We start from the raw sequence: 56,646 nt of genomic DNA, 5'->3' as shown, positions 1-56,646 counted from the left end.
TGTGTGTCATGACTCCCCCTACTAACAGTCGATCTGCCATCACACACAGTAATGAGCGCCACTGACAACGCCCGCCGGTCGCGGTGACCGGCGGGCGACGGGCGGCGCCGCACCGCGGCCTGGGCGCAGTGCGTGCGGCGAGGTGCGTCAGGCGCGTTTGCGGGCCAGGTCCTCGTAGAAGCGGAGCAGGTCGAGGTCGTCGATCGAGCCGGGATTGACGGCCTTGTCCAGCGGGGTCCCCTGCATCAGACGCTTGACCGGGACCTCGATCCGCTTGCCCGTGAGGGTGTGCGGAACGCCTGGGACCTCGATGATCTCGTCGGGGATGTGGCGCGGCGAGAGCTGTTCGCGGATGGTCCGCTTGATGCGGTCCAGCAACGGGTCGTCCAGGACGGCTCCGGGGGTCAGATGCACGAAGAGGGGCATCCAGTAGCCCCCGTCGGGCCGCTCGACGCCGATGACCAGGGACTCCTTGATCTCCGGCAGGCGCTCGACGGCCTCGTAGATGTCGGCGGAGCCCATGCGCACGCCCTGACGGTTGAGCGTGGAGTCCGACCGGCCGTGGATGATCACGGAGCCGCGGGAGGTGAGCGTGATCCAGTCGCCGTGGCGCCAGACTCCCGGATACGTGTCGAAGTAGCTCTCGCGGTAGCGGCTGCCGTCGGGGTCGTTCCAGAATCGGATCGGCATGGAGGGCATGGGCTTCGTGACGACCAGTTCGCCGACCTCGTCGATGACCGGGTTGCCGTCGGGGTCCCAGGACTGCAGGTCGGTGCCGAGGCCGGGGGCCTGGAGTTCGCCGATGTACACCGGGAGGGTCGGTACGGCTCCGGCGAAGCAGGAGCACACGTCGGTGCCGCCGCTGACGGAGGCGATCCACAGATCGTCACGGACCTCGTCGTGCAGCCAGCTGAAGCCGTCCGGCGGCAGCGGGGAACCAGTGGTGGCCACGCACTGCACCCGGGAGAGGTCATAGTCGCGCGCCGGGCGCACACCCGCCTTGCGGCAGGCCATGACGTAGGCCGCGGAGGTCCCGAAGAGGGTGGCTCCGGTGCGTTCGGCGACGCGCCACTGGGCGCCCGTGTCGGGATGGCCGGGGCTGCCGTCGTAGAGGACGATCGTGGTGCCCGTCAGAAGACCGGAGACGAGGAAGTTCCACATCATCCAGCCGGTGGACGTGTACCAGAAGAAGCGGTCCTCGGGGCCGAGGTCGCAGTGCAGGCCCAGCTGCTTGAGGTGCTCGACCAGGATGCCGCCCTGGGACTGGACGATGGCCTTGGGCAGGCCGGTCGTGCCCGAGGAGTACAGCACCCACAACGGGTGGTCGAACGGCACCTGCTCGAAGACGGGCTCGGTGTCCGCCGAGGTCAGGGCCGACCAGTCCAGGGCACCTTCGGGGGCCTCGGAGCCGAGCAGGGGGATGTGGACGACGGCGCGCAGGGTGGGCAGTTCACGGCGCAGCTCGGCGAGGATCTCGCGGCGGTCGTGTTCCTTACCGCCGTAGCGGTAGCCGTCGACGGCGAACAGGACGACTGGTTCGACCTGCTGGAAGCGGTCCAGGACGCTGCGCGCGCCGAAGTCAGGCGCGCAGGAGGTCCACACCCCGCCGACGGCGGCCGTGGCGAGGAGGGCGACGACGGCCTGCGGGATGTTGGGGAGGTACCCGCTGACGCGGTCTCCCGGGCGTACGCCGAGGGCGCGCAGTTCAGCAGCCAGCGAGCCGACCTGGCGCCGCAGCTCGGACCAGGTGACCGGGCGGAGCTCATGGGTCTCGTCGATCGCGAGGAGGGCCGGTTCGTCGGCGCGGGTGGCCGCGGCGCGGAGGGCGTGTTCGGCGTAGTTGAGTGTCGCCCCGGGGAACCATTCGGCGCCCGGCATGGAGCGGTCGCCGAGCACGCGCGCGTACGGGGTGGAGAACCGTACGTCGAACCACTCCGTGACGGCCTTCCAGAAGGTGCCCGGCTCGTCCACCGACCAGCGGTGCAGGGCCGTGTAGCCGCCCTCGGAGGGGGCACCGTGGTGTTCGGCCGCCCAGGCCTGGAACCTGGTGATCTGGGCCCGGGCGATGCGGTCGGCGTCGGGCCGCCAGAGCGGCGTGGGGTTCGCTGAGGTCATGGGGCGGCTCCCGGACTGTACGCGTCGTGTGCGTGAGTCGCGCACGTGCTGGGTTGTGCGCGTTACGCGGCTGACACGGACGATGCCATGTGATCGACTTCTGCACCAGGGTGTGCCCCACATAGTTGGCATCGTGAAGCTGTGCTCCTAGCACGGGTGAACGACAGTTGAACGGCGCCCCCATATGGGGACATCGATGACAGGGTGAGGAGTATGGACGGTCGTGACCTGGTGCGTTCGGTGAAGGCGGTCGGTTCGGGGGGTGCGGTGCAGGGCCTTCGCACCGTACGGGCCGCGTGGCGCAGGAGGCGTACCGACGCCACCGGGTTGCCGCGACGAGGAGCGGAGCGGGCGCGGGTGCCGGGTCTCGTGCAGAGTGCGGAGCCCGGTCCCGGTGGTGGTGTCGTGCGGTTCGCCCGGACCGAGCTGCGGATCACGGTCGCCGTGAACGGGGCGGTGTTCTGGGGCTGGGACGGGGCGGAGCCGGAGCCGTCGTACGCGCTGGCGGGCCGCTGTCCGGAGCCGGACCCGCGGGCCCTGCTGGAGCCTGACAAGGACGGCGGCTGGCGGGTCGTGGCGGAGCGTGTCACGGTCGTGGTCTCGCGGCACGGCGCGATCGAGGTGCGCACTCCGGGCGGGGTGACCCTGCGCCGGGATCTGCCGCCCCGCTGGTGGGAGCCCGCGGAGGGAGGCGCTGCGCGCTGGATGCAGCGGTCCGAGGTGGCCGCGGACGCCCGGTTCTTCGGGTTGGGCGGACGGGCTGCGGGCCCGCGGTTGCGGGACGGGAGGTACCGGTTGTGGAACACGGACCCGGGCCGGCCCTTCGGGCCCGGCGACGACCCGCTGTACATCACCATGCCGGTGCAGATGGTGGTCGCCGACGCAGGTACTCACCTCATGTTCCTCGACACGTCGTGGGACGGCACGGTGACCCTGCGCGAGGGCGAGGAGGGCGCGGGTTCCGGGCACGACCGGGCGGGCACCTGCGAGGTGCGGATGGACGGCGGGCCGCTGCGCTGCTGGGTGATGGTGGGCGCCCCCGCGCGCGTACTGCTCGTCTGGGCGTCGCTGACCGGGGCGCCGGCCGTGCCGCCCACGTGGGCCTTGGGGCACCATCACGCACGGTGGGGCTTCGGCAGTGAGCAGGAGGTGCGGCGGATCGTCACGGGTTATCAGGAGCACGACCTCCCGCTCGATGCCGTCCATCTGGACATCGATCACTACGACGCCCACCGGGTGTTCACGGTCGACCGGGAACGCTTCCCGGAGCTGCCGCTGCTCGCCGAGGAGCTGATCCGGCGCGGCGTCCGCCTGGTCTCGATCGTGGACCCGGCGGTCCGGGCCGAGCCCGGCGAGCCGGTGTTCGACAGCGGGAACGCCGAGGACGCGTTCGTGCGGGACGCCTCGGGCCGGGTGGTCGAAGGGGTGGTGTGGCCCGGGGAGGTGGTCTACCCGGACTTCACGCACGGGCGCGTACGGCAGTGGTGGGGCCGGCTCCTGGAGGAGCGTCGCGCGCAGGGCTTCGCGGGTCTGTGGCTCGACATGAACGAGCCGGTGTCGTTCACGGCCTTCGGGGAGAAAACCCTGCCCCGCTCGGCCCGGCACGCGCTGGAGGGCCGTGGGGGCGACCACCGGGAGGCGCACAACGTGTATGCGCTGTGCATGGCCCGGGCCGGGTACGAGGGCCTGCGGGATCTGACTCCCGAGGAGAGACCCTTCGTGTTCTCGCGCTCGGGCTGGGTGGGGATGCAGCGCTACGGGGGGACCTGGTCCGGGGACGTGGCCACGGGGTGGGCCGGGCTGCGCGCCTCGCTGTCCCTGGTGCTGGGACTCGGCCTGTGCGGAGTGCCGTACTCGGGGCCGGACGTGGGCGGCTTCGACGGAAGCCCGTCGCCCGAGCTGTATCTGCGCTGGTTCCAGCTGGCCTCGTACCTGCCGCTGTTCCGTACGCATGCGAGCATCCGGGCCGGGCGCCGCGAACCCTGGGAGTTCGGTGACGACGTCCTGGGGCACGCGCGCGTGGCGCTCGCCGAACGGCGCCGTCTGCTGCCGTACTTCGTCACGCTGGCCCATCTGGCCCGCCGCACGGGGGCGCCCTATGTCCGGCCGCTGTGGTGGGGCGCGCCCGAGGACCGGGCGCTGCGGGACTGCGAGGACGCCTTCCTCCTCGGCGACAGTCTCCTGGTGGCGCCGGTGCTGGATCCCGGCGCTGAGCGGCGGACGGTGCTGCTGCCGCGGGGGCGCTGGTACGAGACGGCGACGGAGGAGGCGTATCAGGGGCCGGGCCCGGTGGTGGTCGATGTCTCCAAGGCGCGGATCCCGGTGTTCGCACGCGCCGGTGCCGTGCTGCCCGTGCGCGGTGAGGACGGTGGTGTGGAGCTCGAGGTCTGGGCGCCGGCGCGCGGAAGGTCCGGGGGCGGGTTGGTGGTGCCGGACCCGGGCGACGGCTGGGACGAACCGGAGGCCGAACGCTATGTGACGCGCTGGAAGGGCCGTCGGCTCGTGGTGCGGCGGGACGGCCGGGAAGGCCGGACCGAGCCCGTGTATCCGGTACGCGTGCGGGGACTCGGCCGCGGGTGACGCGGGGCGGGACGCGCGCGTAGGCGCCTCCGGGTGGGGACGGGGGGCGGGACGGCTCGGGTGCCGTCCCGTCGTCGGCTCACATGTAGCGGCCCTCGAACCAGCCCTGCACGGCGAGTGTGTGCAGCGGAAAGGCGAGTTGGGCCGGCCGGCGCAGAAGGTGCCAGCCCGTCGTCTCGTCCGTGCCGACGGACGGCGGCAGGTCGGCTGCCGGTCGCTCGGGCAGGAGTCCGAAGAGCAGCAGATGGCCGTCGGGTGAGCTCATCGCGTCGACGAGCCGCACGTCGCGGCCCGCCGCGTCGATGCCGGTCTCCTCTTTGAGCTCGCGGACGACCGCATGCCGCCAGTCCTCGCGGTGGTCGATGAACCCGCCGGGCAACGCGACGCCGCCGCGGGCGGGAGGGATGGTCCGGGTGATGACGATCAGGGCGGTGCCTTGGGCGTCGTACACGGGCTGGAGAGCCACCGCGACGGGCAGCGGATTGCGGTAGGCCACCGTGTCACAGGCGGTGCAGGTACGGGGCCAGCCGGAGATGCCCTCTCCGTAGGGCGCCCCGCAGCTCGAGCAGTGGGAGCCGGGCACGGAGTCGGCGGATGGGAACGGGGATTCGGACACGGGCGGACTGTATCCGATGACACGGAGGGCGTCTGCCCTGGCAGGGCGGCGGTTCTTCGCGACGCCTCCCGGATTCCGGGAGCCCGTGGCACACTGCATTTCTGACGTATCGTCAGAAATTTGCCGGGAGGCGCCATGCCACGTGAACTCACGCCTGTGGTGCCCGGATGGTTCGCCGGCGACGAGGAAGACTTCCGCCTCGTCGGCACGCGCTGCGCCGCGTGCGGCTCGGTGTACTTTCCGCGCGAGGACGTCCTGTGCCGGAATCCCGGCTGCGCGGGCGGCGACCTGCTCGCAGTGCCCCTCTCGGGAATCGGGCGGATCTGGTCGTACACCGACGCCCGCTATCGGCCTCCGTCACCCTATGTGACGAATGTGGAACTTCCGTGGGAGCCCTACGCGTTGGTCGCGGTGGAACTGGAAGCAGAGCGGATCGTGGTGCTCGGGCAAGCCGTTCCGGGAGTGACCGTCGCCGATCTGGCGGTGGGCATGGAGATGCGGGTCGTACCCGGCGTGCTCTACGAGGACGCGGGGACGACCTGGACGACCTGGCACTGGCGGCCGACGGGGGTGGCGGCATGACGGACGATGTGGCGGTGCTCGGTGCGGGTCTGCACCCCTGGGGCAAATGGGGGCGGAGCTTCGTCGAGTACGGGACGGTGGCGGCGCGTGCGGCGCTCGCCGACGCGGGGATCGACTGGCCGGACGTCGGCTCGATCGTGGGTGCCGCCACGGTACGGGGCGGCTATCCGGGTCATGTGGCGGGGGCGACGTTCGCCAAGGCCCTGGGCTGGCAGGGTGCTCGGGCCACGACCGTGTACGCGGCCTGCGCGTCAGGGGCTCAGGCCGTCAACGCGGCGCGGGCCCAGATCCTTGCGGGGCTCGCGGACGTGGTGCTGGTGGTCGGTGCGGAGTCGGCACCCAAGGGTTTCTTCCGGCCGGCGGGCGGCGACCGGCCCGACGATCCCGATTGGCTGAGGTTCCGGGTCCTGGGGGCGACGAATCCGACGTACTTCGGGCTGTACGCACGCCGCCGCATGGTGCTCCACGGGGACACGGTCGACGACTTCGCCCAGGTCAAGGTGAAGAACGCGGCGGTGGGTGCGCTCAATCCGTACGCCCGCTACCGCAAGCGGGTCACCCTCGACGAGGTCGCCGCCTCGGCCGTCGTCGCCGACCCACTGCGGCTGCTCGACATCTGTGCGACCTCGGACGGCGGCGCGGCACTCGTGCTGTCGAGCATGGAGTTCGCACACCGGCAAGGTGCGCCGGGGCCGGTGCGCATCCGGGCGGTGTCCACGGTGACACCACGCTTTCCCAACATCGTGCTGGATCTGCCGGACATCGCGACGGACTCGGCCGTGGCGATGGAACCGCCCGGCGAGACGTTCCGCGCCTCGATCGCGCGCACGGCCTACGAGGAGGCGGGCATCGGGCCGGAGGACCTCTCCCTCGCCGAGGTCTACGACCTGTCCACGGCCCTGGAGTTGCAGTGGTACGAGGATCTGGGGCTGTGCGCGGAGGGCGAGGCGGCGAAGCTGCTGCGTGAAGGCGCGACGACGCTCGGCGGACGCATACCCGTCAACGTCAGCGGCGGCCTGGCGTCTTTCGGGGAGGCGGTGCCGGCACAGGCGATCGCCCAGGTGTGCGAATTGACCTGGCAGTTGCGGGGAGACACGGGTGACCGGCAGGTGGCGGGAGCCCGGGTCGGGATCAGTGCGAATCAAGGCCTGTTCGGGCATGGCTCCGCGGTGATCGCTGTGAGGTGATCCCCACCGGCAGATCACCGCGTGTCGGCTCGCCAATGCATGGGACCTCCGTGCCCCGGCGGGCGAGCGGCAGGCCTGGTGGCCCGCAGAATCGTTCCGCCGACGCCTCGCACATATGCGAAGGCCGTTTGCGGCTATTCACACGCTCCGTGACCACCTGGGAATCCTGTGTGAACAGGTCATGAACTGGGCCTCCGGACGCGCCGGCGGCGCCATCATGCTCCCGTGCCCTCCTGGACGGATACTCTCCGCTTCGCCTTCCAGCCGGTGGTCAATCTGACGACGGGAGGGGTCACCGCGCTGGAGATCCTCGCACGCCCGGAGACCGGCGACGTCCTGGCTCAGGCCCGCCGGGACCCCGAACTCGACGGAAACCTGGCCGCGTTGGCGATCCGAGCTGCGGCGCGGATGGAAGCGCTGCTGCCCCTGCACGTCAACGTGTTCGCCGGGACCCTCGCCGACCTCGGGGGCCTCGCCGCACTGCGGGATGCCGTGCGCGAGGCGGGGCGGCTGCCCTGGGAGGTGACGGTCGACGTCGGACCGCCCTACACGCATGTGCCGCACCGGGCGCTGCTGGAGGCCGTCGCCGTACTGCGCGGGGAGGGCTTCCGGATCTGCGCGGACGGAATCGGCGACGGTGACGTACCGCTGAGGGTGCTCTCGGACCTGGCACCGGACCTGATGAAACTCGACGTGTCCCTGGTGACACGGCCGGCCGTGGTGCGGGCCATGCACACGCTGTGCGAGGAACTGGGCGCGCTGCTGTCGATCGAGGGGGTGGAGACCGAGCGGCAGTACGCGGCCGTGGTGACGGCCGGGGCCCAGTTGGCTCAGGGGGAACTCTTCGCGCCCCCGTCCCGGCTCCCCGTTGCGGACGTATACCTTCCGACGCTGTCCAGCGCGGTGCCGTCCACGCAGCGCACCGGGCCATCGGTGCGGCAGTTTCTGCGACCGGCCGCGCTGCTGCCGGCGACGGCCTCGGCCGGACAGGTGCGGGCGCTGCTCACCGGCTCCCCCGACGTGTCCGGGGTGCTGCTGGTCGACCCGGCCGGGGTGCCGCTCCGTTCGGTGCACCGTTCGCGCTTCCTGCTGTCGATGTCGGGACGTTACGGGCATGCGCTGTACGCCGACCGGCCCGCGGCGAAGCTCGGCGACCCGCCGCGTGCGGTCGGGGTCGACGCCACGGCGTGGGAGGTGCTCGACGTGGTGGCGGACGGAGAACGGGACCGCACCTCGGACGACGTCGCGGTGGTCGACCACCACGGGCGGTGCGTGGGGGTCGTCCGGCTCGCTGATCTTGTACGTGCGCTGGCCGAGAGCCAGGTCGAGGAGGCGGCGGGGCTCAATCCGCTGACTCGGCTGCCCGGTTCGGACGCGATCACCGGCGAGGTGGACCGGCGCATCGCAGACGGGCGGATGTTCGCGCTGAGCTGGCTCGACGTCGACCACTTCAAACAGGTCAACGACGGGGCGGGGTTCGCCGCCGGGGACGAGCTGATCCGTGCGGTGGGGCAGGCGTTGCAGGGCGCCGCGTCCGGGAGCACACGCGTGGGGCACATCGGCGGCGACGACTTCCTGGTGCTCGCGGATCCGGAGGGCCTCGATCCGCTGGCCGAGTCGATGCTGGACGCGCCGTGGTCGGCCGGCGGACGTGCCGTCACCCTCTCACTGGCCACGGTGCTGTGCCCGCCCGGCAGTGTCACCGACCACCGCCAGGCGGCCGCCTGCCTCGCACCGCTCAAGCAGGCCGCCAAGGCGCTGAGCGGCGCCAGTTGGGTGCTGGGCCGGGCCGGTCTGTCGGGTCATGAGATACGCCGCGGTTCATCGGGGGCCCGGGCCGAGGCCGGCCAACCGGCCTGGGGCTGACCCTCACCCCGGCCCGGCGGTCCGCGACGCGTGCCGACCGGTCCGGTGGTCCCCGGCCCGGTGGCGGCCTCAGGACGCCTTGGGACGCCGGTCCGTGAGGGTCGGCCGCAACCGTTGCCGTCACCGACCTTGACGCTCTGTGGGTGCCGGTGAACACTTCCGGATGTCAGTCGGCATCGCCGTTTTCAGGCGTATTCATGTGATGCGCCCCTGAGGCCCCGCCTCCGCATGGGCCGTCCCCCACCGGGCGATTCCGCTGCACAGGCACGCTCGTCGCTGACGCCGGGCTGGGCGCGGGACCCGCCCTGCCTTCGGCTGAAGTCGCCAAGGGACACGCACCCTGCACGGAGGACGGACTCGGGGCGGGACCGCCCCGGGCGAGGGCCCAGGAGCCGCCATGACCCATGGAAGCATCATCTTCGGCGAGTTGATCGGAACAGCGATCCTCATCCTGTTCGGCGCGGGTGTCTGCGCCGCCGTCACGCTCAACCACTCCAAGGCCCAGGGCGCGGGCTGGGTCGTCATCGCCTTCGGCTGGGGCTTCGGCGTGCTGGCCGGCGCCTACACCGCCGCCCCGAAGTCGGGCGGACACCTCAACCCGGCGGTGACCCTCGGTCTCGCCATCGCCGGCATCACCCGATGGGGCGACGTGCCGTACTACCTGCTGGGTCAGATGGCGGGCGCGATCCTCGGCGCCGTGCTGACCTGGCTGCTCTACTTCGCCCAGTTCCAGGCCAACGCCGAGGAGGACAAGGCGCTGCCCACGCTCGGGATCTTCTCCACGGCTCCCGAGATCCGCAATCCGGCCGCCAACCTGATCACCGAGATCATCGCGACCATGGGGCTGGTGCTGCCGATCCTGTTCTTCGGCAAGAACCTCGGCACCGGCATCGGCCCGATACCCGGCACGACCGCGTACGGCTCGGGTATCGGCATCCTGCTCGTCTCCCTGCTCGTCGTCGGCATCGGCCTCTCTCTCGGCGGGCCGACCGGCTATGCGATCAACCCGGCCCGCGACCTCGGCCCGCGCCTCACCCACTCCGTGCTGCCGATCCCCAACAAGGGTTCCTCCGACTGGGGTTACGCCTGGATACCGGTGGTGGGTCCGCTGATCGGCGGGGCGCTCGCGGCCCTTGTGTACAAAGCAGCCTTCTGACCCTTTGACGAAGGGGACGTCATGACGGACACCGCTCGGAAGTACGTCGCCGCGATCGACCAGGGCACCACGTCCAGCCGCTGCATCGTCTTCGACCAGGACGGCGCGATCATCGCCGTCGACCAGCGCGAGCACCGCCAGATCTTCCCCAAGCCCGGCTGGGTGGAGCACGACGCCACGGAGATCTGGTCCAAGGTGCAGGCCGTGGTCGCGGGCGCGATCGCGAAGGCGGGACTGCGCGCCGACCAGCTCAGCGCGCTCGGCATCACCAACCAGCGTGAGACGACGGTGCTGTGGGACCGCGCCACGGGCAAGCCCGTGCACAACGCGATCGTCTGGCAGGACACCCGGACGGCCGCACTGTGCAACGAACTCGGGGGATCCGACGGGCAGGATCGTTTCCGCGAGCAGACCGGTCTGCCCCTCGCGAGCTACTTCTCCGGCCCCAAGGCGGCCTGGTTGCTCGACAACGTGCCCGGCCTCAGGGCCCGGGCCGAGAGCGGCGAGATCGCCTTCGGCACCATCGACTCCTGGCTGATCTGGAACCTGACCGGGGGCACGGACGGCGGGCGGCACGTCACCGACGTCACCAACGCGGGGCGCACGATGCTGATGAACCTGGAGACGCTCCAGTGGGACCCCGTGCTCCTGTCCGCCATGAACATCCCCGAGGCCGTACTGCCGGAGATCAGGTCCTCCTCCGAGGTGTACGGAACCGCCGTGGGCCAGTTGGCCGGTGTGCCCGTGGCCTCGGCGCTGGGCGACCAGCAGGCGGCCGTGTTCGGACAGGCCTGCTACGACGTGGGCACGGCGAAGAACACCTACGGCACGGGCAGCTTCCTGCTGCTCAACACCGGCAACCGGCCGGTGCCGTCGAAGAACGGCCTGCTCACGACCATGGGGTACAAGATCGGCGACGAGGCGCCGGTCTACTGCCTGGAGGGCTCCATCGCGATCACGGGCGCCCTGGTGCAGTGGTTCCGCGACCAGCTCGGCCTCATCCGCGGCGCGGACGAGATAGAGACGCTGGCGGCGAGCGTCGAGGACAACGGCGGCGCGTACATCGTGCCGGCCTTCTCCGGCCTGTTCGCGCCGTACTGGCGCTCCGACGCGCGCGGCGTGGTCACCGGCCTGACGCGCTACGTCACGAAGGCACACCTGGCGCGGGCGGTGCTGGAGGCCACGAGCTGGCAGACGCGGGAGGTCGTGGACGCCATGTTCCAGGACTCCGGCGTCCAGATCACCACCCTCAAGGTCGACGGCGGCATGACGAAGAACCAGCTGCTGATGCAGCACCAGGCGGATGTGCTCGGCGTGCCCGTGATCCGTCCGAAGGTCTCCGAGACGACCTGTCTGGGCGCGGCGTACGCGGCCGGGCTGGCGACCGGGGTGTGGCACGACCTCGACGAACTGAAGTCGCACTGGCAGCAGGACGTGGAGTGGACACCCGCCATGGAGTCCTCGGTGCGCGACCGTGAGTACGACAACTGGCGCAAGGCCGTGGAGAGGAGCTTCGGCTGGCACGAGGACGGCGTGGGCTGAGAACGCCCGCCACGCGTGCGTGCTTCTCAGGTGCGCCCCACGCACGCGTGGACGTCCCCGGTCTGTGCCCCGGTCGGCGGGGTACGGGCCTGCGGACGGCCGGTACGGGGGCTCAGGCGGTGACGCCGGCGCGCCGGCCGGCCGAGTACGCCATGGCGTGCCGTACGACCTCGACGAGGACCTCCTTCACCGACTCGCGCTCGCGCGCGTCACAGAGAACGACCGGCACACCGTCGTCGAGGTCGAGGGCCCGCCGGACGTCCTCGGCCGGGTAACGGGGCGCGCCCTCGAAGCAGTTGACGCCGACGACGAACGGTATGGAGCGGCGCTCGAAGTAGTCGACGGCGGCGAAGCAGTCCTCCAGGCGCCGGGTGTCGGCGAGGACGACAGCTCCCAGGGCTCCCGTGGCCAGTTCGTCCCACAGGAACCAGAAGCGGTCCTGGCCCGGTGTGCCGAAGAGGTAGAGCGCCAGGTCCTCGCGGAGGGTGATGCGGCCGAAGTCCATCGCGACGGTAGTGGTGTGCTTGGTCTCCACGCCGCTGGTGTCGTCGACCGGGCGACCGGCCTCGGTGAGCACCTCCTCGGTGCGCAGCGGCCTGATCTCGCTGACCGCGCCGACGAGGGTGGTCTTGCCCACGCCGAAGCCACCGGCCACGAGGATCTTGAGCGTGACGGGCTCTACGGGAGGCTTGCCGCGCTCACTGCGCCCCAAGATCATCGTTCTCTTCTCCTGCTTGATGGGGGTCGGTCGGCATCGGTCCGTAGCCTCCGCCGCCGGGGGTCTCGACCACGAGTACGTCGCCGGGGCCCACGTCTGCCGAATCACTGCCCTCAAGATGCAGCACCGTTCCGTCCGCGCGCTCCACGCGGTTGGCTCCGAGCGCGCCCGGCCCGCCGCCCGCCATGCCGTAGGGAGGAACTCTGCGGTGCTGGGAGAGCGTGGAGACGGTCATGGGTTCCTGGAAGCGGATCCGGCGGACTGCTCCGTCCCCGCCACACCAGCGGCCGGCGCCGCCACTGCCGTACCGTACCGCGAACTCGTCCAGCAGGACGGGCAGTCGCCATTCGAGGATCTCGGGATCGGTCAGTCGCGAGTTGGTCATGTGGGTTTGGACGACGGATGCGCCGGGAAAGCCGTCGCCCGCGCCGGAGCCGGAGGCCACTGTCTCGTAGTACTGGTACCGGTCATTGCCGAAGGTGACGTTGTTCATGGTGCCGGAGCCCTCCGCCTGTACACCGAGCGCCGCATAGAGCGCGCCGGTGAGGGACTGTGAGGTCTCGACGTTTCCGGCGACCACGGCGGCCGGGGGTTCGGGCGCGAGCATGGACCCGGGCGGTACGACGATGTCGAGGGGGCGCAGACAGCCGTCGTTCAACGGGATGTCGTCGGCGACCAGGGTGCGGAAGACGTACAGGACCGCGGCGTTGACGACCGAGAAGGGCGCGTTGAAGTTGGTGGTGAGCTGGGGGGACGTACCCGTGAAGTCGATGGTCGCGGAGCGGCTGTCGCGGTGTACGCGCACACGGACGCGAATGACCGCTCCGGAGTCCGTCTCGTAGGCGCACTCGCCGTCGTCCAGGGCGTCGATGACGCGGCGGACCGCTTCCTCGGCATTGTCCTGGACGTGCTTCATGTACGCCTGGACGACGTCCAGGCCGAAGTTCTCGATCATGCGGCCGACTTCGTCCACGCCCTTGCGGTTGGCGGCGATCTGGGCGCGCAGGTCGGCGAGGTTGGTCTTGGGGTTGCGTGAGGGGTGGGGTGCCTCGGTCAGGAGCCCGAGGGTCTCCTCCTCACGGAAACGGCCGTTCTCGGCGAGCAGCCAGTTGTCGAAGAGGACGCCCTCCTGCTCGATGGTGCGGCTGTGCGCGGGCATGGAGCCGGGGGCGATGCCGCCGATCTCCGCGTGGTGGCCGCGGGATGCGACATGGAACAGGATGCGCTCACCCTCCGTGTCGAAGACCGGGGTGATGACGGTGACGTCGGGCAGATGCGTGCCGCCGTGGTACGGGTCGTTGACGGCGTAGGTGTCCCCGGGGCGCATGGCGCCGGCGCGCCGGCGGATGACCTCTTTGACGCTGGTGCCCATGGAGCCCAGGTGGACGGGGATGTGGGGGGCGTTGGCGACCAGATTGCCGTCAGGGTCGAAGAGGGCGCAGGAGAAGTCCAGGCGTTCCTTGATGTTGACGGACTGGGCCGTGGACTCCAGTCGGGCACCCATCTGTTCGGCGATGGACATGAAGAGGTTGTTGAACACCTCGAGCAGGACGGGATCGACTTTTGTGTCGAGATCGGAACTCTCCGTGATCGCCAGGCGTTCCATGACCAGATGCCCGTCGTCGGTCGCCACGGCCCGCCAGCCACCGTCGACGACGGTCGTGGCGCTGGTCTCCGTGATGATCGCGGGGCCGGTGACGGTCTGGCCGGGAGGCAGATGCTCCCGGCGGTGCAGAGGTACGTCGCGCCAGGCACCGCCCGTGTGGAGACGGACGGTCTCGGGGGCGGCGGTACGGCCTTCGTACGGGGCGAGGGCCGACAGATCGGGGGGTTGAGTGATGCCGGTGGCTTCCACGGAGAGGGCTTCGACGACGATCGGACGGTCGAGCGTGAAGGAGTATGTGGCGCGATGACGATCTTCGAAGGCGCGCTTCATCGTGTCCGGCCCGGTCAGCTCGACGGTGAGGGTGGTGTCCGTGCCGTCGTAGCGCAGCTGGGCCCGGCGGGCGACACGGATGCCGTCCTCGGGCACGTCCTCCGCGAGGAGTTCGGCCCGGGCGGCGGCCTCCAGTTCGTCGGCGGTCTCGCGGACCCGGGGCATCGAGGCGGGTTCCAGGGACGCCTCGACGGACTGCTCGCGCATGGCCGTGGTGTCGGCGAGCCCGATGCCGAGCGCGGAGAGGACACCGGCCATGGGGGGTACGAGGACGGTGCGGATGCCCAGGGAGTCCGCGACCTTGCACGCGTGCTGGCCGCCGGCTCCGCCGAAGGTGGTGAGCGCGTAGCGGGTGACGTCGTGGCCCTTCTGGACCGAGATCCGCTTGACGGCGTTGGCGATGTTGGCGACCGCGATCTGGAGGTAGCCCTCGGCGACCTGCTCGCGGGTGCGGTCGTCTCCGGTCCGCTCGCGGATCTCCTGGGCGAGGGCGGCGAACCGCTCGCGGACCAGTGCGTCGTCCAGCGGCTGGTCTCCGTCGGGGCCGAACACCCGGGGGAAGTGGGTGGGCTGGATCCGGCCGAGCATGACGTTGGCGTCCGTGACGGTGAGCGGGCCGCCGCCTCGATAGCAGGCCGGCCCCGGGGCCGCGCCGGCCGAGTCCGGCCCTACGCGGTAGCGGGAGCCGTCGAAGTGGAGGATCGAGCCGCCGCCGGCCGCGACCGTGTGGATGTCGAGCATCGGTGCGCGCAACCGGACGCCCCCGATCTGCGTGGTGAAGACCCGCTCGTACTCACCGGCGAAGTGGGAGACGTCGGTGGACGTGCCTCCCATGTCGAAGCCGATGACGCGGTCGAAGCCGGCGAGCTGCGACATCCGAGCCATGCCGACGATGCCGCCCGCAGGCCCGGAGAGGATGGCGTCCTTGCCGCGGAACTGTCCGGCCTCCGCCAGTCCCCCGTTGGACTGCATGAACATCAGCCGCACGCCTTCGAGTTCGTCGGCGATGTGCTGGACATAGCGCCGCAGGACGGGCGAGAGGTAGGCGTCGACGACGGCCGTGTCACCGCGCGGGACCAGTTTCATCAGGGGACTGACCTCGCTCGAGAGCGAGATCTGCGGAAAGCCCGTCCGGACGGCCAGCTCCCCGACGGCCCGCTCGTGCGCCGGGTGCAGATGGCTGTGCATACAGACCACGGCGACGGCGCGGATCCCGTCGTCGTACGCCTCCCGGAGCGCTCCGGCGAGGGCCTCCAGATCGGGGGCGCGCAGGACGGTGCCGTCGGCGGCGATGCGTTCGTCGACCTCGACGACCCGCTCGTAGAGCGGCTCCGGGAGCTCGATCGCGCGGGCGAAGATGCTCGGGCGGTTCTGGTAGGCGATGCGCAGGGCGTCCCGGAAGCCGCGGGTGACGACGAGGAGGGTGCGTTCGCCCTTGCGTTCCAGGAGGGCGTTCGTGGCGACGGTCGTGCCCATCCGGACCCCGTCGATCGATCCGTCGTGGTCGAGGAGTTCACGCACGCCCGCGACGGCCGCGTCGGCGTAGTGGTGGGGGTTGTCCGACAGCAGCTTGTGGGTGAGCAGGTGGCCGTCCGGGCGGCGCGCGACGACATCGGTGAAGGTGCCGCCGCGGTCGACCCAGAACTGCCAGCCCGTGGTCACGTCCGTGTCTCCGATCGCGCTGCTCGGAACCGGGTCCGCGGGAGGATGATCGGCTCGCCGCAGCCAGTGGTCGACGATCGAGCAGATCATAACCGGCGGTGCCCGCCGCCGCCGGTTCACGCGCGGGAGGCCGCACCGGCGCGCACTCGAGCAACCGGACTCTGTCTGGCCCAGACCGCTCCCGCTGCCGGCTCCTCCCGCGCCCGGACAGCACCTTCTCGCCGGTCCTCCCGGGACCGGACGCCTCCAGCTTCCGGGTGTCCGCGCCCTTTCCTGGGCGGCGCGGACATCGAGGGTTCACAAGGCACGCAGGCCGTTGATCACATCGCGCAGGATGCTCTCGTCCACCAGCTCGGCGGGGGGCACAGGACGGGACACATGCACCAGTTCCTCGTCCACGAGGTCTCCCACGAGAACGCGGACCACTCCGACGGGCAGATCGAGTTCGGCGGCGAGTTCGGCGACCGACTGGGGGGTGTCACGGCACAGCTCGACGATGTCCACGTGTTCCGGGGACAGCGACGAGTCCGCCTCGGGGTGGTCCACATGCGGGTGAGTGACGACCACCGCGATCAGATCGAGGCGGTGCTGGACGCCATGGCTGGTGCGGCCGCGCGTCACGGCGTACGGACGGACCACCGGCCCGGCCTCGTCGTCGAACCAGTGGCTGCTTCCCTGACCGTCTCCGCTCATACCATCTCACTACCCGCCCGAGGGCAGATCGGTGCGCGGAGTGGAGGCGAGATGTGCGCCGACGCGCTTGACCAGGAGGGTCATCTCGTAGGCCACCTGCCCGACGTCGGAATCCGCGTCCGACAGGACGGCGAGGCAACTGCCGTCACCGGCGGCCGTGACGAACAGGAACGCCTCGTCGAGTTCCACGATGGTCTGCCGGACGCCACCGGCGTCGAAGTGCCGTCCGACCCCCTTGGCGAGGCTGTGGAATCCGGAGGCGACCGCGGCGAGGTGCTCGCCATCCTCACGGCTCAGCTCTGTGGAGACCCCCGTCGGCAGGCCGTCGCTGGAGAGCACGAGCGCCTTGCGGATGCTGGCGACGCGCTCCACCAGGTCGTCGAGAAGCCAGTTAAGCTCCCCCGACGCCTTGTTCGTCGCGGTGGGCCCTGCGGCCTTCGGTGCGGTCATCGACCGTCTCCCTTTGTCGTTCCTCGTGCTGAGCCGTCATGGGCCTCGTCGCCCCCGGCGTTCTCCTCGCGGCCGCGCTGCCAGCCTCGCTGGAGCGAGGCGAACCGGCTGCGGACCTCGTCGGCGTCGCGCTCGGCCGGGCCTGCCCCGTTCGCGGTGCGGGACCGGTCCCGTTCGGCGAGCCGGTCGGGGCCTTCCTTCAACTGCGGTGCCAGGTTGGCCTGTCGAATCCGGCGGGGCAGGACGCCCGGGCCCGATTCTGCCGGTCCCTCCTCCGTGTGCCGCTGCGGGACGGTCCCCTCCGGTCCTGCCGGGGGCCGGGTGCGACGCCGCTGCGGCAGGGCGGGGACCTCGGACCGTTCCCCGTGTGAACGTGGGGCGCCGCCCGTGGGTTCCGTCGGGCGACCGGACGGCCGTCTGGCCTCCTGCAGATCCGTCACCCGCCGTTCCAGCGGCTCCTCCTCGGCGTCGACCCGCCCGCGTCGTGGCCCGGATCCCGTCACCGGACGGCCGTGCGAGCTGACGAGCTTGGGGGCGTGGTGACGTGGCAACGGAACGGGGCCGCCCGGGTGGTCGGTGTCGACGGGTCGGGCCGGCTCGCGCCGGGAGTCGCGTGCGGAGGGGCGATGGGCTCCCGGAGCGTCGGCGAGCGAGCGGCGGGGGTGGAAGAGGCCTCCGCGTTCGCTGTCCTCGTCGCCGAGGGCGCCGGGGAAGTCGTCGATCGCGTCCAGGCCGACGGGGGCCTCCAGCTCCACCGGACCGTCCAGGATCGACGCCGGGATGCCCGGAAGCTGGACGGGCATGGCGGAGAGCCCCGGCGTGTGCTCCTCGGCCCCGGTCTCCTTCGTGTCGGGCAGCGGGCGGTCGAGACGGAAGCCGATTCCGTGGGTGTCCGGGGCGTCGTCGGTGAGCAGCGCGTCGGGGATGAGGACGACGGCCGTGGTCCCGCCGTAGGGGGAGGGCTGGAGGGAGACGCGCGCGTTCTGGCGCCGGGCGAGTCTGCTGACCACGAAGAGGCCGAGCCGGTCGGTGTCGGACAGCTCGAACTCGGGAGTCTCGGCGAGTCGGAGGTTGGCGTCCAGGAGCGCCTCGGCCCCCATGCCCAGACCGCGGTCGTGGATCTCCAGGGTGAAGCCGTTGGCCACGCGTTCGCCGATGACCTGCACGGCGGTGTGGGGCGGCGAGAACACCGTGGCGTTCTCCAGGAGTTCGGCGACCAGGTGGGTGAGGTCGGCGACCGCGGGGCCGGTGACGGCGACGCGGGGCAGCCGTCGTACCTCGATGCGCTCGTAGTCCTCGACCTCGGCGACGGCGGCGCGCACCACGTCCATGAGCTGCACCGGTTTGCGCCACTGCCGGGAAGCGGCGGCGCCGGAGAGGATGACCAGGCCCTCGGCGTGGCGGCGCATACGGGTGGTGAGGTGGTCGAGCCGGAAGAGGTCGGCGAGTTCCTCGGTGTCCTCGGTCCTGCGTTCCATGGTGTCGAGGAGGGTGAGCTGCTTGTGCAGCAGGACCTGGCTGCGGCGGGCGAGGTTGACGAAGACCTCGGAGACCCCGGCGCGCAGCTCGGCCTGTTTGACGGCGGCCTCGACGGCGGCGCGCTGGAGGGTGTTGAGGGCCTGGCCGACCTCGCCGATCTCGTTCTGGTCGTACTCCAGGCGCGGCACCTCGGTCTCGATGTCGACCTGTTCGCCCACCGAGAGACGGCGCATCACGCTGGGCAGCCGCACCCCGGACGCCTCGTGGGCGTCCAGACGCAGCCGGCGCAGATCGCGGATGAGGCCGCGGCCGATGCGTACGGACATGATCAGGGAGACCAGCAGGGCGACGAGGCCCAGAAGGCCCGCGACGGCCGCTTTGACGATGACGTCGACGGCCAGGGGGCGGACCCGGCCGTGGTAGCGGTCATCGGCCTGCCTGCCCATCGAGTCGAGCCGGTCGAGGACCGGCCCCGCGGCCTCGTCCCAGCTCTTCGCGGTGACGCCGTGCGGGGTGCCGGGCGCGGCGTCGACGACGGACTGCTCGGCCATGCGCAGGGGTGCGGTGTCGGCGTTGCTCCAGTAGCGCCGGAAGCGGTCACTCTCCGAGGCCGGCAACAGGGCGAGGCTGACGTCGTACATCACGGTGCGCTGCGCGACGAGGCCGGAGACCTGGTGGATGTCGTCGCGGGTGATCCGTCCTCCGACGAGCGCGGAGCCGAGGAGGGCATCCTCGCGGGAGAGCAGTTCGCGGGCGCGCGAGACGCCGGCGAGCGCACGGCCTTGTTTGTCCATGTCGACGTTGTCGAGGAGCTGAAGGTTGGCCAGGAGCGTGAAGCAGGGGTCGATCAGACGGTTGTAGAGGTCGAAGGCCTGGGTGCGCTTGACGGTGCCTTCCTCGACGCTGCGTCGCAGCGACTTCATGCCTTCCAGGGCGTCGAAGATCGAGGTGAGGCGGTTGGTGGTGCCCGGCCCCATCTCCTCGTGCAGGCCCTCGTCCTTGCTGTTGCGACGGAGCTTCGCGACGACCTCGTCGGTGGCGGCGCGGCTGCGGTGGAGCGTGGCGAGGGCGTCGGAGGCGCGCGGATCCGCGAGGTAGACCAGGGTCTGGCGGCGTTCCTCCTGAAGGAGGCGCACGGTGTCCTCGGTGGGGTAGCCGACCTTTTCGACGATGTACGAGGCGTGGAACACGGACTGGGCCGCACGGCCGGTGAGCACGGTCGCAAAAGCCCAGATGGCGGTCAGGGACAGGAGCGGCACGAGAAGGAACGCCACGATCTTCCGGCGGATGGACTTCCCGCGAAAGCGCATGGCCTCCCCCAGCTCGACCCCCTCCGGCCGGGGGTACACGTGTGCGTCAACAAACGGCGTGAGCCTACTACCGACACACAGGTATCTCGAAGGGTCGACCGGGCGCACCACCCATGGACAGTGAACAGGCCATGGGGAGTTGTCCCGCCATTACGGGGAATTTGGTCCCCGGAACCGGCATGCGGTGCAGGAGGACAACGGACCGGGCATCCGGGGCGGTTGGCCGGAATTTTTCGTTCGTCGGGAATCTTCACAGATCGTCGATCGTCCTTCTCTACGGGAATCGGGGGCGGATTCGGCCACAGGCGCCGCAAGCCACGCTCAGGCGGCGTAAAGCAGCGCAAGCCGGGCAGCCACTGAGGAGCCGGAGTCGTACGACACCGGGACACGGGGCCTGCGGGCGGTGGGGAGTGACGGGTTGATGGGCACGGCGGAGCGGCGTGGGACGCCCGGGCCGGGTGGTGCTACGCCCACCATGGCGCAAGGGGATGCACGGAAGCCGGATCGCGGCGCCTCGGTGCGCACCCCCGCAGAGGCGACGCGGATGCAGGGCGCGGCGCGCGCCGGGGCCGTCCCGGCGGCCCGGCGGGGCACATCGAGGGAGGAGAGGCGGCACGACACACAGCGCTACCGGCCGTTGTGGGTGGAGGAGCCCGCGCGCAGGCGGCGGCTCCCGGACCCGGTGCGTACGGCGGCGGTGCGGGCCGTGCTCATCATCTCGGTGACACTGATCCAGGCGGTCATCGCCTTCCTGTGCACCATGGCCGACTCCTGGCTGGCGTTCCCGATGGTCCTCTCGAGCGTCGCCAGCACGGTCGTGGCGACGTGGGGCGTGCTCGACGTCTGGGTGACGCGCCAGATGTGGCATCAGCGCCATGGAGTGGTGTCGGCCCCCAGCAGCACCGCTCGCCGGCTGCGCCGCGAGCGCCGCACGGAGCGTCGGCGTGCGCGGGCCGCGGAGCGGGCTCAGCGTCGAATACCCGGGCAGGGCGGCGCCGGCCAGTTGTCGCACCCGTAGCCCCCGGCGTCTGTCGTGACGAACTTCGTCATGGCGGATCCGATCCGCGTCCACCCGTGTATCACCACGACGGTGATCGGCGGGAAGAGCGCGGATCGGTCTCAGGGAGGGCGCGGGGGTCAGGCGGGTCGCTTGAACATCCTCGTCGCGGTGATCTCGCTGTGCACGGCCTCTTCGGCCTGGGGCTGCTGTGGCAGTCCCGGCCGGAGGTGTTCCTCCACGCGGATGTACTTCAGCCCCGCCCGTAGGTCGGCGTCGTTGCGCAACCGGATGACCAGCGGGAACTCGGCGAGCGCGGTGGTGTCGAACAGCCCCGTGGTGTACAGGAGCTGGACGCCGAGCGCGTCCGAGACGGCCCGCTGGAGCTCCAGCAGATAGGTGGCGTTGGCGCGTCCGATCGGGTTGTCCAGGAACAGCGTGCCCGCGTGGCGGTGCTTGTCCCGGCCTCGGTCGTTGGAGCGCAGCGCGGCCATCGTGCAGTACAGGGCGATGGCGGCGGTGAGCAGCTGGCCGCCCGAGAACACGTCTCCCATCTGGCCGACCGGGACCCGCTCGGCGCGCAGCACGGCGTCCGGTTTGAGGATCTCGACCGCGACGCCCTTGGGCTGGAGCGCCGCGCCGACGCCCCTCAGCAGCAGCGACATGCCATCGCGCCGCAGGTCGGAGTTCTTCTTGACGGCCGCGCGGGTCGCCTCGTCGATGACCTCGCCCAGGCGTTCGATCAGCGTGGACTGGTCGGGTTCCTCGAAGCGGATCCGCAGGAACTCCTGCCCGGACCACTCCCCGAGGCCCTCCGGCAGCCTGGACAGCCGCTGCGCGGACCGCAGGGTGGCCAGCGCCGACTCCACCAGACCCCGCAGACGGTCCACGATGGAGTCCCGGTTGCGCTCCAGCTGCGCCAGTTCGTCGGTCAGGACGCGCAGCCGGGGTGCGAAGGCGTCCGCCCACCGCTGTGCGTGCTCCGGCAGCGCGGACGCCGGGAGTTCGCGGATCTGCTGCCGGGCGGGGGTGCGGACCTGCTCGTAGCGCGTGGAGTTGGCGTGCCGGACCAGCACGTCGCAAGCCTCGCGCACGGCGCCCTCGGCCGCGGACAGATCGGCGGCGCAGCCGCGCAGCGACCTGCGGGTCTCCGCGGCGGCCCGGCGGGCCTCCTCCAGCGTGCCGGGATAGGGCTCCGGCTCCTCCTGTTCCTCCTCCGAGGCGTGCTCGCGCAGCAGATCGCGGAGCATCGCCGCGACCTCGTCGAAGCCGCCGGCCGCGTCCTCGGCGGCCCGGTGGGCCTCGAGGAGCTCCGCGTGGGCCTCACGGGCCTGGTCGAGCGCCTCGACCCGGGAGGCGAGTTCGGCGGTCGCGGTGCGCAGCAGGGCCTGCGCGTGCTCGGCGTCCCGGGGCATCAGTTCGTCTGGCAGCTCGGTGTGGGCCTCGCCGTTCTCGGGCGCGTGCCGCTCGGCCTCGCCGCGCAGCCGCCCGAGTTGCTCGCTGGCCGTGGACATACGGGTCTCCAGCAGCTGTACCCATTCCTCGGCGCGCGCGGCGGCGGCCTGCCGGGACGGGCCGTCGGAGCCGTCGGGTGACTCGAGGAGCTGCTCGGCACGTGTGCGCACCTTGTTGCTGAGCCGGTCCAGTTCGGCGAGCGCGGCGGACTCGTCGCTCTCGGCCCGCGCCTGCTCGGCCCGCAGATCGGCTCCGACGCCGACCTTCTCGTACACCTGGGAGGCGGCCCGGTAGGCCTCGCGGAGGGCGGGCAGGGACGTCCTGGGCGCGTTCGCGTCGTCCTCCGATACGTCGTCGGGGGCGCCCGCGATCTCCGCGCGCTCGGCGCGCAGCGCACGCGCCGTGCGACGGGCGTCGTCGGCGGCGCGCTGCGCGGCGCGGCGGTCCTCGTCGGCGGCGCGGGCACGCTCCAGGCAGGCCTGGGCGCGGGCCTCCGCCTCGACTGCCTCGTCGGCGAGTTCCCTCAGCTTGACCTGCCAGCCCGCCCGCTCGCGCAGCCGGAAGGCGAGCCCGGCGAGGGCGTCGGCGGCGCGGCGGGCCCGCTGGGCGGCCTCCTGCCGCTCGTCCCGCATCTGGGCGGCCTCGGCCGCGGCCTCGTCGGCCTCGGCGCGGGTGGTGCGTGCCTCGCCCAGTTCGGCCTCCGCCTCCTCGGCGAACGCGCGGGTGTCGCCGGCGGCCGTGGCGAGTTCGGTAAGCCGTCCGGCGGGGCATCCGGTGCGCCAGGACGCCAGCCGGGCCGCCAGTTCACGATCCTTGCCGAGCCGGGCCGCGAGCGCCCGGATCTCCTCGTCGCGCGCGGTGGCCCGGGCGCGCAGCGCCTGCCGCTCCTCGTCGGCGGCGTGCTCGTCGTGCATGGCCGGGTTCGGCGGTACCAGGAAGACACTGCCGGTGCCGCTGTCGCTCTCGTCGAGAGCCGGGGTCGGGGCGAGCAGCGCGGCGGCGGTGCCGACGGCGACGGCCGAGCGCGGCAGCAGCGCGGCGTCGCTCAGCGTCCGGCGGGCCCGGGCGTGCGAATCCGGATCGGTGATGATCACGCCGTCGACGAGTTCGGGACGGGCGGCCAGCACGCGCGCGTGGTCGGCGGGGTCGACGGCCTGGGCGAGATAGCGCCAGCCGGGCAGCGCGGGAATGCCGTGCTCGCCGAGGAACTCGACGGTCGCCAGCACATCGGGGCCCGGCGGCAGCAGCCCGCCGTCACCGAGCGCGCCGAGAATGCGTGCGTCGTCGGCCGCGGCCGTGCGCAGCTCGAACAGCTGTCGTTCGGCGGAGGCGACGGAGTCCTCCAGCAGCGCGCGCAGTTCGTCGGCGAAGCCGTCCAGCTCCTCGGGGGTGAAGGGGCCTTCACCGGTGCCCGGAGCGACGGCCGGGTCCGTGTCCGTGTCGCGCCGGGGGCCGGGGACCCGCTTCCGGGCGGCCGTGTCCGTGCCCGACAGGCTGAGCAGTTCCGCCAGCCGCTCCTCCGCGGCCAACGCCTCGGCGGTCCGGCGCTCGGCCTGGTACGCGCGTTCGGCGGCCGTGGCCGCGTCCGCCGAGCGGGCCGCCGTCAGTTCCGCCCGGGACTCCGCCGAGGCCGCCTCGCGCGCGTGCTCGGACGCGCGGCGGGAGGCCTCCCGGGCCGTGTCCCAGACAGCGACGGCCTCCTTCTCCGCGTCGCTCGCGGCCAGCGCGGCCCGCGCCGGGTCGGCGTCGGGAGTGCTGTCGTCCAGCCAGCCCGCCCGGACGGCCTGAGCGGTCTCCTGCTCGACCTCGTCGAGCCGCTGGCGCAGATGCCCCGCCTCGCTGCGGGCGCGCTGCGCCTCCGTGGCGGCGGCGGTGGAGTCCCGGTGGGCGGACTCGCCGGCCTCCTGGAGGCCGGCGGAGCGCTCCTCCTCCTCGTTGGCGAGGGTCTCGGCGCTCTCGGCGGCCGCGTGCAGTGCCCGTACGAGATCGACGGCGGCCTTGGCCCGGGCGGCGAGCGCCGGTGCGGCGTCCCGCTCGGCCTCGCGGATCGCGGCGGCCACGCGCGCGGAGCGGTCGGCGGCGGCGCGGTGCCGCAGCACGGCCTCGGCGGCCTGCCACGCGGAGTACAGCTGCCGGGCGTCGGCCAGTTCGCGCTTCTGCGCGGCGGCGGCCTTCTCGGCGCCGGCGAGGGCCAACGAGGCGTGGCGGTAGGCCAGTTCGGCCGCGACCAGCGCACTGCGCTCCCGGGCTCCCTCGGCGTGGGTGACGGCGTACGCGGCGGCGGTCACCCGCTGGGCCAGATCGGCGGCCCGGGCCCGCTCCCGCACCCCGCGCGCGGACAGCCGCCGCGCCAGGGTGCGTGTGCGCCGCTCGGCGCCCGCGTGGATGTCGCGGGCCCGTGACCGCCCCTCGCCGGCCTCGACGATGCGCCCGAGCAGGTCCACCGACCCGGCGGTGAAGTCGCGTTCGGCGATCAGCTCGGAGCGCCGTCCCAGCTTGTTGCCGAACCCGCTGACCAGGTCGGCGAGTCCGTCGGTGTCCCGGGTGTCGGTGACGGCGCGCAGCAGCAGGTCGGTGAAGTCGGAGTCCTTCTTCACCGCGAAGAGGCCGGCGGCCTCACCCTCGTCGGCGTTCATCTCCCGCTGGTAGCGGAAGAGTTCGGGGTCGAGACCGAGGTCGGTCAGATGCTCGTTCCAGCGGTCGTGGATCTCCTCCCAGTGCACTTCGAGGTGCGGGTACGCCTTGCCGGCCTCCGTGAGGGCGTCCCGGAAGCCCTTCATCGTGCGGCGCCGCCCCTGCGCTCCGGACGCGCCCTCGACGGGCGGCCGTACGGCGGTGGACTCGGCGACGGGCAGGTTGTCGAGGCTCAGGCCGGGCCCCGGCCGGAAGGAGTACCAGGCCTCCGCGAACTTGCGGGGGTCGTTGGAGACCTGGCGGCCGCGCCACTCGCTGGCCTTGCCGACCACGACGCACTCGCCGGTAAGCGTGTGCTGCCACTCCAGCGCCACATGTCCGCAGTCGTCGGCGAGCAGGAACTTGCGCAGCACGCCCGAGCTGGCACCGCCGAGGGTGTTGCGGTGACCCGGCAGCATCACCGAGAAGATCAACTTCAGCAGGACGGACTTGCCGCCGCCGTTCTCCAGGAAGAGCACGCCGGCGGGCGCGGGGCGGCGCGGCGGCCCGGCGGGCTCCTCCTCGAAGAACTCCGCCTGGATGGGCGCGGGGTCGGGCACCAGATCACCCACACCCCGCAGGTCCAGCACGGTGTCGGCATAGCGCGCACCGGCCGGCCCGATGGAGTAGAGGCGGACCCGGGACAGCTCGTACATGGGGGGCTCTCGTCGTCGGTCGTGCTGAGTGGTCGGAAACGTGGGGGAGGTTCGTGAGGTTCCGGAGCCTCAGGAGTGGAACGGCAGCCCGGCGTCGGCCACCAGCTCCAGATCGTCGGCGTCCTCGGCGGGCAGCAGGGTGGCCGAGCCGTCGGTCACCGGGACGACGCCCAGTTCGAGCAGTTCGGCCATGGCCGCGCTCCCCGCCATGTCGCGCACCTGGAGCTGATAGCGGGCCGTCGTGCGGTAGGTGCCGCCGTTGTCGTCGCCCGTGCGCTGCAGGAAGCCGGAGTCCGTGAGGAACGCGACGGCCTTGGCGACGATGCCGGTGGTCGAACCGGCCAGTCTGCGCGCGTCCTTGGTGGCCCCGGTCGCGCTGCGTCTGGCCCAGATGCGCCAGGCCGCCTCCAGGCCGGGGGCGTCCGTCGCCGGGTCGGTGTTCTCCCCCTGCTCCTCGGCCCGCTCCTCGAGACGGCGGCAGGCCTGGCGTACGAAGGCGTCGACGCCGTTGACCGTGACCCGGCCGATGTAGCCGTCGTCCGCCAGGTCCTCGGGGCGCGGGAAGGCGAGGGCGGCGACGGCGAGATGGGCGAGCCCGTGCAGAAAACGGTCGCCGGAGTCGGCCGACGTACGACGCGCGTAGTCACCCATGCGGACGGCGAACACGGAGTCCTCGGCGGCGGTCACGGCCATGCCGGCGCGCGGGGACACCTCCAGGACGACCAGGCCGAGTCCGGTGGCGACGGCATCGGCGAGGCGCCCGAACGGCGGGTCCTCCCGGTAGCGGCGCAGCAGGTCCGCGTACTCCTGGTCGCGTGCGGCCTGCAGCTTGGGCTGCAGCCCGAAGGCGACGAGCCGCGCCGCGTCGGCGGCGTCGGCGGGGGTGACGGCGGCGCTCGCCGGAGCGGCGGCGGTCTCCGGGTCGCTCCACTCGACGTGCTCGGTCACGGTCGGGACTCCTTGTCGCGCTGGTACTCGTTGCCGTTCATGCCGCCTCCGTCCGGTCCGCCGCCATTCCGGCCGCGTCCAGCAGAGCCGTCCCCACGATCAGATCCGCACCGCCGAACTCGGGGTCGTCCAGCTCCGTTCCGTCGTCGACGGCGAAGAGCAGCTTCTCCTCGCCCTGCCGGTAGGCCGTGCCCACCGGCGGGCTGGCCGCGTGCACGGCCAGCAGGGCCACCAGGTAGGGCAGTTCGGGATCTCCTGTGCCACGCGCCTCGGCGAGCAGTCCGGACAGCCGCCGTGGGGCGTCCGCCGGCAGGTCGAGCAACTCCGTCGCGGCGGCGAGCTGCTCCTCGCTGAACCGGCTGTCGTCCGGCGTCGCGACCAGATCCGGCTCGGGCATCTCCGCCCCGAGGTGCTCACGCTCCACCGGGGGTGTCAGCAGCAGCTCGACGAGGTCCGCGACCCGTACGGAAGCAGGCGTGCGCAGCCCCGTGCCCTGGGCGAAGAAGGCGTCCGTGACGCGCACCGCCTGCTCCAGCGGGAGCGGCAGCAGCGGGGCGAGGAGGTGCCCGTAGAGGTCCGTGCCGGACATCGCCGTCGGCGTGGCGAACGCCTGCCGGTCCTGTTCGGCACGGAACAGCGGGCCCGCCTCCAGGAGCCGCGACTGCAGCTGGGTGTGCCGGCGGATGCAGTCCTTGACGATGTCGACGAGTTCGGCGGCGCGTCGCTTCTGCTCGGGGTCCTCGGACTCGTCGCGGGCCTTGCGGATGTTGGTGAGGATCGCGTTCTCGTGGCGGTAGCGGTCGGCCACGTGGTCGAGGGCCTCGGCGATCATGTCCGGCACCGCGTTCAGCCAGTCCACCGCGCGGACGTTGCGCCGGGTGGCCTCCAGGGCCCTGCGCAGCGACTCCGAGTACTGGACAGTGCGGTAGCGCGCCTGTTCGGCGGCGAGCTGGGCGTCGGCGAGGCGCCCACGGCTGATCAGCACCTCCAGCTTGACCTCGGCGGCGATCTGGGCGCTGGTGACGTCCGTGTCGAGGGCGCCGACGAGGACGTTGACCGCCTCGTCCGTCGTGCGGAGGTAGACGGCGCCGCCGTGACCGGGCACCTCTTCGATCAGCTTGAAGTCGTAGTCACGACGGACATAGGTGCCGTCCGGCTCGAAGGTGCCGTAGACGGCGCGGAAGCCGCGGTCGACGCTGCCGACGTTGATCAGGTTCTCCAGCACCCAGCGGGCCACGCGCTCGTGCTCGGCGACCGGGCGCCGCGGGGCCTGGGCGGCGATGCGCGGGATGAGCCGGGCGACTATCTGGTCGTGGTCGGCGCCCGTGTCGAAGTCCATGTTCAGTGTGACCAGGTCGATGGCGGCGAGGGCGACCTCCGACATCCCGTAGACCGAGTACTCACCCGCGAGGTTGGCCTTGCGTGCGTCCAGGTCGTGCAGCGGCGCGGTGCAGGCGAGCGCGCGCAGCCGCCGCGCCAGCCCCTCGTCGGCGGCCGGGCCCGGAGCAGGCCGCGGCCCCGCGCTGAGCTGGGGCGGAACACGGTCCGTCGATGCAGGCGAAGTCACGGTGCACAGATTAGGTCCTCGGTCTGACAACAGCCCAAACGGCGCGGGACCGCTCCGCGGGGGCGGGCTGGGCGACACGCGGGGCGGCCCGGCCCACGGACGGTTGGGCGGCACCGGCGAGTGCCCGCGTCGGACGGCACCGGAGCACGCCGGCCGGGCAGCAGCCGATCAGCCGCCGCTCAGGCAGCACCGGAGCGCGCCGTTGGACAACCGGTCAGACGGCCCGGGCGGGCAGCGGTCAGCCGCCGGCCCTGCCCCCGTCGGCCACCCGGCGCCCGTAGACCTCGACGAGGCCCGCCCGCGAGTCGTCGAGGTAGACCGCGAGCAGTTCCTCGGCCCGGTCGCGCTCCCCGGCCCGCAGGGCCTGGAGGATCTGCAGATTGCGCGCGAGGTACGGCTCGTGCAGCCGGCGCGGGTCGTCCACCACGTGGAAGGCGAGCCGCAGTTCGGCGAAGACGCTGCGCATCAGCTCGTCGGTGCGTTCGCTGCCCGCGAGGGCCACCAGTTCCCGATGGAAGTGGATGTTGGCCGTGGACACTCCTTTCCAGTCACCTTCGCGCGCCGCCCGCTGCCCGTCGGCGACCGCCTCGGCGAGTCCGTCCACGGCGTACGGCGGCTTCCCGAGGCCATGTACGACGGCGCACTCCACGAGTCCCCGGACGCGGTAGATGTCCTCGACGTCCTCGACGGCCAGCACCCGTACGAAGACCCCGCGGTTCAACTCGTGGACCAGCAGCCGTTCGTGCGTGAGCAGCCGGAACGCCTCGCGCAGCGTGTTGCGGGAGACGCCGAGCGCGCCGCCGATGCTGTCCTCCGACAGCCGGGTGCCGGGTGGGAAGTAGCCCTCGGCGATGCGGCTCCTGAGGATGTCCGCGACCCGCTCGGCAGTGCTCGTGCGCCCGAGGAGCGCGCGGTCGTCGGCCAGTCCCGAAAGCTGCTCTGCCATGCCCGGAATTCAAGCGCAGACACAGGGACGAAACAACACGGGTATTGAAGGATCGTTCAACGATCCTCTACCTTGCTGCGCACGGCGCCGCCCGCTTCTCCCCGCGGCGCCGTGGCTTCCCCACGGCACGGCTCGGTTCCCAGCACCCTCCGTCCCTCATCTGCGAGGTGCCCATGAGCTCGACCCCACCACCCGAGGCCCTGACCTCCGACGCCCGGCCGGACACGGCCGAACCCACCGCGGCCGACGGCACGTCGGGCTGGCTGCGGGCTCTCGGCCCGCGCGGCCGGCGCGCCTTCGCGGGCGCCTTCGGCGGCTACGCCCTGGACGCGTACGACTACTTCACCCTGCCGCTGAGCATGGTCGCGCTGGCCGCGTACTTCGGCCTGGACAGCGCCCAGACCGGCCTGTTCACCACGGTCACCCTGATCGTGTCCGCGGTGGGCGGCGCCGTCGCGGGTGTGGTCGCCGACCGCATCGGACGGGTCAGGGCCCTGATGATCACGGTGGTCACGTACGCCGTCTTCACCGTCGCCTGCGGCTTCGCGCCCACCTACGAGACGCTGCTGGTCTTCCGGGCCCTGCAGGGCCTCGGCTTCGGCGGCGAGTGGGCGGTCGGCGCAATTCTGGTCGCCGAGTACGCGAGCGCCCGGCACCGGGGCCGTACGCTCGGCGCGGTCCAGAGTTCCTGGGCCGTCGGCTGGGCACTGGCCGCCGGTGTCTACACCCTGGTCTTCTCCTTCGTGGACGACGGCCTGGCCTGGCGGGTGATGTTCTGGACCGGCGCGCTGCCCGCGCTGCTGGTGCTCTGGATGCGGCGGCGGGTCCACGACGCCCCGCAGGCACGGGCCCGGCGCGAACACAGCGCGGAGAAGGGCTCCTTCGCGGCGATCTTCAAGCCGGGGACGGACGGGACACCGGGGCTGCTGCGCACCACGGTCTTCGCGAGCCTGCTGTCCACCGGCGTCCAGGGCGGCTACTACACCCTGGCGACCTGGGTGCCGACGTATCTCAAGACGGAGCGGGGCCTTTCCGTCGTCGGGACCGGCTCCTATCTGACCTTCCTGATCTCCGGGGCCTTCCTCGGCTATCTGACCGGCGGCCATCTCACCGACCGGCTGGGCCGCAGGCGCAACATCTGGCTGTTCGCACTGCTCTCGGCGGTCTGTGTCCTGGTGTACGCGAACATCCCGAGCGGCGCCGACACCCTGCTGCTGGTGCTCGGCTTCCCGCTGGGGTTCTGCATGTCGGCGATCTTCAGCGGCTTCGGCTCCTATCTGAGCGAGCTGTACCCGACCGCCGTGCGGGGCACGGGCCAGGGCTTCACGTACAACACCGGTCGCGCCGTGGGCGCCGTCTTCCCCACTCTGGTGGGCTTCCTGGCCGACAGCTGGGGCGTGGGCGGTGCGCTGGTCTTCGGCGCGGTGGGCTACGGCCTCGCGGCGCTGGCACTGCTGGGGCTGCCGGAGACCCGCGGGAAGGAGCTGCTGTGAACCGCACGGAGGACCGCCTCGTGACCGCCGTCGACGAGCACGCGCACGCGTGGAGCCCGCGGCAGGCCCGGGCCCGTTTCCGCGAGGGGCTGACCGGCGCCACGGCAGGGGCCGCCGCGGGCCACACCCAGGTCAACCTGATCTCTGTCCCGGCGGACTGGGCCTACGACATGCTGCTGTTCTGCCAGCGCAATCCGAAGCCCTGCCCGGTGCTGGACGTCACCGACGCCGGGTCCTTCGGCACGGTTCTCGCGGACGGCGCCGACCTGCGCACCGATCTGCCGCGCTACCGGGTGTGGCGGGACGGCGAGCTGGTGGACGAGCCCACCGATGTGCTCGGCCACTGGCGCGACGATCTGGTGTCCTTCCTCATCGGGTGCAGTTTCACCTTCGAATGGGCGCTCTCCGACGCGGGTGTTCCCCTGCGCCACATCGAGCAGGGCCGCAACGTCCCGATGTATGTGACCGCCCGCCAGTGCCGGCCGGCCGGGCGGCTGCGCGGCCCCATGGTGGTGTCCATGCGTCCCGTTCCGCCGCAGCACCTGGCCGCCGCGATCCGGGAGAGCGGTCTGCTCCCGGCGGTGCACGGCAGCCCCGTACACTGCGGCGATCCGTCGGGCCTCGGCATCGAGGACCTCGGCCGGCCGGACTTCGGCGACCCGGTGGACGCCGAACCGGACGACATCCCGGTGTTCTGGGCCTGCGGAGTGACCCCGCAGGCGGCGGTGATGGCCTCGCGGCCGCCGTTCGCCGTCACCCACGCACCGGGGCAGATGTTCATCACCGACGCCCGCGACGACCAGTACCGCGTCGGGTGAGGGCCAGGACCGCGCCGGGTGACGCCGGTGACCAGGAGGGATCATGATCGATCTGAACGCCGACCTCGGCGAGGGCTTCGGCCGCTGGCGGCTCACCGACGACGAGCGGCTGCTGTCGGTCGTCACGAGCGCCAACGTGGCCTGCGGCTTCCACGCCGGGGACGCGGCCACCATGCGGCGCGTGTGCCGACTGGCGGCCGAGCGCGGTGTACGGATCGGCGCCCAGGTCTCCTACCGTGACCTGGCCGGTTTCGGGCGGCGCGCGATGGACGTGCCGCCCGCCGAACTCGCGGCCGAAGTGGCCTACCAGATCGGCGCGTTGGAGGTGTTCGCGCGCGCGGCGGGCTCCCGTGTGTCGTATGTGAAGCCGCACGGCGCGCTCTACAACCGGGTGGTCCACGACGAGCGGCAGGCCGAGGCGGTCGTCGACGGCGTGCTGCTCGCCGACGCGGCACTGCCCGTCCTGGGGCTGCCCGGATCGCGCTTCCTGAAGGTCGCCGAGAAGGCCGGACTCCCGGTCGTCACCGAGGCGTTCGCGGACCGCGCGTACACGGACGAGGGCACCCTGGTACCGCGTGGCGAGGACGACGCGGTGATCACGGAGCCCGACGCGGTCGTCGTACGCTCGGTGGGCCTCGCCCGCTCCGGCACCGTGACCGCCCGCTCCGGACGCGAGATCCCGGTACGGGCAAGGTCCCTGTGCCTGCACGGCGACACGCCCGGAGCGGTCGACCTGGCACGCCGGGTGCGCGCCGAGCTGGAGGCGGCGGGCGTGCGCGTGGAGGCCTTCGTATGAGGGTGCTGCCGGTCGGCGACGCGGCCCTGCTGGTCGAGGTCTCCTCCGGGCAGGAGGCCCAGGCTCTGCACGCCGAACTGCTGCGCCGACGGGCCGACGGGGAGCTGACGGCGGCGGAGATCGTGCCCGCGGCCCGCTCGGTCCTTCTGGACGGGGTGCCCGATCCCTCCCGCATCGCGGCCCGGCTCGCCGGCTGGGACGTCCCCCGCGTCATCCCGCGCGCGCGGGAGGCCGTCGAGATCCCCGTACGGTACGACGGTCCCGATCTGCCGGAGGTGGCGGCGCTGTGGGGCGTGCCGCCCGAGGAGGTGGGGCGGATCCACGCGGCGGCCGAGTTCCGCGTCGCCTTCTGCGGGTTCGCGCCCGGCTTCGGCTATCTGACCGGTCTGCCGGACCGCTACGGCGTGCCGCGCCGCGCGACCCCGCGCACGGCCGTACCCGCGGGCTCGGTGGCCCTCGCGGGCCTGTACACGGGCGTGTACCCGCGCTCGTCGCCGGGCGGCTGGCAGCTCATCGGCTCGACCGACACCGTTCTGTGGGACCACGCGCGCGTACCGGCCGCGTTGCTCAGCCCGGGGGCCCGGGTCCGCTTCGTGCCGGTGGGGGCGGGATGACGGACCGTGCGCTCTCGGTCGTACGGGCCGGCGCGCTGACCACCGTTCAGGACCGGGGGCGGCCCGGCCACGCCCACCTCGGGGTGCCGCGCTCCGGGGCGCTGGACGCGCCCGCGGCGGCGCTCGTGAACCGGCTGGTGGGCAATCCGCCGGAGTACGCGGTGCTGGAGACGACGCTCGACGGCTGTGCCGTGCGGCCGCGTTCGGCGGTCACCGTGGCGGTCGGCGGCGCGCCCTGCGCGGTCACCGTGGACGGCCGCCCGGCGCCCTGGGGGGCACCGGTGCGCGTCCCGGGCGGTGCGCTGCTCGACCTCGGGCGCGCCCGGTCCGGGGTGCGCAGCTACCTCGGCATCGCGGGCGGGGTGGCCGTCGAGCCGGTGCTCGGCAGCCGCTCCACGGATCTGCTCTCCGGACTCGGGCCGCCGCCGCTCGCGGACGGTGCCGTGCTTCCGCTCGGGAGGCCGGCCGGTCCCCCCGCGCGCGTGGACACGGTTCCCCAGCCGGCTCCCCCGGCCGAACTGGTGCTGCGGGTGACGCCGGGCCCGCGTGCCGACTGGTTCACGGCGGACGCGTTCCACACCCTGGTCACGCGCGCGTACCGGGTGTCCGCCGCGAGCAACCGCATCGGCCTGCGCACGGAAGGTCCCGCCCTGGAGCGCGTCCGGGCGGAGGAACTGCCCAGTGAGGGCATGGTGTTGGGGGCGGTCCAGGTCCCGCCCGACGGCAGGCCCGTGGTGTTCCTGGCCGACCATCCGACGACCGGGGGGTACCCGGTGATCGCGGTCGTGCGCGCCGCCGACCTCGCTGCGGCCGCACAGGCGACTCCGGGCACCCCCCTGCGGTTCGCGGTCGTTGGCCGCCGTTAGGGCGTGCTGCGAAAGGCCCGTCCTTCGAGGGAACGACGGGACCTTCGCAACACGCCCTGGGCGGCCCGCTCAGGCGGCGTCCGGCTGCTGGTCGGCCACCGACAGCGCGGCCAGCGCTGACGCCACCGCGTGCGAGGCGCTCAGGTCGAGCCGGGCGCTGGTGCCCCTGGCCTTGTGGCGCACCTCGGCCGCCGCCAGGGTGAGCAGTTGGGGCAGCAGGTCCGTGCACCGCCGGGCCACCCAGCCCGTCCCGGCGGTGGCGAGCCACCAGAGGTTCGCCGAGCGGGTGGGCGCGGGGAACTCGGGTTCGGCCGAGGGCGCGGGACCGGTCGGGACGCCCGTCTCGGCGAGCAGGGCGTGGAACCGCCGGGCGAGCTGCCGGTGTCCGCGCTCCCCCGGGTGCAGCCGGTCCGCGCTCCACATCGCGCGGTCGCTGATCCACTCCCCGTCCGCGGCGTGCAGGTGGACCGCCCCGTAGCGCTCGGACAGCGCGTGCACGACCGTGTTCACGGCCCGCTGCCGCCTGGCGAGCGGACGTGCCAGCGCTCCCGGCAGCCGCAGCATCGACCCGGGGTCGGGCAGACAGGCCGTGAGCAGTACGGCGTTCTGGGCCCGGAACGCCGCGTACACCTGGTCGAGCCGGGCGGCGACGGCGTGGATGTCGAAGGTGTAGCGCAGGGTGTCGTTGACGCCGATGACGACGGAGACGACGTCCGGGCGCAGGGCGAGCGCCTGCGGGGTCTGCCGCTCCAGGACGTCCCGCGTCTGGGCGCCGCTGACGGCCAGGTTGGTGAACTCCGCCGCCGCGTCCACGGAGCCGAGCCCACCGGCGAGCAGGGGGGCCCATCCGCGCCAGGTCTCCCCCACGCGGTCGCCCACCCCCTCCGTCAGCGAGTCACCGAGTGCCACGAACCGCAGCGGTCTCATGCGACGCCCTCCCGAGCGGCGTCCCGGGCCAGGGGCGCGGCAGACGGGGGCGTGACACAAGCCCGCGCGTCGTACGACGAGGTGCCGTGCGCCCGAGCGTCCTCCGGCTGGGCGTCGTGCGCGGCGAGGAACGCGTCCACCGCGGTCTTCCATCCGAAGCACTCGGCACGCGCGCGTGCCGCGTCCCGGCGATCGGACTCCGACCGTGCCATCAGCCGGTCGATCGCGTCCGCGAAGGCGTCGCCGCTGTTCACGGCCGTGGCCCCGGCGGAACCGATCACCTCGGGCAGCGCGGAGAGGGCGCTGGCCACCACGGGCGTGCCGCAGGCCATCGCCTCCAGGGCGGCGAGCCCGAAGGTCTCGGCCGGTCCCGGGGCCAGGCAGACGTCCGCCGTGGCCTGCAGCGATCCGAGCAGCTCCCGGTCGCGGACGTGCCCCAGGAAGGTCACGGGCAGCCCGCGTTCCCGGGCCCGCTGTTCCAGCCGGGCGCGCAGCGGTCCGTCCCCGGCGACCACCAGCACCACGCGCCGCCCGCGCCGCAGCAGTGCCTCGAGCGCGTCCAGGGCCGTACCGGGCCGCTTCTCCACGGACAGGCGGGAGCACATGACGAGCAGGGTCTCGTCCCCGCGCGCGTGCTGGTCGCGCAGCCCCGGGTCCCGCAGCGCGGGGTGGCGCTGCTCCAGGTCGACGCCCAGCGGGGCCCGTACGACATTGCGGGCGCCGATCCGCACGAACTCCCGCTCGGCGAACTCGGTGGTGCACACCACGCGCGCGTACGTGTGGGCCGTACGGGTGTTGAGGGCGTCGGCGGCGCGCCGGGAGAGGTCCTCGGACAGACCCCAGGTGCGCAGGACGCCGTCGGTGGTCTCGTGGGAGACCATCACGGCGGGGATCCGCGCCCGCCGCGCCCATTTGCCGGTCCAGCGCAGCGTGGTGCGGTCGGAGACCTCCAGGCGGTCGGGGACCAGGTCCTCCAGGAGGGCGGCGACGCGCCGCTTGTCCGTCAGGACCCGGTAGCCGCCGGTGCCGGGCAGCAGCGGCCCGGGCAGGGTGATGACCCGGCCCTGCTCGGTCATGCGGTCGGTGTGGTGCTCGCCCGGCACGATGAGCACGGGCTCGTGCCCGGCCTCCTTGAAGCCCTTGCCCAGTTCCCTCAGGGCGGTGCGCAGTCCGCCGGAGGAGGGCGCCACGAAGTTGGCGAGCCGGACGATCCGCAGACCGTCCCCGAAACGCTCGGTGGCGAAGCTCATGCCGCCACCACCGTCTTGCGGGCGGCGAGCACATCTTCGTAGTGCCCGATGAGCTGGTCGACGACGGCCGCCCAGGTGCGGCCCTCGACGGTGGCGCGGCCGGCGGCTCCGTACCCGGTCCGCAGCGCCGGATCGGCCGCCAGGGCCGCAACGGCGTCCCGCACGGCGGTCGCGTCACCGGGCGGGACGAGCAGCCCGGTGCGGCCGTGGGCCACCAGGTCGAGCGGTCCTCCCGCGGCGGGTGCGACGACCGGTACTCCGCTCGCCATGGCCTCCTGCACGGTCTGGCAGAAGGTCTCGAACGGGCCGGTGTGGGCGAACACGTCCAGGGAGGCGAAGATCCGGGCGAGTTCGTCACCCGTGCGGCGGCCCAGGAACACCGCGCCGGGCAGGACGCCCCGCAGGGTGGTCTCGCTGGGTCCGTCGCCCACCACGACGACGCGGACCCCGGGAAGGCCGCAGACCCCGGAGAGGAGCTCGACGTGCTTCTCGGGGGCGAGCCGGCCGACGTAGCCGACGATCAACTCACCGTTGGGGGCGAGTTCCCGCCGGATCGTCTCGTCGCGCAGGTCTGGCCGGAAACGGACGGTGTCGACGCCGCGTGGCCACAGCTGCACCCGGGGCACGCCGTGTGCCTCCAGGTCGTTGCGGGCCGCGCTGGAGGGCGCGAGGGTGCGGTCGGCGGCGGCGTGCACGGAGCGGATGCGCCGCCAGGCCGCGGCCTCGCCGGCGCCCATGTAGGTGCGGGCGTATCCAGCCAGGTCGGTCTGGTAGATGGCCACGGCGGGGATGCCGAGCCGGGCGGCGGCGGCCATACCGCGGACGCCGAGGATGAAGGGGCTGGCCAGGTGCACGATGTCGGCGCGGTGAGCGGTGATCGCCGCGGCGACGCGCCGGCTGGGGAGTGCCACGCGCACCTGGGGATAGCCGGGGAGCGGAAGGGAGGGGACACGGACCACGGGGCACGGCGCGAGAGCGTCGGCCGCGGTCTTGGCCGCGCCACCTCCCGGCTCGGACGAGGCCGAGGACCTGGAGGTGGCGGGAGCGACGACGAGGGGAGCGTGACCGCGATCGACGAGGTGCCGGGCGGTCTGGAGCGCGCAATGGGCCACGCCGTTCACATCGGGGGGAAAGGATTCGGTCACGATGACGACACGCATACCCGTGTTCTCGCCGCGCCGGACGTGGCCGCGTCAACGTGGATCTTTCCGGCCGGGGAACGTCCCATGAGCGTTGGGCTGCGCAGCCGAGCAGGTCAGCCCCTGTCCATACGTTCCTGACCCCCGGGTCACCGAACGTTCATACGGTGAGCATGAGTGTTCACACGGTCGGCATGTCGGGTCCGATCCGGCTGCGTACGGCTGTCTGGACCTCGGCCTCCTCGGCCGGGTCCGAGGCGAGTCGGCGCAGTTGCTCGACCACGCGGATGTCGCCGGTCTCGGCGTGCCGTGCGGCGATCTCGCGGGTGGACTCCTCGCAGTCCCACAGGCACTCGACGGCGAATCCGGTGGGGAAGGAGGGGTCGGTGGCGGCCAGCGCGCGGGCGGCCCGGCCGCGCAGGTGGGAGGAGGCGGTCTCCCGGTAGATGTGGCGCAGCACCGGCGCGGCGCAGGCGATGCCGAGCCGTCCGGTTCCGTCAACGAGGGTCCACAGGGTCGGTGCGTCGGGGCCCTCGCCCCGCACCGCCTCCCGCAGCGCCGCGAGGACCAGGTCGCGGTCCTGGCCGCCGCCCCGACAGGCGAGCACACGTCCGGCGGCGGCGCCCAGGGCGTCGGGCCGGCGGGCCCAGCCGCGCGCCCGGTCGACGGCGGACACACTGCGCATGCGTTCGAAGGCGTCCACGGCGGCGTCCACGACGAGCGCGGACCCGGTGGCCACGGCGTCCTCGACGAGGTCGAGGGCGTCGGGGTCGTTGCCGTCGGCGAGGTAGCGCAGGGCGGTGCAACGCGCCCCGTCGCTCCCGTGGCGAGCGGCCCGGACGATCTCAGCCCGGTCCTCGGGACCCGCGACGGCGGTGAGACAGCGGGCGGCGGGCACATGCAGGGCAGCGCCGCGCTCGATGCCCTGCTGGGCCCAGTCGAAGACGGCCTGGACGCTCCAGTCCGGCCGGGGCCCCTGGGGCCGCAGCTGCCGCTGCCACCGGTCGAAACAGCCGGCCTCCTGCGCGGCACGCACGCGCGCGGCGACGGACTCGCGGGCGTCGTCGGCCCACAGCCGCCAGGGCCGGGGTTCGAAGGCGTCCCGGACGGCGACGGCGAGTTCGGCCTCACCCTCGGCGTCGGCCGGGAAGCGGGCCAGCACGGGAGCGGCGAGGGCGCGCAGCCCCGCGTCGTCGTCCCGCAGCGCCAGTTCGTCCAGCGCCCAGGCCCAGTTGCTGCCCGAGGCCGCGTACCTGCGCAGCAGTGCGAGCGCGTCACGCCTGCCGTAGGAGGCGAGGTGCCCGAGGACCGCGAGGGCGAGCCCGGTGCGGGACTCGTCGGTGTCCAGGACGTCCTCGGCGCCGAAGAGGTGGTCCTCGATCTCGTCCAGCTCGCCGTTCAGATCGAGATAGAGCCGGGCGTAGTACAGGGAGCGGTTCTCCACCTGCCAGTCGTGGCGGGGATCGCGCAGTACACAGTGGTTCAGAGCCGCGAGCGCCTCGGCTCGCGGTGCGGTGAGCGCGTGCAGCGTGCCGTCGCCGCGGCCCCTCTGCAGGAGACCGAGCAGCGTTCCACTGGGCGCTATGACCGGTTCGAACATGGGAAACAGCCTCACATCAAGCGTCGACGCAACCGGGGAACACGCACTACCTGGCCGCGTGACAACACGTCGGGGCGCCCGCCGTCTCTTGCTTGCTGTAGACCATCTTCCTCTGCCTCTCGTCGGTGGCCCGTGCGGACCGCATCACGGGCCGCGCGGTGCGGCAACACCTGCCCAGCCATCGCGTCCGTGAATCACGACGTCATGATGACCCGGCCTCTCACACTGCCGCGACCTTATTTCGGGCGGCCCCGTACCGCCTCCCCCGTTTTCGTTGTCTTCGCTGGTCAGAGCGTTCGGCTCAGTGTGCGCCGAACAGTTCGAGCAAATCGTTCTTGCCGAACATCCGGGCGGTTTCGACGGCCGAGGGCATCCCTGCGGCCGGGTCGGCGCCGCCGTCCAGGAGCGCCTGGACGACCTCCAGCTCGCCCTTGAAGACCGCCCCGGCAAGGGGGGTCTGGCCTCGGTCGTTGACCCGGTCCACCTCCGCGCCCCGCGCGAGCAGGGCCCGTACGGCGTCGGCGTGGCCGTGGTAGGCGGCGAGCATCACCAGGGAGTCACCGCGGTCATTGGTGAGGTTGGCCGGAACGCCCGCGTCGACGTACGCGACGAGCGCCTCGGTCTCGCCTCGGCGCGCCAGATCGAAGATCTTGGTCGCCAGCTCCACGACCTCGGGGTCGGGGGCTTCACTCATCAGCCGGACCGCCTCTCACTACGACTGCTGGGGACTGCGGGAGCGTACGACAGCGAGCGGTGCCGTCGCACAGGGGCGCGTACGACGGCGAGCGGTGCCGCCGTACGGGTGAATCGCCAGCGTACTGGCTTCCATGGCACATGACCGGCACCCCGCCAGGCAAAGATCACGACAGGGTCCGTCGCGGCGCGCGCACGGGCTCCCTCCCTGCAGGGTGGCTCCACCAACCGAGCGAAAGTTGGACGATTTCACCTGTTTGCACCTTTTATCGTATGGATACATCCTGTGAGCCTGGAAGTACTCATGGTGACAGTCCCCGAGATCCAGGAGATCCCATGGTCCTCAACGTCTCCGGTGTGCTGCTGCTCGGCACCTGCGTCTTCCTCTTCTCCAGGAAGGACGGCCTCAAGGGCTCGCACGCCGCAGTCTGCTCCCTCTTCGGCTTCTACCTCGCCAGCACCGGCATCGCTCCGGGCATCAAGGCCGGCGGCCAGAGCCTCGCGAGCCTGCTCGGAGGGATCAATTTCTGACCCCGCTCCCGCCCCCGCACGCACCCCCAGGAGAACGACGTGGCCCGGCGCCCCCTCCCCCGCATCCTGCGCAACGGCAGCGCCCAGATGGCCCGCAGCCGCCAGCTGGCCCGGACGGCGGCCGGCGGCGCGGGCGACGTCCTCCAGCCGCTGTTCCTCCTGACCCGCGGTCTGCACCGGCTGGCCGGAGCCGGGCGGCGCAGGTGGTCGGCCACCCCGAAGGACCGGCGTGGACCGCTCCTCTTCCTGGTCACCTCGGTCATCCTGGTCGTCGCCCTGGTGCCGTACGGGCCCCTGCTCGCCGGACTCACGCTCATGGCGGCCGCGGCCTGGAAGGGGCGCGACCGCAGAAAGCCCAAGCCCTCGGGGCCCGACGACGCGCAGACCAAGCGCCTGCGAACGCTGTACGAGGCGCTGGTCCCGTACTTCTCGACCGCCCAGGACCCCGATCCGCTCTACGCGCACGGCGGGGACTGGACCCGGGCGCTGTCCTCGTACGACTTCGACGACACCGGCCGGATCTCACGGCTCCGGGTCCGCTACCCCGCCTACTTCACCGACGGCGAGGCCGCCTCACGGGCCCGGATCGAGCAGCTTCTGCACGCCAAGTCCGGCCGGGGCCGCGAGTACCACTTCACCTGGGACGAGGAGGCGAACGAGCTGACGGTGACCGTGCTGCCGCCCCTTCCCACCGACATCGCGGCCCAGCGCTTCGTGACCGCACCGGGCGAGACGGTCCTTGGCTTCACCGACCCCACCGGCGTCCAGCGCACCCTTCCACTCACCCACGGTGACGAGCAGCGCGATGTGCCCCCGGTGGTGTGGCGCACGGGCTCCCGCTCCACCGAACCGCATCTGCTGATCGCGGGCGCGCCCGGCAGCGGCACGACGACGCTGGTGCGCTCCATCGCCCTCCAGGCGCTGCAGCACGGCGACGTCCTGATCGTCGAGGGCGGTGACACCGGCGAGTACGCGTGCCTGACGGGCCGGAAAGGGGTGCTGTCCGTGGAGTCGGGCCTCGTCGGCGCGGTGTCCAGCCTGGAATGGGCGACCCATGAGACGGAGCGGCGGCTGATCTCCGCGAACCGCGCGCGGCAGGCCGGACACCCCTCGCCGGACGACATCAGGCGTCCGCTGTGGATCCTGCTGGACCGGCCGGGTGCGCTCGGTCACCTCGCCGCCGCCGACGGCCGCGAGGATCCCCAGGTTCTGCTCCAGGTGCCCCTGCGGCACGGGCGCGCGGCGAACGTCACGGTCGTGGTGGCCGAGCAGCTGGACGCTCTGGACGGACTGTCGGACGCGGTGCGGCAGTACACCCGCGCGCGCGTGGTGCTCGGCCCCGCGGCCGCGGACGAGCTGCAGGCGGTGCTCGGGGTGCCCCCGCACACCACGCCCGTGCGGGACGTCCCGCCGGGCCGGGGCTACGCCCGCCTGGGCTCGGGTCCGGTCCACCGGCTCCAGGTGCCGGCCACCCCGGACCCGTACGACGACGCGACCAGCGAGAGCCACCGGCTGGCGGTCCTCGGACTGCTCCCGCAGCACAACACGCCGGCCGCGGCGGTGGGGATCGAGGCGATGGCCACGGAGGGCTGACGGACCGACACCGGCCGCCCGCCCGCACAACGGCCCGTCAGCCGACCTCTCGCCCAACGATCCGGCCCGCCCGACCGAGCCCCTCCGCACTGCCGGGCCCCTCCGCACTGCCGAGCCCCTCCGCACTGCCGAGCCCCTCCGCACTGCCGAGCCCCTCCGCACTGCCGAGCCCCTCCGCACTGCCGAGCCCCTCCGCACTGCCGGGGCCAGGCGGCGAAGGTACGCCGCCGTCAGGCGACAAAGGTGCGCGGCGCCTCCGTCGGTCCCGAGACCCCCGTCTCCACCAGACGCGCGGCGGCGGCCAGACGCACCGCCGCCTCCTCGGCCACCGCGCCGCCCACCGTGAACGGCAGCCGGACATACCCCTCGAAGGCGCCGTCCACGCCGAAGCGGGGCCCGGAGGGCACCCGGACGCCGACCCGCTCCCCCGCCTCCGCGAGCCGGGAGCCCGACAGGCCGCCGGTGCGCACCCACAGCGTCAGACCGCCCTGCGGCACCGAGAACTCCCACGCGGGCAGTTCCCTGCGTACCGCGGCGACCAGGGCGTCACGGTTCTCCCGGGCCTGCTCGCGCCGCAGACCCACCGCCTGCTCCCAGCCGCCCGTGCTCAGCAGCCAGTTCACGGCCAGCTGCTCCAGCACCGGTGTGCCGAGGTCCGCGTAGGCGCGGGCCGCGACGAGGCTGCGGATCACATCGGGGGCGGCCCGCACCCAGCCGATGCGCATGCCCGCCCAGAACGCCTTGCTCGCCGAGCCCACGGTGATGACGGTGGAGCCCGCCGGGTCGAAGCCGCTGACGGGGCGCGGCATCTTCAGGCCGTCCTCCAGGTACAGCTCGCTCATGGTCTCGTCGACGACCAGGACCGTCCCCGCGGACCGGGCCGCCTCCACCAGGCGGCGGCGCTGGTCCTCGTCGGCCAGCGCGCCCGTCGGATTGTGGAAGTCGGCGACGACGTAGGCCAGGCGTGGCGCGGCCTCGCGCAGCACCTGGCGCCAGCGGTCCAGGTCCCAGCCGCCGAGTCCCTCGGCCATGGCCACCGGCACCAGCCGGGCACCCGCCTCTCGCATCAGCTGCAGGATGTTGGCGTACGATGGCGACTCGACGGCGATGCGTTCGCCGCGCCCGGCGAAGAGGTGGCAGATCGCGTCCATCGCGCCCATGGCTCCCGTGGTCACCATGATCTGCTCCGGCATGGTGGGGATGCCGCGTGCCGTGTAGCGCTCGGCGATCATGGCGCGCAGCGCGGGCAGCCCCGCCGGGTAGTCGCCGTGCGTGTGCGCGTAGGGCGGCAGCTCCTCCAGGGCGCCCTGTACGGCGCGGGTGAGCCAGGGCTCGGGCGCGGGCAGTGCGGCGCAGCCCAGGTCGATCACCGAGCCCAGCGCCTCCGGCGGGAGGGGTTCGAGGCCGCGGGCGGGCAGCGGGTTCCCGGCCGGCACGGCGGTCCAGCTGCCCGCGCCGCGGCGGGACTCCAGGAAGCCTTCGGTGCGCAGTGCCTCGTAGGCGGCGGCGACGGTGGTCCGGCTCACGGACAGGGCGAGCGCCAGTTCCCGCTCGGCGGGCAGCCGTGCCGCGACCGGCACGCGGCCCTCCAGGACGAGCAGCCGGATGCCGTCGGCGAGCGAGCGGTAGGCGGGCGGGCGGCGGCTGCCGGGGCCCCCGGGGCGGTCCTGCTGGGAGGTGAGCAGCCGGGCCAGCTGTGCCGCACCCACTGCCGAGGTCCACTGTGCCATGCTTTCCAGTCCACCTTCCCGGAATTGGCCATGGTTGGCTTCCCTTTCCAAGCCACAGAGTGTCATGCGCAAGGCCACTGCCACCACAGGGGGGTTCCTTTTGTCCGCCGAGCCGTCTCTCGATTCGTCCATTGACACGTCCATGAAGGGCCGGCGGCTCGGGCGTCGGCTGTTCCAGCTGTACGCGGGCCTGGCGCTCTACGGCGCGAGTTCCGCGCTCCTCGTACAGGCGGGCCTCGGCCTGGAGCCCTGGAACGTCCTCCACCAGGGCCTTGCGGAACTGACCGGGCTCAACATGGGCGTGGTCCTCACGATCGTCGGCGCGATCGTGCTGCTGCTGTGGGTCCCGCTGCGCCAGCACCCCGGCCTCGGCACCGTCTCCAACGTGCTCGTCATCGGTTTCGCCATGGACGCCACCCTCGCGGTGCTCCCCGAGGTCCACTCCCTGGCCGTGCGGGTGCCCCTTCTTCTCGCGGGCGTCGTGCTCAACGGCATGGCGACCGGCCTCTACATCACCGCGGACTTCGGGCCCGGGCCGCGCGACGGCCTGATGACCGGACTGCACCGGCGTACCGGCCGCTCCGTCCGGCTGATCCGCACGGCCGTCGAGGTCGCCGTCGTCGCGACCGGATTCGCCCTCGGCGGCACCGTGGGCGTGGGCACGGTCCTGTACGCGCTGTGCATCGGCCCGCTCGCCCAGTTCTTCCTGCGCGTGTTCGCCGTCCCCCGGGCATCGGGCCGCAGCGCGGTCGTTGCCACGGGGCAACCGGAACGGGCGATACTGCCTCGGTGACCACCCTCATACGCCACCCCTATCTCGACCATCCCGGCCCGATCGCCTTCGCCCACCGGGGCGGGGCGGCGGACGGCCTGGAGAACACCGCGGCCCAGTTCCGGCGCGCGGTCGCCGCGGGCTACCGGTACATCGAGACGGACGTGCACGCCACTTCCGACGGGAAGCTGGCGGCGTTCCACGACGCGACCCTGGACCGGGTGACCGACGGAGCGGGCCGGATCGCCGACCTGCCCTGGAGCGAGGTGAGCCAGGCTCGGGTGGCTGGCACCGAGCCGGTGCCGCTGTTCGAGGAACTGCTCGAGGAGTTCCCCGAGGTGCGCTGGAACGTGGACGTCAAGGCGGAGCCCGGTCTGCTCCCCCTGCTCGATCTGATCGGGCGCACGAACTCCTGGGACCGGATCTGCGTCGGCTCGTTCTCCGAGGCGCGCGTGACACGGGCCCAGCGGCTGGCGGGGCCGCGCCTGGCGACGTCCTACGGCACCCGCGGGGTGCTGGGTCTCCGGCTGCGCTCCTGGGGGCTGCCCGCGCCGGTGCGGCGCTCGGCGGTCGCGGCCCAGGTCCCCTGGTCCCAGTCGGGCGTGCCCGTGGTCGACCGCCGTTTCGTGCGCACCGCTCACGCGCTCGGGCTTCAGGTGCATGTGTGGACGATCAACGATCCCGAGGACATGCACCGGCTGCTGGACCTGGGAGTCGATGGCATCATGACCGATCACATCGACACTCTGCGCAAGGTCTTCCAGGACCGGGGCACCTGGGTCTGACGCCCGCGCACGATCAGGTACCGCGGGGAAGCGAGGGCACGGGTGGACATCGACACCGAGCGGACGATGGGGGTGCCCCCGGGACGGAGCGTGCCCCCGTCCCCGGGGGAGAACGACGAGGCCGCCCAGCGGCGGCGTGAACAGCACGGCTGGTACTTCTACGACTGGGCGTGCTCGGTCTATTCGACGAGCGTGCTGACCGTGTTCCTCGGGCCCTATCTCACCGCCGTGGCCAAGGCGGCGGCGGACGCGGACGGCTTTGTGCACCCGCTGGGCATCCCGGTGCGGGCGGGCTCGTTCTTCGCGTACGCGGTCTCCGCCTCCGTCGTCGTGGCGATCCTGGTGATGCCGCTAGCGGGTGCGGCGGCCGACCGCAGCGGCCGCAAGAAGCCCCTGCTCGCCCTGTGCGCGTACCTGGGCGCCGCGGCCACCGCGGGCCTGTTCTTCCTGGACGGCCACCGCTATCTGCTCGGCGGTCTGCTGCTGATCGTCGCGAACGCGTCGATGGCCGTCTCGATGGTCGTCTACAACTCCTATCTGCCGCAGATCGCCCCGCCCGAGGAGCGCGACGCGGTCTCCTCGCGCGGCTGGGCCTTCGGCTATGCGGCCGGCTCCCTGGTCCTGATCGCGAATCTGGTCCTGTTCACGGCGCACGACTCCTTCGGCCTGTCGGAGTCCATGGCGGTCCGTGTCTGCCTGGCCTCGGCGGGCCTGTGGTGGGGCGCTTTCACGCTCGTACCGCTTCGGCGGCTGCGCGATCGCCGTAGGGCGCCCTCCGCCTCCTCGGCACCCGCGGTGAACGGCTGGCGGCAATTGGCGGCCACCGTGCGGGACATGCGGAGCAAACCGCTGACCCTGGCCTTCCTGCTCGCCTACCTCATCTACAACGACGGCATCCAGACGGTGATCTCGCAGGCCTCGGTGTACGGCTCCCAGGAGCTGGGACTGAGCCAGTCCACACTGATCACCGCCGTGCTGCTGGTGCAGGTGCTGGCGGTGGGCGGGGCCCTCGGCATGGGACGGCTCGCGCGCACCCACGGCGCCAAACGGACCATCCTCGGCTCACTCGTCGCCTGGACGCTCACACTCGGCGCCGGCTACTTCCTGCCCGCGGGCGCGCCGGTGGGGTTCTTCCTCCTCGCGGCCTGCATCGGGCTGGTGCTCGGCGGCAGCCAGGCACTCTCCCGGTCGCTGTTCTCGCATCTCGTGCCGCCCGGCAAGGAGGCGGAGTACTTCTCGGCGTACGAGCTGAGCGACCGTGGGATGAGCTGGCTGGGGCCGCTGCTGTTCGGGATCACCTACCAGGTGACCGGAAGCTACCGGGACGCGATCATCTCGCTGGTGATCTTCTTCGCCCTCGGTTTCGTCCTGCTGGCACGCGTTCCGGTACGGCAGGCGGTGCGCGACGCGGGGAATCCGGTACCCGAAAGGATTTAGCACCTGATGGCAAAGGGCGGTAGTGTACGCGTTTGGCCTGCCAGGCGTACCGTTACTGCGCGTCAAAGGAGCCGAATCGCTGGGTGACATCTGTTAGCAGATGTGACAAACCGGGCGCCGGTGGGTACAACAAGGGGCGGCTACGACGGCGACGCATGACCCGGAACGGGACTCGGAACGGGAATCTTTACCGCCGACCGGACGTTGACCGGATGACGACGACAGCGACACCTGTCCTGTGGGCGACAAGCCCGGGAGGCACGATTCATGAGTGAGCGAGCTCTTCGCGGCACGCGCCTCGTGGTGACCAGCTACGAGACGGACCGCGGCATCGACCTGGCTCCGCGCCAGGCCGTGGAGTACGCATGCGAGAAGGGGCACCGGTTCGAGATGCCCTTCTCGGTCGAGGCGGAGATCCCGCCGGAGTGGGAGTGCAAGGTCTGCGGGGCCCCGGCACTCCTGGTGGACGGCGACGGCCCGGAAGAGAAGAAGGCCAAGCCCGCGCGTACGCACTGGGACATGCTGATGGAGCGGCGCACCCGCGAGGAGCTCGAAGAGGTCCTCGAGGAGCGTCTGGCTGTTCTCCGTTCCGGTGCGATGAACATCGCGGTCCACCCGAGGGACAGCCGCAAGTCCGCGTAGTCCCCACCGGGGACTGGGCGACCAACACAGCGCACGCCGGTTCAGCGGGCGCCGTACGTCGGTGTGACGTGCGGCGCCCGTTGCCGTGTTCGCGACAACAGTCGACCCGCCGGGTCGACGCCTCGGCGTTGCGGGGGACGCGGCCTGACCCTGAACATCTCAGCGGGCCCCGTCCGCTTCGGCGGATTCGGGGCCCGGTTCCGCGTGCTCGCGAGCATCAGGAGGTCAGCGGCGGACGCGGCTCGCGCGGGGTGTCCCCGGGCTCGTCCCTGATGACCTCACCCTGAACGACCTTTCCGTCCGGACGGTGAATTCGAGCCTGCCGGAAGGCGTCACCGAAGCTGCCGTACGGCGCCTCGCGCAGCTTTCGGTCGAGAGTGCGCTCGGCACGCCGGCTCACCGTCCGCTGGACCGGCGGGACCAGAAGCAGCAGGCCCACCGCGTCGGAGAGCAGACCCGGCAGCATCAGGAGCAGGCCGCCGAGCATCATCAGGCCGTTGCCGCCGCTCGGCGGCTCGGGCACCGAGGACCGGGCTCCCAGCGTCTCGCTGAGATTGCGGAAGGCGCGGCGCCCGGCCCGCTTGACGACCACGGAGCCGAGCACGAAACCGGCGACCAACAGCAGGAACACCGTCAGCCCTCCGGCCGCCCGCCCCACCAGCGTGAGCAGCCAGATCTCCAGGACCAGCCAGGCGGCGACACCCAGCGGCAGATACCTGCGCGTGCGGGAGCGCCGCGGTCGGGCCGGCCGGGCCTGGTACGAGGAAGTCGGTGCGCCAGTCGTCATGCTCCCAGTGTGCCTGGAGCAGGCTCAGAGCGGGATAAGCGGGATGACCGGGACAGGCGGGGAAGCGACACGAGGGCGCTCGGCCCTTCGGCCGCGGCCCCGACGCCGTGGAGGAGACCCGTACGGGCGACCGCCGGAGACGGCTCGCGGTTGACGCGTGGCCCGTACGGATCCGGGAGCGGCCCGCACGGATCCGGGAGCGGGGCTCCGGACGTTCAGGAGGCGGTGCCGCGGCCCTTGACCTTGGCCACCCGGTCCCCGAAGCCCCACGCCGTGACGCGCCACAGCGCCTCGACGAGGATGTCCTTGCTCATCTTGGAGTCGCCCAGTTCCCGCTCGACGAAGGTGATGGGCACCTCGACGACGTGGTAGCCGGCCTTGACCGCGCGGCGGGCCAGGTCGACCTGGAAGCAGTAGCCCTGCGAGGCGACCTCGTCGAGGCCCAGGCCCTCCAGGGTCTCGCGCCGGAAGGCGCGGTAGCCGCCCGTGATGTCGCGCAGCGGCAGATCGAGAGCGAGACGCGAGTAGAGGCTGCCGCCGCGGGAGATGAACTCCCGGCTCTTGGGCCAGTTCACGACCCGCCCGCCCGGCACCCAGCGGGAGCCGAGCACGAGGTCGGCGCCCTTGAGCGCGGTCAGCAGACGCGGCAGCTCCTCCGGCTGGTGGGAGCCGTCGGCGTCCATCTCGACCAGGACGCCGTAGCCGCGCTCCAGGCCCCAGCGGAAGCCCGCGAGGTACGCGGCGCCCAGTCCCTGCTTGCCCGTGCGGTGCAGGACGTGGACGTTGTCGTCCTCAGCCGCGAGTTCGTCCGCGAGCTTGCCCGTGCCGTCGGGGCTGTTGTCGTCGGCCACGAGGATGTGCGCCTCGGGCACGGCCGACCGCACGCGGCCGACGATCGTCTTGATGTTCTCGGCCTCGTTGTAGGTCGGGATGATCACCAAGGCGGTGCCGAGCGGGCCGAACTGCCTCCCCTGGGCTTCTGCCGCGAGGGTCCCGTCGCCGTCGTTCACTGCTGCCCCTTCGTGTCCGTACGCAGGCAACCACCATAATGGCCGTCGCCTGGACGGACGTGGCAGCACGTTCGTATGGGGGTGTCGATTCCACAAGAGTCGGGTAAGAGGGCGGGTTTGCGCATTCTGCGCACTTCGGGGGCCGTGCCCGTGCTCCGCCGGGCACTCGGCGGCCTCTCACCGGACCCGGCAGGGACGTTGCTGCGGATGGGGGCCCGGCGCCCTTCGGGCCGACCTGGGACCCGCTGGCTGCGGGTCGACCGAGAGCCGTTGTCTACTGGACGTCCGGGCCCCACCCGGGTCGCACCCTGCCGACCGGCCGGAACGTTCCCGTGCCGTGGCGCGGGCGCTGAGCCTGGCTCCCAGTGGTGGTGCGCCGGTGCGGCACACCATCCCTGACCCAGCGGCGCTCCGGCGACTGCGCGGAGGTTCCCCGGTCGGACGTCCGACGGTGGACGCGGCCGAACCTACCGGCCCCCTGCGCCTCACTGTCAACAGCCGTGCGACCTGCGGTTTCTTCATTCATGCCCTGGTCAGAGGGGAGGATGCGCAGGTCGCACGACGGGGTCCCGGGGAGCGGGGACGAGCACGCCGCCCCGGCAGATCACTCGCCCGGCCGTACGAACACCGTCCGGCCGCCCACCACCGTGCGCAGACAGACGGGGAGGTCGGTGCCGGGGGTCAGATCGGGCAGTCCCGGAGTGCCGGAACGAGGGTCGGTGGACCAGCGGGCCACCCGGTCGTCGGGCGCCTGGACGACGAGGGCGTCGGTGCGCCAGACGGCGTAGTCCGCGGGCGCTCCCGGCACCAGCACCCCGGCGTCGTCGCGTCCGATCGCCCGCCAGCCGCCACGCGTGTGCGCGGTGAACGCGGCGCGTACGGAGATCCGGTGCTCGGGGGTGCGATGGAAGGCCGCAGCCCGCACCGTGCCCCACGGGTCCAGGGGGGTGACGGGGCTGTCGGAGCCGAAGGCCAGGGGGACACCGCTGCGCAGCAGGGCCGCGAACGGGTTGAGGGTCCCGGCGCGCTCGGCCCCGAGCCGCTCCGCGTACATCCCGTCCGCGCCGCCCCACAGGGCGTCGAAGGCGGGCTGCACGGAGGCGGTGAGGCCGAGTTCGGCGAAGGCCGCGACGGTCTCGGGGGTGAGCATCTCGGCATGCTCGATGCGATGGCGGCCGGCGCGGACGCGGGCGAGGCCGACCTTCTCGGCGGCGGCGCGCACGCCCTCGACCACGGCGGTGACGGCGGCGTCGCCGATGGCGTGGAAGCCCGCCTGCAGCCCGCTCTCGGTGCAGGCGACGACATGTGCGGCGACGGCGGCTGCGTCCAGGTGGGCGCTGCCGGTGTGGCCCGCGTCGGCGTACGGCTCGTGCAGGCACGCCGTGTGCGAGCCGAGGGATCCGTCGACGAACAGATCGCCCGCGGCGCCGAGCGCGCCGAGCTCCCGCGCCTTGTCGACATCCTGCTCGCCCCAGTAGCCCACGACCCGGGGGCCGGACTCCTCGGCGGCCAGACGGAGCAGCCCGGTGAGGTCCTCCTCGGAGGAGATCTCCGGGCCGGCGCACTCGTGGACCGAGCCGATGCCGAGGGAGGCGGCGCGCGCGAGGGCGGCCCGCTGGGCCTCGGTGCGCTGGGCGGGGGTCACCGCCGCGAACGCCGCGGCGCGCACGGCGTGGTGGGCGTCCCCGATGAGCGGTTCCCCGTCGGTGAAGCCGTCCCGGTCGCGTACGCCCGGCGTCAGGTCCAGCAGCGCGGTGGTGACGACGGCGGAGTGGACGTCGATGCGGCTGAGGTAGAGCGGACGGCCGCCGGTGGCCTCGTCGAGTTCGTCCCGGCGCGGTGCCCGCCGCTCGGGCCAGCGGGCGGCGTCCCAGCCGTGACCGAGCAGAACGCGGTCCTGGGGACGGTCGGCGGCGAACTCTCGGACGCGCGCGAGGGCGGCGGCCAGGGAGGGGGCGCCGGACAGGTCGAGACCCGTGAGCGCGAGGCCCGTGGAGGTGGTGTGCACATGTGCGTCGGTGAAGGCCGGGGTGACGAGCGCGCCGTCCAGGTCCACGACCTCGTCCACGCCGTCCGCGAAGGCGTCGGCCGCCCCTTCGGAGCCGACCCAGGCGACCTGCCCGTGCTCGACGACCATGGCCGTCGCGAAGGGGTCGGCGGGGCTGTGGACTTCTCCTCGGCGCAGCAGGACGGTCTGCGGCGGGGCGGTGCGCTCGTTCATGGGGACAGTCTCGCGCCTCGCCGGGGCGGACCGGCACGCAGGTCCCGCAGGACGTGTCAGATCCGGGGAGGCCGTGACTCGTACGGGGTGGAGAGGACCACCGTCGTGCGCGTCGACACCCCCGCGAGCGTCCGCAGCCGCGCGAGCAGTTCCTCCAGCTCGTGGGGCGTGGCCACACGGACCTTGAGGATGTAGTTCTCGTCGCCCGCGACGCTGTGACACGCCTCGATCTCGGGGACTCCGGCCAGGCGGTCCGCGATGTCGTCGGGGGCGCTGGGGTCGAACGGCTTCACCGAGATGAAGGCGGTCATCGGCAGGCCGACGGCCTCCGGGTCGACGACGGCGGCGTACCCGCGGATGACGCCACGCTGCTCCAGCCGACGCACCCGCTGGTGCACGGCCGACGTGGACAGGCCCGTGGCCTTGCCCAGGTCGGTGTAGCTCATCCGCCCGTCCTTGACGAGCAGCTGCACGATCTGTCGGTCCAGCTCCTCCATGGCGCTAGAACCTACAGGGCTGCCGATCCCCACCGATACCTCAGGCGCAGGTCATACCCGGTTTGTGATGTTCAGGGAGGCGACTCGGGGCCCTCTGGGGCGGACACGGGAACGCTGCGCCGCAACCGGGTGCCGATCGCAGGTGCCCGGTGCGGCGGCCGACGGCGGGCGCACCGGGCACCTGCGAATGGCATGTGACGAACGCCACAGCACCCGAACAGGCTTCGTGATGTCCTCGTGATTACCGCCGAGACCGGACGGGAAGTGCTTGCTGTGGTCGAGGCCGCGGTGCCTTGTCGGCCCAGCCCGAGGGGGAGAATCCCAATGCAGAGTCTGAAGCGCCTTGGTCGCAGCGCGTCCAAGCGGCAGCAGCCCGTCGTCGAGCCCGAGCCGGAGGGCGTCGAACCCGCCGACGACGACGAGTTCGACGCGTACGACACCTTCGAGATGTACCGGGTGATCTGCCCGGACTGCGCGCAGCCCATCGCACTTCTGGCGGACGAGGAGGCCCTGCCGGAGCACGCGCTGTGCGCCTCGCCGTGGAACCCGTTCGGGCTCACGGTCTGTTCGGGCACGGGCCGCGCGGCGGCCGAGGCCCGGCCCGCGGACGAGTCCGCGGCGCCCCAGGAGCAGGACACCGCCCTGCTGCTGACGCTCCCTCAGGGACTCGACTGGCGGATGCAGCCGTTCTCGCACGTCGGCGGCCCGGGCTCGCGCCCGCTGCGGCTGACGGCCTGAGCCGCCCCCGTTCTTCCGCCGCCCCACGGCCCCGGACACCGTCCCGGCCGGTCTCGCCGCCGGGACACCGCGGTACCCCGCTGCCCGCCCCAGTGGGGTCCCCGGCCGCCCCACGGGACCTGACCTCGCGTCAGGCGCGTCGCCGGACCCTCGCCATCCGATACCGCGTCAGCGGACGCTGCGGCAAACGACGGCGCACCGTGCCCCCGTACGGGCCCTCCAGGAACTCACGCTCGAATACCGGGGCCGGTGACCTGCGCACACGCCTCGGCGTTCCCCATGCATGACCGCCACACAATCGGCGACCGGCCCTCGGCGACGGGTGTTCGTCCCGGCGTCGGCAGCACTGCTTCCGCCGCCACCCCAGCCCCAGGACCCGCCCATCTACCGTGCACTGATGCGGACCTGGGCCGACGGTGGCCGTACGCTGCCGGGGCGTCACGACCCGGAGTGGGTACGGCTCGCCGCGCCCCCGGCGGGCTCGGGGCGGCGCACGGCGGGCCAGGATCCGTTCAGCGCGACTCGGGACCCACGAGGTGACGGGCGATGACCATCCGCTGGATCTGATTGGTCCCCTCGACGATCTGCAGCGCCTTGGCCTCGCGCATATAGCGCTCGACCGGGAAGTCGGCGGTGTAGCCGTACCCGCCGAGCACCTGGACGGCGTCGGTGGTGACCTTCATCGCCGTGTCCGTGCAGTGCAGCTTCGCCATGGCCGCCTGCTTGCCGAACGGCCGCCCGGCGTCACGCAGCCGTGCCGCCGCCAGATACAGCGCCCGGCCCGCCTCGATCTGCGTCGCCATGTCGGCGAGCATGAAACGCAGCCCCTCGAAGTCCGAGATCGGCCGCCCGAACTGCAGACGCTCGGTCGCATATTCGACCGCCTGGTCCAGGGCCGCTTGGGCCAGCCCGATCGCGCAGGCGGCGATGCCCAGCCGCCCGGAGTCGAGCGCGGACAGGGCGATGGCGAAGCCCTGGCCCTCCTCGCCGAGGCGGCGCTCGTCGGGCACCCGCACTCCGTCCAGGTGGACCTGCGCGGTCGGCGAGCCCGTCATGCCCATCTTCTTCTCGGGTGTCACACCGCTGAGCCCCTCGGCGTCGCCGGGGACGAGGAAGGCGGTGATCCCGCGCGGCCCCTCCGCGCCGCTGCGCGCCATCACGGTGTAGAAGTCGGCGATCCCGCCGTGCGTGATCCAAGCCTTCGTGCCGTTGATCACCCAGTCGCCGCCCTCGCGACGGGCCTTGGTGCGCAGGGACGCCGCGTCCGAACCGGAGGACGCCTCGGAGAGGCAGTAGGCGCCCAGCAGTCCGCCGCCGAGCATCGCCGGCAGATGCTCGACCTGCTGTTCCTTGGTGCCGTAGTGCGCGAGGGCGTGACAGGCGAGGGTGTGGACGCTGACGCCGAGGCCGACGGTGAGGCGGACCGCCGCCAGTTCCTCCAGGACCTGGAGGTAGACCTCGTAGGGCTGGTCACCGCCGCCGTACTCGGCGGCGTAGGGCAGGCCGAGGAGCCCGGACTCGGAGAGCAGGCGGAAAACCTCGCGCGGGAAGTGCCCGGCGTGCTCCTCCTCGGCCGCCTTCGGCGCGATCTCACGCTGCGCGATGTCGCGGACGAGCGAGATCAGATCCCTGGCCTCGTCCGTGGGCAGTACACGGTCCACCGGCTGCGGGGCGTGGTCGGGCATGGCGACGCTCCTCTCCCTTTTCGGGATCATCGGCGGACGCGCGCCTTGGGTGGGGGCGGCTCCGCCGGGTCTCACTGGGCCTGGCCGATGCTCGTGGCTCCGGGTCTCGGAGGCGGCTGACCAGCGGTTGTGCCGGTTGGAGTATGCCCGATCGGAGGCATGGAGTCACCAGTTAACGACCGCTTACTCCAAGAAACGTTCCCCCATCGATATTGGTCCGAACCATTGACGCACTGGTCTAGTCCTCCACCTGTTGCGACCCCACCCATTCATCGCGTTCATGCCAATCGGCACGCGTTCCGTCAGCGCGCGTCCCCCTCTCCCCCACGAAGGAGAAGCGATGCGCACTTCTCACCGCTTCCGCGCCCTCCCTCCGCGGGCGCTCCCGTCGGCCGCGTGCAGCGCCGCCCTCGGGGCGGGACTGCTCTCCGCGCGGCACCGCGTACGCCAAATGCGGGAAAGCTGGTGGAGCTACGACACTCCGTCGACCGTCGCGACGAAGATGACGTACAAGAACCAGCAGGGCCTCGGCGGCACCTTCTTCTGGGAGCTGAGCGGTGACACCGCGAACGGAGAGCTGATCAAAGCCATCGACTGAGTTAGACGGCACAGGACTTGGGCGGGAGTCGCGGCGGCTCCCGCCCAGGCGCGCGGGCCGGAGCTGCCGTCAGGTGTCCCGGCGCGCGGGCGGCGGGGCGACATAGGCGGGCTCCATCTCCTCGATGGCGCGCAGGGTGCCGCCGAGGGTCTTCACGAGCAGCTCGCGCATGGTGTCGCGGGACAGTACCGGGTGGTCGATCCAGTCGAGGGTGGCACCCTCCACGCTGCACACCCAGCCGAGCAGCCCCATGCGCGCCAGCGGACCGATCTCCCGTCGGCCGTACGCGCCTTCGGCGATGGTGGTGACGATCGCCTCGCGCACCCCCTCCCGGATGGCGTGGACCTGGGCGTCGAAGCCGACTCCGCCGCTCACGATCGTGCGGTACGCAGCCTGGTTGTGCTCCGCGTAGCGCAGATAGGTGTCCATGGTGCGGTGCACCCGCTCCAGAGGCGGCAGCCCGAGGCTGTCGGCCGCCAGGGTCACGAGACTGGCCACCGAATCCTCGACAATGGCGAGGTAATAGCCGCGCTTCGATTTGAAGTAGTAGTAGATCAGCCCTTTGGCCACATGGGCGTGACGTGCGATGTCATCCATCGACAACGCGTCGTACGAGGTGTCGGAGAATAACTTCCGCCCGATGGCGATGAGTTCGGCGCGGCGTGCCAGAGAACGATCGGTGCCGCGCACCCGCGGACGTACGTCGTCTCGCTGTTGACTGTTATTCAATTTCGACCCGAGCCTCCAACTGCCGGCGGGACATCCGCAGTATTGCAGAACGACATCCCCAGCATGTTCGACTCTGATCGACTTGGTGGGAGGGTGTTCGGAATTCGCGGGCCGAAATGTTCAGGAAGGTCGGGACGCCCGGGTCACAGCCAGCCGAGCTGGGTGACTAGCATCGCGAGGACCACCACGAGGACCCAGCCCACGATGTGTTCGAGGATCTTCGGCCCGTCGTCCCGGGGACCGCCCGTGCGGGCGCGGAGTCGGGCGGCGGCGGCAGAGATGGCGGTCATGGCGGCTCGCTGGTCTTGGCTCGTGCGGTGGACTCCCCCTTCTGTCCACCCTGCCACCGGAATGAGCGGGTGCGGCGGAGACCTTGGTCACAGGCCGGGGGCGGCGTCGTCGCGCACGCAAAGGCCCCCACCGTGACGGGGGCCTCGGGGACGGTGGCGGGGGCGCTTCCGGGTCAGCGCACGCCCACCGTCGCCAGCGCCTTGCGCTGCTGGGCGGTCGGGTGTGCCGGGAAGTACAGGTAGCAGACCCCGCCGGGGCCGGAGACGACCTTGCCGGAGGCGTTGTACCGCTTGGTCCTGAGCCAGATGTTCTCGAACTCCCGCCGCCGGTAGACGCGCCGTACCGCGTTGTCGTCGGGCGAGGCCGGGTCATTGGCGATCACATCGCCTGCGGCGGTGAAGCCGATCACCGTCATCAGATGGCCCGAGGTGCCGTACCCGGCCCCCGTCAGCTCCTCCTTCAGGAACGACTGGGACGTGATCACGGGGATCCCCGCCGCGACCAGCCGCTCCAGATCGGTGAGCGAGGAGAGCCGGGTGACCACGGCCTGGAGGTCCGTGAACGTGGCCGCGTAGGCCGCGTTGAACGGCCAGTTGCCGCAGCCCTCGTACTGGTAGTCGTAGGTGGAGCGGGCCGCGTGGCAGACCTGCGGGTCGGCGTACGAGGGGTCGACCCAGGACAGCTGCTCGGGGGTGAGGCGCCCGCCCCGGTACTCGAGGATCATCTGCGAGGAGGTGGGGCTGCACCACGCCTCGCCGCCGTTGTCGTACTCGGGGTACTGGCCCTTGTGGATCTCCTGCGAGTAGCGCGGGACGGCCAGCTCCCGGGTGAGGCCCGGGGTGGAGGCCGGGACGGTGAAGCGGTCCGGGACGTCGGAGCCCATGGCGCCGAGGCGCCACACGGTCGGCGTGAGCCGGGTGCCCGGCCTGCGGTAGAGGGTCAGGCGCAGGCGGTACGACACCAGGCGCAGGCCCGAGGCCGCGTCCGTGACGGCGAAGGTGTCGGTCGAGATGCTGCTCTTGCCGTCGGTCTGGCCGTCGACGGAGGTCCGCCGGATGTCCTGGTCGCCGGCCGCCCAGCGGCCCATCACGTACCAGGGGGTGTCCGTGCCGTCGGAGTAGGTGCCCCGCAGCTCGACCTGGAGCCAGGTGCCCGCGGGGGTCTGCGCGTTCCAGGAGGCGACGGCCTCGGTGGACGGCACGGACAGGCGGTGCACCGGGGAGATCCAGGTGGCGTACTCCCAGCTCGCGGTCTTCCCGGTGTGCGGGTC

The 56,646-nt window shown here is 72.3% G+C and carries 46 protein-coding genes and 1 pseudogene (2 of these 47 running past the window's edge); 21 read left to right on the top strand and 26 right to left on the bottom strand.

All coding sequences use genetic code 11. The annotated features are described in order from the left end of the window. On the bottom strand, positions 1-10 hold the beginning of the coding sequence (locus ACFY2Z_RS23275) for a hypothetical protein (RefSeq protein ID WP_390746008.1). Its footprint begins 884 nt before the window's first position; the window shows 10 of its 894 coding nt (coding positions 1-10); its start codon is at positions 8-10; its stop codon lies off the left edge, out of view. A gap of 137 nt (positions 11-147) precedes the next feature. Continuing rightward, positions 148-2,115 (bottom strand): acetoacetate--CoA ligase, encoded by a 1,968-nt coding sequence (locus ACFY2Z_RS23270; protein ID WP_390746007.1) that lies wholly within the window; start codon positions 2,113-2,115, stop codon positions 148-150. Between the two features lie 213 nt (positions 2,116-2,328). Here ACFY2Z_RS23270 and ACFY2Z_RS23265 point away from each other — a divergent pair, with 213 nt between their 5' ends. Continuing rightward, positions 2,329-4,695 carry a TIM-barrel domain-containing protein gene (locus ACFY2Z_RS23265; protein WP_390746006.1) on the top strand — a complete coding sequence of 789 codons (2,367 nt, stop codon included), beginning with the start codon at positions 2,329-2,331 and terminating at the stop codon, positions 4,693-4,695. Between the two features lie 79 nt (positions 4,696-4,774). Here the strand turns inward: ACFY2Z_RS23265 and ACFY2Z_RS23260 are convergent, their stop codons facing one another. Then, the gene (locus ACFY2Z_RS23260) at positions 4,775-5,311 is read right to left on the bottom strand and encodes an NUDIX domain-containing protein (RefSeq protein ID WP_390746005.1); all 537 of its coding nucleotides are present in this window, start codon (positions 5,309-5,311) and stop codon (positions 4,775-4,777) included. Positions 5,312-5,467: 156 nt separating this feature from the next. On the opposite strand from ACFY2Z_RS23260, the gene ACFY2Z_RS23255 reads away from it, so the two are divergent. The 5 genes from ACFY2Z_RS23255 (at position 5,468) to glpK (ending at position 11,644) form a co-directional block, all read left to right on the top strand. Continuing rightward, positions 5,468-5,893 carry a Zn-ribbon domain-containing OB-fold protein gene (locus tag ACFY2Z_RS23255; protein WP_390746017.1) on the top strand — a complete coding sequence of 142 codons (426 nt, stop codon included), beginning with the start codon at positions 5,468-5,470 and terminating at the stop codon, positions 5,891-5,893. After that, a complete protein-coding gene (locus ACFY2Z_RS23250) occupies positions 5,890-7,080 on the top strand; it encodes a lipid-transfer protein (protein ID WP_390746004.1) in 1,191 nt (396 codons plus the stop codon). Before ACFY2Z_RS23255 ends, ACFY2Z_RS23250 begins: the two co-directional genes overlap by 4 nt. A gap of 225 nt (positions 7,081-7,305) precedes the next feature. Next, positions 7,306-8,946, top strand: coding sequence for an EAL domain-containing protein (locus tag ACFY2Z_RS23245; protein WP_390746003.1), 1,641 nt, complete (start codon positions 7,306-7,308; stop codon positions 8,944-8,946). Positions 8,947-9,343: 397 nt separating this feature from the next. Next, positions 9,344-10,102, top strand: a complete 759-nt coding sequence (locus tag ACFY2Z_RS23240; protein ID WP_390746002.1) for an MIP/aquaporin family protein — start codon at positions 9,344-9,346, stop codon at positions 10,100-10,102. Positions 10,103-10,123: 21 nt separating this feature from the next. Further along, positions 10,124-11,644: a glycerol kinase GlpK gene (gene glpK / locus ACFY2Z_RS23235; protein ID WP_390746001.1), complete on the top strand. Its 1,521-nt coding sequence runs from the start codon at positions 10,124-10,126 to the stop codon at positions 11,642-11,644. Positions 11,645-11,756: 112 nt separating this feature from the next. Here glpK and ACFY2Z_RS23230 read toward each other — a convergent pair whose 3' ends face one another. The 5 genes from ACFY2Z_RS23230 to ACFY2Z_RS23210 form a co-directional block, all read right to left on the bottom strand. Then, complete coding sequence (locus tag ACFY2Z_RS23230; protein ID WP_390746000.1) at positions 11,757-12,362, bottom strand: ATP/GTP-binding protein; 606 nt, start codon at positions 12,360-12,362, stop codon at positions 11,757-11,759. Next, positions 12,343-15,960: a hydantoinase B/oxoprolinase family protein gene (locus ACFY2Z_RS23225; protein WP_390745999.1), complete on the bottom strand. Its 3,618-nt coding sequence runs from the start codon at positions 15,958-15,960 to the stop codon at positions 12,343-12,345. Before ACFY2Z_RS23225 ends, ACFY2Z_RS23230 begins: the two co-directional genes overlap by 20 nt. 297 nt (positions 15,961-16,257) lie before the next feature. After that, a complete protein-coding gene (locus ACFY2Z_RS23220; protein ID WP_390745998.1) occupies positions 16,258-16,653 on the bottom strand; it encodes a DUF742 domain-containing protein in 396 nt (131 codons plus the stop codon). A 9-nt stretch (positions 16,654-16,662) separates the two neighbouring features. Next, a complete protein-coding gene (locus tag ACFY2Z_RS23215; RefSeq protein ID WP_390745997.1) occupies positions 16,663-17,103 on the bottom strand; it encodes a roadblock/LC7 domain-containing protein in 441 nt (146 codons plus the stop codon). After that, positions 17,100-19,892, bottom strand: a complete 2,793-nt coding sequence (locus ACFY2Z_RS23210) for a nitrate- and nitrite sensing domain-containing protein (protein WP_390745996.1) — start codon at positions 19,890-19,892, stop codon at positions 17,100-17,102. The genes ACFY2Z_RS23215 and ACFY2Z_RS23210 overlap by 4 nt, the downstream gene beginning before the upstream one ends. Before the next feature lie 421 nt (positions 19,893-20,313). Here ACFY2Z_RS23210 and ACFY2Z_RS23205 point away from each other — a divergent pair, with 421 nt between their 5' ends. After that, positions 20,314-20,910: a hypothetical protein gene (locus ACFY2Z_RS23205; protein ID WP_390745995.1), complete on the top strand. Its 597-nt coding sequence runs from the start codon at positions 20,314-20,316 to the stop codon at positions 20,908-20,910. Positions 20,911-21,029: 119 nt separating this feature from the next. On the opposite strand, the gene ACFY2Z_RS23200 is transcribed toward ACFY2Z_RS23205, so the two are convergent. The 4 genes from ACFY2Z_RS23200 to ACFY2Z_RS23185 form a co-directional block, all read right to left on the bottom strand. Then, positions 21,030-25,673 carry a hypothetical protein gene (locus ACFY2Z_RS23200; protein ID WP_390745994.1) on the bottom strand — a complete coding sequence of 1,548 codons (4,644 nt, stop codon included), beginning with the start codon at positions 25,671-25,673 and terminating at the stop codon, positions 21,030-21,032. A gap of 69 nt (positions 25,674-25,742) precedes the next feature. Beyond that, a complete protein-coding gene (locus tag ACFY2Z_RS23195; protein ID WP_390745993.1) occupies positions 25,743-26,621 on the bottom strand; it encodes a hypothetical protein in 879 nt (292 codons plus the stop codon). A 37-nt stretch (positions 26,622-26,658) separates the two neighbouring features. Further along, positions 26,659-28,188, bottom strand: a complete 1,530-nt coding sequence (locus tag ACFY2Z_RS23190) for a hypothetical protein (RefSeq protein ID WP_390745992.1) — start codon at positions 28,186-28,188, stop codon at positions 26,659-26,661. A gap of 238 nt (positions 28,189-28,426) precedes the next feature. After that, complete coding sequence (locus ACFY2Z_RS23185) at positions 28,427-29,134, bottom strand: GntR family transcriptional regulator (protein WP_390745991.1); 708 nt, start codon at positions 29,132-29,134, stop codon at positions 28,427-28,429. A gap of 173 nt (positions 29,135-29,307) precedes the next feature. Between ACFY2Z_RS23185 and ACFY2Z_RS23180 the strand changes: the two genes are divergently transcribed. From ACFY2Z_RS23180 to ACFY2Z_RS23160, 5 genes are read left to right on the top strand one after another with little or no spacing between them, the layout of a single operon-like run. Further along, on the top strand, positions 29,308-30,627 hold the full coding sequence (locus tag ACFY2Z_RS23180; protein ID WP_390745990.1) for an MFS transporter: 1,320 nt from the start codon (positions 29,308-29,310) through the stop codon (positions 30,625-30,627). Next, a complete protein-coding gene (locus ACFY2Z_RS23175; RefSeq protein ID WP_390745989.1) occupies positions 30,624-31,445 on the top strand; it encodes a putative hydro-lyase in 822 nt (273 codons plus the stop codon). The genes ACFY2Z_RS23180 and ACFY2Z_RS23175 overlap by 4 nt, the downstream gene beginning before the upstream one ends. Positions 31,446-31,488: 43 nt before the next feature. Continuing rightward, positions 31,489-32,241, top strand: a complete 753-nt coding sequence (locus ACFY2Z_RS23170) for a LamB/YcsF family protein (protein WP_390745988.1) — start codon at positions 31,489-31,491, stop codon at positions 32,239-32,241. Next, a complete protein-coding gene (locus tag ACFY2Z_RS23165; RefSeq protein WP_390745987.1) occupies positions 32,238-32,855 on the top strand; it encodes an allophanate hydrolase subunit 1 in 618 nt (205 codons plus the stop codon). The genes ACFY2Z_RS23170 and ACFY2Z_RS23165 overlap by 4 nt, the downstream gene beginning before the upstream one ends. Then, a complete protein-coding gene (locus ACFY2Z_RS23160; RefSeq protein ID WP_390745986.1) occupies positions 32,852-33,721 on the top strand; it encodes a biotin-dependent carboxyltransferase family protein in 870 nt (289 codons plus the stop codon). Before ACFY2Z_RS23165 ends, ACFY2Z_RS23160 begins: the two co-directional genes overlap by 4 nt. A 69-nt stretch (positions 33,722-33,790) precedes the next feature. Here ACFY2Z_RS23160 and ACFY2Z_RS23155 read toward each other — a convergent pair whose 3' ends face one another. From ACFY2Z_RS23155 to ACFY2Z_RS23135, 5 genes are all read right to left on the bottom strand, one after another. Then, positions 33,791-34,648 carry an SGNH/GDSL hydrolase family protein gene (locus ACFY2Z_RS23155; protein ID WP_390745985.1) on the bottom strand — a complete coding sequence of 286 codons (858 nt, stop codon included), beginning with the start codon at positions 34,646-34,648 and terminating at the stop codon, positions 33,791-33,793. Further along, entirely contained in the window at positions 34,645-35,898 is a 1,254-nt protein-coding gene (locus tag ACFY2Z_RS23150; RefSeq protein ID WP_390745984.1) for a glycosyltransferase, read from the bottom strand. Before ACFY2Z_RS23150 ends, ACFY2Z_RS23155 begins: the two co-directional genes overlap by 4 nt. Continuing rightward, entirely contained in the window at positions 35,895-37,058 is a 1,164-nt protein-coding gene (locus tag ACFY2Z_RS23145) for a glycosyltransferase family 4 protein (RefSeq protein ID WP_390745983.1), read from the bottom strand. Before ACFY2Z_RS23145 ends, ACFY2Z_RS23150 begins: the two co-directional genes overlap by 4 nt. 160 nt (positions 37,059-37,218) lie before the next feature. Further along, positions 37,219-38,637, bottom strand: coding sequence for a HEAT repeat domain-containing protein (locus ACFY2Z_RS23140; RefSeq protein ID WP_390745982.1), 1,419 nt, complete (start codon positions 38,635-38,637; stop codon positions 37,219-37,221). A 301-nt stretch (positions 38,638-38,938) separates the two neighbouring features. Further along, positions 38,939-39,331, bottom strand: a complete 393-nt coding sequence (locus ACFY2Z_RS23135; RefSeq protein WP_390745981.1) for an ankyrin repeat domain-containing protein — start codon at positions 39,329-39,331, stop codon at positions 38,939-38,941. 335 nt (positions 39,332-39,666) lie between these two features. On the opposite strand from ACFY2Z_RS23135, the gene ACFY2Z_RS23130 reads away from it, so the two are divergent. Together ACFY2Z_RS23130 and ACFY2Z_RS23125 are read left to right on the top strand one after the other, a co-directional pair. Next, positions 39,667-39,861 carry a hypothetical protein gene (locus tag ACFY2Z_RS23130; RefSeq protein WP_355913849.1) on the top strand — a complete coding sequence of 65 codons (195 nt, stop codon included), beginning with the start codon at positions 39,667-39,669 and terminating at the stop codon, positions 39,859-39,861. 39 nt (positions 39,862-39,900) lie between these two features. Further along, the gene (locus tag ACFY2Z_RS23125) at positions 39,901-41,454 is read left to right on the top strand and encodes a hypothetical protein (protein WP_390745980.1); all 1,554 of its coding nucleotides are present in this window, start codon (positions 39,901-39,903) and stop codon (positions 41,452-41,454) included. Between the two features lie 230 nt (positions 41,455-41,684). On the opposite strand, the gene ACFY2Z_RS23120 is transcribed toward ACFY2Z_RS23125, so the two are convergent. Further along, complete coding sequence (locus ACFY2Z_RS23120; RefSeq protein ID WP_390745979.1) at positions 41,685-43,184, bottom strand: PLP-dependent aminotransferase family protein; 1,500 nt, start codon at positions 43,182-43,184, stop codon at positions 41,685-41,687. 64 nt (positions 43,185-43,248) lie between these two features. On the opposite strand from ACFY2Z_RS23120, the gene ACFY2Z_RS23115 reads away from it, so the two are divergent. From ACFY2Z_RS23115 to ACFY2Z_RS23100, 4 genes are all read left to right on the top strand, one after another. Continuing rightward, the gene (locus ACFY2Z_RS23115) at positions 43,249-43,977 is read left to right on the top strand and encodes a YitT family protein (protein WP_390745978.1); all 729 of its coding nucleotides are present in this window, start codon (positions 43,249-43,251) and stop codon (positions 43,975-43,977) included. Further along, positions 43,974-44,741, top strand: coding sequence for a glycerophosphodiester phosphodiesterase (locus tag ACFY2Z_RS23110; protein WP_390745977.1), 768 nt, complete (start codon positions 43,974-43,976; stop codon positions 44,739-44,741). Before ACFY2Z_RS23115 ends, ACFY2Z_RS23110 begins: the two co-directional genes overlap by 4 nt. Before the next feature lie 66 nt (positions 44,742-44,807). Next, positions 44,808-46,178, top strand: coding sequence for an MFS transporter (locus ACFY2Z_RS23105; RefSeq protein ID WP_390746016.1), 1,371 nt, complete (start codon positions 44,808-44,810; stop codon positions 46,176-46,178). 267 nt (positions 46,179-46,445) lie between these two features. Then, a complete protein-coding gene (locus ACFY2Z_RS23100) occupies positions 46,446-46,820 on the top strand; it encodes an RNA polymerase-binding protein RbpA (protein ID WP_009187548.1) in 375 nt (124 codons plus the stop codon). A 217-nt stretch (positions 46,821-47,037) separates the two neighbouring features. On the opposite strand, the gene fxsA is transcribed toward ACFY2Z_RS23100, so the two are convergent. The 4 genes from fxsA to ACFY2Z_RS23080 form a co-directional block, all read right to left on the bottom strand. Next, positions 47,038-47,607, bottom strand: a complete 570-nt coding sequence (gene fxsA / locus ACFY2Z_RS23095; protein WP_390745976.1) for an FxsA family membrane protein — start codon at positions 47,605-47,607, stop codon at positions 47,038-47,040. Positions 47,608-47,822: 215 nt separating this feature from the next. Next, positions 47,823-48,617: a polyprenol monophosphomannose synthase gene (locus ACFY2Z_RS23090; RefSeq protein WP_390745975.1), complete on the bottom strand. Its 795-nt coding sequence runs from the start codon at positions 48,615-48,617 to the stop codon at positions 47,823-47,825. 604 nt (positions 48,618-49,221) lie between these two features. Then, positions 49,222-50,838, bottom strand: a complete 1,617-nt coding sequence (locus ACFY2Z_RS23085) for an amidohydrolase (RefSeq protein ID WP_390745974.1) — start codon at positions 50,836-50,838, stop codon at positions 49,222-49,224. Between the two features lie 56 nt (positions 50,839-50,894). Continuing rightward, the gene (locus ACFY2Z_RS23080; RefSeq protein ID WP_311699088.1) at positions 50,895-51,335 is read right to left on the bottom strand and encodes an Lrp/AsnC family transcriptional regulator; all 441 of its coding nucleotides are present in this window, start codon (positions 51,333-51,335) and stop codon (positions 50,895-50,897) included. Between the two features lie 324 nt (positions 51,336-51,659). Here ACFY2Z_RS23080 and ACFY2Z_RS23075 point away from each other — a divergent pair, with 324 nt between their 5' ends. Both ACFY2Z_RS23075 and ACFY2Z_RS23070 read left to right on the top strand, forming a co-directional pair. Further along, positions 51,660-52,073 carry a hypothetical protein gene (locus ACFY2Z_RS23075; RefSeq protein ID WP_390745973.1) on the top strand — a complete coding sequence of 138 codons (414 nt, stop codon included), beginning with the start codon at positions 51,660-51,662 and terminating at the stop codon, positions 52,071-52,073. A 283-nt stretch (positions 52,074-52,356) separates the two neighbouring features. Then, positions 52,357-52,623 (top strand): hypothetical protein, encoded by a 267-nt coding sequence (locus tag ACFY2Z_RS23070; protein WP_390745972.1) that lies wholly within the window; start codon positions 52,357-52,359, stop codon positions 52,621-52,623. On the opposite strand, the gene ACFY2Z_RS23065 is transcribed toward ACFY2Z_RS23070, so the two are convergent. Next, positions 52,586-53,758, bottom strand: a complete 1,173-nt coding sequence (locus ACFY2Z_RS23065; protein WP_390745971.1) for an acyl-CoA dehydrogenase family protein — start codon at positions 53,756-53,758, stop codon at positions 52,586-52,588. The two genes, ACFY2Z_RS23070 and ACFY2Z_RS23065, sit on opposite strands and share 38 nt — an antisense overlap. Positions 53,759-54,192: 434 nt before the next feature. Between ACFY2Z_RS23065 and ACFY2Z_RS23060 the strand changes: the two are divergent. Beyond that, a pseudogene (locus ACFY2Z_RS23060) lies at positions 54,193-54,356 on the top strand (glycosyl hydrolase family 18 protein); the annotation flags it as partial. Between the two features lie 69 nt (positions 54,357-54,425). Here the strand turns inward: ACFY2Z_RS23060 and ACFY2Z_RS23055 are convergent. The 3 genes from ACFY2Z_RS23055 to ACFY2Z_RS23045 all read right to left on the bottom strand — a co-directional run. After that, entirely contained in the window at positions 54,426-55,085 is a 660-nt protein-coding gene (locus ACFY2Z_RS23055) for a TetR/AcrR family transcriptional regulator (protein WP_390745970.1), read from the bottom strand. A gap of 143 nt (positions 55,086-55,228) precedes the next feature. Beyond that, positions 55,229-55,375 (bottom strand): SCO1431 family membrane protein, encoded by a 147-nt coding sequence (locus tag ACFY2Z_RS23050; RefSeq protein ID WP_390745969.1) that lies wholly within the window; start codon positions 55,373-55,375, stop codon positions 55,229-55,231. A gap of 173 nt (positions 55,376-55,548) precedes the next feature. Beyond that, positions 55,549-56,646 carry the 3' portion of a peptidase C39 family protein gene (locus tag ACFY2Z_RS23045; protein WP_390745968.1) on the bottom strand. 273 nt of this gene lie beyond the right edge of the window, so only the last 1,098 of its 1,371 coding nucleotides appear in the window; the start codon falls outside the window, past its right edge; the stop codon is at positions 55,549-55,551.

This window comes from Streptomyces sp. NPDC001222, from assembly GCF_042896945.1.
Classification (GTDB): domain Bacteria; phylum Actinomycetota; class Actinomycetes; order Streptomycetales; family Streptomycetaceae; genus Streptomyces; species Streptomyces gibsoniae.
This window is presented reverse-complemented; position numbering and strand designations above follow the sequence as displayed.

Bases quoted from the DNA above. Each gene is read 5' to 3' on its own strand.
- ACFY2Z_RS23250 (WP_390746004.1), top strand. From the start codon at position 5,890: ATGACGGACGATGTGGCGGTGCTCGGTGCGGGTCTGCACCCCTGGGGC.
- ACFY2Z_RS23215 (WP_390745997.1), bottom strand. From the start codon at position 17,103: ATGACCGCACCGAAGGCCGCAGGGCCCACCGCGACGAACAAGGCGTCG.
- ACFY2Z_RS23130 (WP_355913849.1), top strand. From the start codon at position 39,667: ATGGTCCTCAACGTCTCCGGTGTGCTGCTGCTCGGCACCTGCGTCTTC.
- ACFY2Z_RS23230 (WP_390746000.1), bottom strand. From the start codon at position 12,362: ATGATCTTGGGGCGCAGTGAGCGCGGCAAGCCTCCCGTAGAGCCCGTC.
- ACFY2Z_RS23140 (WP_390745982.1), bottom strand. From the start codon at position 38,637: ATGTTCGAACCGGTCATAGCGCCCAGTGGAACGCTGCTCGGTCTCCTG.
- ACFY2Z_RS23185 (WP_390745991.1), bottom strand. From the start codon at position 29,134: ATGGCAGAGCAGCTTTCGGGACTGGCCGACGACCGCGCGCTCCTCGGG.
- ACFY2Z_RS23075 (WP_390745973.1), top strand. From the start codon at position 51,660: ATGCAGAGTCTGAAGCGCCTTGGTCGCAGCGCGTCCAAGCGGCAGCAG.
- ACFY2Z_RS23150 (WP_390745984.1), bottom strand. From the start codon at position 35,898: ATGAGCTTCGCCACCGAGCGTTTCGGGGACGGTCTGCGGATCGTCCGG.
- ACFY2Z_RS23135 (WP_390745981.1), bottom strand. From the start codon at position 39,331: ATGAGTGAAGCCCCCGACCCCGAGGTCGTGGAGCTGGCGACCAAGATC.
- ACFY2Z_RS23155 (WP_390745985.1), bottom strand. From the start codon at position 34,648: ATGAGACCGCTGCGGTTCGTGGCACTCGGTGACTCGCTGACGGAGGGG.
- ACFY2Z_RS23180 (WP_390745990.1), top strand. From the start codon at position 29,308: ATGAGCTCGACCCCACCACCCGAGGCCCTGACCTCCGACGCCCGGCCG.
- ACFY2Z_RS23265 (WP_390746006.1), top strand. From the start codon at position 2,329: ATGGACGGTCGTGACCTGGTGCGTTCGGTGAAGGCGGTCGGTTCGGGG.
- ACFY2Z_RS23065 (WP_390745971.1), bottom strand. From the start codon at position 53,758: ATGCCCGACCACGCCCCGCAGCCGGTGGACCGTGTACTGCCCACGGAC.
- ACFY2Z_RS23220 (WP_390745998.1), bottom strand. From the start codon at position 16,653: ATGAGCGGAGACGGTCAGGGAAGCAGCCACTGGTTCGACGACGAGGCC.
- ACFY2Z_RS23240 (WP_390746002.1), top strand. From the start codon at position 9,344: ATGACCCATGGAAGCATCATCTTCGGCGAGTTGATCGGAACAGCGATC.
- ACFY2Z_RS23205 (WP_390745995.1), top strand. From the start codon at position 20,314: ATGGGCACGGCGGAGCGGCGTGGGACGCCCGGGCCGGGTGGTGCTACG.
- ACFY2Z_RS23105 (WP_390746016.1), top strand. From the start codon at position 44,808: ATGGGGGTGCCCCCGGGACGGAGCGTGCCCCCGTCCCCGGGGGAGAAC.
- ACFY2Z_RS23170 (WP_390745988.1), top strand. From the start codon at position 31,489: ATGATCGATCTGAACGCCGACCTCGGCGAGGGCTTCGGCCGCTGGCGG.
- ACFY2Z_RS23160 (WP_390745986.1), top strand. From the start codon at position 32,852: ATGACGGACCGTGCGCTCTCGGTCGTACGGGCCGGCGCGCTGACCACC.
- ACFY2Z_RS23115 (WP_390745978.1), top strand. From the start codon at position 43,249: ATGCGCAAGGCCACTGCCACCACAGGGGGGTTCCTTTTGTCCGCCGAG.
- ACFY2Z_RS23070 (WP_390745972.1), top strand. From the start codon at position 52,357: ATGACCGCCACACAATCGGCGACCGGCCCTCGGCGACGGGTGTTCGTC.
- ACFY2Z_RS23145 (WP_390745983.1), bottom strand. From the start codon at position 37,058: ATGCGTGTCGTCATCGTGACCGAATCCTTTCCCCCCGATGTGAACGGC.
- fxsA (WP_390745976.1), bottom strand. From the start codon at position 47,607: ATGACGACTGGCGCACCGACTTCCTCGTACCAGGCCCGGCCGGCCCGA.
- ACFY2Z_RS23120 (WP_390745979.1), bottom strand. From the start codon at position 43,184: ATGGCACAGTGGACCTCGGCAGTGGGTGCGGCACAGCTGGCCCGGCTG.
- ACFY2Z_RS23050 (WP_390745969.1), bottom strand. From the start codon at position 55,375: ATGACCGCCATCTCTGCCGCCGCCGCCCGACTCCGCGCCCGCACGGGC.
- ACFY2Z_RS23210 (WP_390745996.1), bottom strand. From the start codon at position 19,892: ATGCGCTTTCGCGGGAAGTCCATCCGCCGGAAGATCGTGGCGTTCCTT.
- ACFY2Z_RS23080 (WP_311699088.1), bottom strand. From the start codon at position 51,335: ATGGAGGAGCTGGACCGACAGATCGTGCAGCTGCTCGTCAAGGACGGG.
- ACFY2Z_RS23200 (WP_390745994.1), bottom strand. From the start codon at position 25,673: ATGTACGAGCTGTCCCGGGTCCGCCTCTACTCCATCGGGCCGGCCGGT.
- ACFY2Z_RS23085 (WP_390745974.1), bottom strand. From the start codon at position 50,838: ATGAACGAGCGCACCGCCCCGCCGCAGACCGTCCTGCTGCGCCGAGGA.
- ACFY2Z_RS23165 (WP_390745987.1), top strand. From the start codon at position 32,238: ATGAGGGTGCTGCCGGTCGGCGACGCGGCCCTGCTGGTCGAGGTCTCC.
- ACFY2Z_RS23270 (WP_390746007.1), bottom strand. From the start codon at position 2,115: ATGACCTCAGCGAACCCCACGCCGCTCTGGCGGCCCGACGCCGACCGC.
- ACFY2Z_RS23100 (WP_009187548.1), top strand. From the start codon at position 46,446: ATGAGTGAGCGAGCTCTTCGCGGCACGCGCCTCGTGGTGACCAGCTAC.
- glpK (WP_390746001.1), top strand. From the start codon at position 10,124: ATGACGGACACCGCTCGGAAGTACGTCGCCGCGATCGACCAGGGCACC.